Raw genomic sequence first — 57,671 nt, 5'->3', positions numbered from 1 at the left:
GTCGGCGAGCGCCTTGTTCACGGTCTCGCGCGAGGCGCCGACGAGCTGTGCGAGCTCTTCCTGCGTGAGGTCGTGCACCACGTGGATGCCCTCCTCCGACTGCACGCCGAAGCGGCGCGAGAGGTCGAGGAGCGCCCGGGCCACGCGGCCGGGAACGTCGGAGAAGACCAGGTCGGACATCTGGTCATTGGTCTTGCGCAGGCGCCGGGCGACGGCGCGCAGCAGCGCGGTCGCGACCTCGGGCCGGGCGTTGAGCCAGGGCTGGAGGTCGCCGTGGCCGAGGCCGAGCAGCTTGACCTCGGTCAGCGCGGTGGCGGTGGCGGTGCGCGGGCCCGGGTCGAAGAGCGACAGCTCACCGATCAGCTCGCCGGGGCCGAGGACGGCCAGCATGTTCTCGCGGCCGTCGGGGGAGGTGCGGTGCAGCTTCACCTTGCCCTCGGTCACGACATACAGCCGGTCGCCGGGGTCGCCCTCGTGGAACAGGGCGTCACCGCGTGCGAGGGTCACCTCGCCCATGGAGGCGCGGAGCTCCGCGGCCTGCTCGTCATCGAGCGCCGCGAAGAGCGGGGCGCGCCGCAGAACGTCGTCCACGAGTCTCTCTCCTATGTCGACCAGCTCAGGGGACCGCTCCCCATTTTGCCGGACGGCTCAAACAGTGCGATCAATCACAAGGATGCCGGACGGACGGGCGTGCTGTGCGGCGAGAGGCCAATCGGAGTGGTGTTACCTGAGGTCCGGGCGGGTGTCAGCGCCCGGCCTTAGGCTGGCCGGGTGTCCAATAAGCCGGTGAGAGCACAGGCCAAGGGGTCCGCAGGAGTGACGGACACCCAAAATTCAGCCGTGGGCGAACAAGTACCCTCGAAGGTGCCCCCGAAGGCCGTGACTGCCCCCCAGGGCAAAGTTTCGGCCAAGAAACCGAAGCCGGCCAGGCCGGAATCGCGCCTGGCCATGGTGCGCAGGGCGCGCCGCATCAACCGGGAGCTGGCCGAGACCTACCCGTACGCCCATCCGGAGCTCGACTTCCGCAATCCCTTCGAGCTCCTCGTCGCGACGGTGCTGTCCGCGCAGACCACCGACCTGCGGGTGAACCAGACGACCCCGGCCCTCTTCGCGGCCTATCCGACCCCCGAGGACATGGCCGCGGCCGTCCCCGAGGATCTGGAGGAGCTGATCCGCCCGACCGGGTTCTTCCGGATGAAGGCCAGGTCGCTGCTGGGCCTGTCGCGGGCGCTGCGGGACGACCACGGCGGGGAGGTGCCGGGCCGGCTGGAGGACCTGGTGAAGCTGCCGGGCGTCGGCCGCAAGACCGCCAACGTGGTCCTCGGCAACGCGTTCGGCGTTCCCGGGATCACGGTGGACACCCACTTCGGCCGGCTGGTGCGCCGCTGGAAGTGGACCGAGCAGGAGGACCCGGAGAAGGTCGAGGCGGAGATCTGTGCGATCTTCCCGAAGAGCGAGTGGACGATGCTCTCGCACCGGGTCGTCTTCCACGGCCGCCGCATCTGCCACGCCCGCAGGCCCGCCTGCGGGGCCTGCCCGATCGCCCCGCTCTGCCCGGCGTACGGGGAGGGCGAGACGGACCCGGAGAAGGCGAAGAAGCTGCTCAAGTACGAGAAGGGCGGCCAGCCGGGCCAGCGGTTGAGCCCGCCCCCGGACTACCCCGGCCTGCCGGCCCCGCCGTTGGGCGCGGGCGGCGCGCAGGAGTCGCAGGAGCCCTAGGGGCAACCCTGCGGGAGTCCCGGGCGGGATCCCAGGAACGATTCGGTACCCGGACCGCGTTTGCGGTGTGGGAGACGCTGTTGACAGTAGAACGCGGACAGAGGTGCCTATGACGCGCGGTACACGGGACGAGGCCGGGGTCACTGCGGGAGTGCGCGCGGGGGGCGGCCCTGCCGTCACCACCGCCGGGCTGCCCGACTGGCTCGATCCCGTCGTCAAGGCCGTCCGGACCGTTGAGCCGCGGCAGCTGAGCCGGTTCCTGCCGCCCGAGGACGGCCGGGGGAGGCAGTCAGCCGTCCTCATCCTGTTCGGCGAGGGGGCCCGGGGCCCGGAGCTGCTGCTGATGGAGCGCGCCGGCACCCTGCGCTCGCACGCGGGCCAGCCGTCCTTCCCGGGCGGCGCGCTGGACCCTCAGGACGGGGATCCGCAGACCACCGGCCCGCTGCGGGCCGCGCTGCGCGAGGCCGAGGAAGAGACGGGACTTGATCCTTCCGGTGTCCAGCTCTTCGGGGTGCTGCCCCGGCTCTACATCCCGGTCAGCGAGTTCGTCGTCACCCCGGTCCTCGGCTGGTGGCACACCCCGAGCCCCGTCGGCGCCGTGGACCCGGCCGAGACCGCGCGGGTGTTCACGGTCCCGGTGGCCGATCTCACGGACCCCGAGCACCGGGTCACGACGGTCCACCCGCGGGGGCACCTGGGACCCGGGTTCACCGTCGAATCGGCCCTCGTCTGGGGTTTCACGGCCGGGGTGATCGACCGGATCCTGCACTTCGCGGGGTGGGAACGTCCGTGGGACCGATCACGCCAGGTCCCGCTCGACTGGCACGCATGAGACGGTGGCCCACGTGAACGTGCTGGACATCCTGTTGCTGCTCGCCGCCGTGTGGTTCGCGATCGTCGGCTACCGCCAGGGGTTCGTCGTCGGCATCCTGTCGGTGATCGGCTTCCTGGGCGGTGGCCTCGTCGCCGTTGCCCTGCTCCCGCTGATCTGGGACCGGGTGACGGACAACGGCACCCAGGTGTCCACCACGGTCGTCGTCATCGCCGTCGTGGCGATCATCATCTGCGCCTCGGTCGGCCAGGCGCTGACCACCCATCTCGGCGGCAAACTCCGCCGCCAGATCACCGCCAAGCCGGCGCGCGTCCTCGACGCCACCGGCGGGGCCCTCGTCAACGTGGTCGCGATGCTGCTCGTGGCCTGGCTGATCGGCTCGGCGCTCGCCGGGACCTCACTGCCCACACTGGGCAAGGAGGTCCGCAACTCCAAGGTGCTCCTGGGCGTTTCGCGCGTGCTGCCGGACCAGGCGAACAACTGGTTCTCGGACTTCAGCTCCACCCTCGCGCGCAGCGGTTTCCCGCAGGTGTTCAGCCCGTTCTCCAACGAGCCCATCACCGAGGTGAGGGCGCCCGACCCGGCGCTCGCCACCAGCCCCGTCGCGGACGTGGCCAAGCGCTCCATCGTGAAGGTCGTCGGCACGGCGCCCAGCTGCAGCAAGGTGCTGGAGGGCACGGGCTTCGTCTTCGCGCCCGGCAAGGTCATGACCAACGCGCACGTCGTCGGCGGCGTCGGCGAGCCGACCGTGCAGATCGGCGGCGAGGGCAAGCTGTACGACGGCAAGGTCGTGCTCTACGACTGGGAGCGCGACATCGCCGTCCTGGACGTGCCCAAGCTGAAGGCGCCGCCGCTGGAGTTCACCGACAAGGACGCAGCGAGCGGCAGCGACGCGATCGTCGCCGGCTTCCCGGAGAACGGCGCGTACGACGTCCGCCCGGCCCGCGTCCGCGGCCGGATCAATGCCAACGGACCGGACATCTACCACCGCGGTACTGTCCGACGGGACGTCTACTCGCTCTTCGCGACGGTCCGCCAGGGCAACTCCGGCGGCCCGCTGCTGACGCCCGACGGCAAGGTGTACGGGGTGGTGTTCGCCAAGTCCCTCGACGACCCGAACACCGGCTACGCGCTGACCGTGGACGAGATCCGCGACGACATCGAATACGGCCGGACCGCCGAGCGCCGGGTCGAGAGCCAGGGCTGCGCCCTCTGACGCGGCACCCCCGCAGCGCCCCCGCCGGGCCCCTACGTCCGTGGATGCCGCAGGCGTGCGGAGACCCAGCGGGCGCGGCGGCGCAGGATGCGGGGGATGCCCAGGTGCGGGTCGTGGCCGTGCCGGCCGGCCCTCTCGTGCGTGCCCGGCGTAGCTGCCGAGCGGCGTTCGTGCGCGGTGTCACCGTAGTCGTGCGTCCAGCTCATACTCCGAGCTGTGCCCGGGCCCCAAGGTCCGTAATCCCTCGCGGGGCGGCCAATTGGCCTATGCGCCGGGCATTTGAATGCCCGTAGGACGAACGGACGAGTGAACTGCCGTTCGTGCGTGGCAGATCAGCGGTCCGGCTCGGGGTCCTTCAGCCAGTTCACCAGCTCGGTCGAGAAGGCGACGGGGTCCTCCTCGTGCGGGAAGTGCCCGAGCCCGTCGAACAGCCGCCACCGGTAAGGGGCTTCGACGTACTCGCCGGATCCGGCGGCGCTGCGGGTGCGCATCACCGGGTCGAGCGAACCGTGCAGGTGCAGCGTGGGCACCCGTACCGGCCGCTTCATGCGCCGGTTGAACTGGAGCCCGTCGGGCCGGGCCATCGACCGCATCATCCAGCGGTACGGCTCGATCGAGCAGTGCGCGGTGGACGGGATGCACATGGCCCGCCGGTACACGGCGAGGTCCTCCTCCTCGGGAGGCCGCGGCCCCGACCAGTCGCGGATCAGGTCACCCACGAGGGCACCGCCGTCGGCGACGAGCTGCCGCTCGGGCACGAACGGCCGCTGGAAGCCCCAGATGTGCGAACTCGCCCGGGTCTGACCGAAGTCCGACAGCATCGCCGAGCGCCACCGCCGGGGGTGCGGCATGGAGGAGACGACGAGCCGGCGGACCAGCTTGGGCCGCATCACGGCCGCCGTCCAGGCGAGGTACCCGCCCAGGTCGTGCCCGACGAGCGCGGCGTCCGGCTCGCCGAGGGACCGTACGACGCCGGTGATGTCGAGCGCCAGGTTGGCGGGGTCGTAGCCGCGCGGGGTGCGGTCGCTGCCGCCGACCCCGCGCAGGTCCATCGCGACGGCCCGGTACCCGGCGTCGGCGAGCGCGGTCAGCTGGTGGCGCCAGGTCCACCAGAACTGCGGGAAGCCGTGGAGCAGCAGCACCAGCGGTCCGTCACCGAGCTCGGCGACGTGGAAGCGCGCGCCGTTGGCGGCCACGTCCCGGTGCGTCACCGCTTCCCCGCCGGGGAGGTCGAGCCGCACCGCCGTGGCAGCGGTGGGCGGAATGCTGGGGTCCGGCGTGGGCGCTGTCATGAGGACGAGCGTGCCACACCCACAGCCTTGTCACTCACCGGCCGCGGGTGCGGCTTGACGGTCCCGACCAGTGCGGCGGTCTGCTTGACCGAGGCGATGGACTTCTCCGGCGGCTTGACCTTCTTGAACTTCCGTACGGAGATCAGCGTGAGGATGCCCGCGATCAGCAGGAACGCGCCGCCGACGATCAGGAAGGACCAGGCGAGGCCGAGTCCCAGGTTGTGGATCCCGTACGCCGCGGCGAAGGTCAGCACCGGGAGGGAGAAGACCGCGAACACTCCCGCGGCGCCGAGGGAGGCGGATCCGCTGCCCACGCGCTTGGCGTCCTCGCGGAGTTCCGCCTTGGCCAGGGCGATCTCGTCGTGAACCAGGGCGGACATCTCGGCGGTGGCCGAGGCGACCAGCTGGCCGAGTGTGCGCTCGGCTCCCTGCGCCTCTTGGTCCACTGCGCTCATCGCTCTCTCCCTCTGTCGTCTGCTGCCGGGCGGCTGCCCCCGCGGCCATCGCCCGGCCGGCGTGCGGCTGTTCCGCGTCGGTCCTGCGTCGTCACTCAGATCATGCCGGACGGTCGGCCTCGGTGGTGGACCCGGCTGCGGTTTGGAGCGCGGCGGCGGCCGCCTCCTCCGCCTTGCGGCGGTGTTCCGCGGCCCGGTCCTCGTAGATCTTCGCCATCCGCAGGTGGTACTCGGGCTTGTCCTCCTCGTAGATGTCCGGAATGCCGTCGTGGTCCTCGTCGCGCTCCTCGGCCTCGGTGAGCGCCCGGTAGCGGCGGTTGCGGAGCTTGAGCAGGACGCACGCGATCACGGCGGCGATGAGGGAGCCGATCAGGACGGCGGCCTTGACCTCGTCGGTGAGCGTCTTGTCGCCCGCGAAGGCGAGCTCGCCGATGAGGAGGGAGACGGTGAAGCCGATACCGGCGAGCGTGGACACGGCGAGCACGTCGGGCCAGGCCAGGTCCTCGTTCAGCTCGGCCCTGGTGAAGCGGGCGGCCAGCCAGGTGCCGCCGAAGATGCCCGCGGTCTTGCCGACGACGAGGCCGAGGACCACGCCGAGGGTCTCGGGGCGGGTGAAGACCTGCGCGATGGCCTCGTCGGAGAGGGAGACCCCGGCGGAGAAGAGCGCGAAGAGGGGTACGGCGAGACCGGCGGAGACGGGCCGGACGAGGTGCTCGATGTGTTCGCCGGGTGAGGTCCGCTCGCCTTCCGCGCGGGTGCAGCGGAGCATCAGGCCCATGGCGACGCCGGCGATGGTGGCGTGGACCCCGCTGTTGTACATCAGTCCCCAGATGACCAGGGCGAGCGGGACGTAGACGTACCAGCCGCGGACACCGCGGCGCAGCAGGAACCAGAAGAGGACCAGTCCCGCGATTGCGCCGCCGAGTGCCAGGAAGTCGATCTCGCTGGTGAAGAACACCGCGATGATCATGATGGCGAAGAGGTCGTCGACGACGGCGAGGGTCAGCAGGAAGGCGCGCAGGGCCGAGGGCAGGGAGGTGCCGATGACGGCGAGGACGGCGAGCGCGAAGGCGATGTCGGTGGCCGTGGGGACGGCCCAGCCGTCCATCGATCCGTTGCCGGTGACGTTGACCAGCGCGTAGACGAGCGCGGGCACGGCCATGCCGCACAGGGCGGCGATCACCGGGAGCGCGGCGGCCTTGGGATCGCGCAGGTCGCCCGCGACGAGCTCGCGCTTGAGCTCGATGCCGGCGACGAAGAAGAAGATGGCGAGGAGCCCGTCGGCCGCCCAGTGCTGCACCGAGAGGTCCAGGCCGAGGGCGGCGGGGCCGATGTGGAAAGACCCGACTCTCGCGTAGCTGTCCGAGACGGCGGGGATGTTGGCCCACAGCAGCGCGGCGATCGCGGCCACGAGCAGCAGGACGCCGCCCACCGTCTCGGCACGCAGGGCATCTGCGATGTAGCGGCTCTCGGGCAGGGAGAGGCGGCCGAGGAGCTTGCGGCTCTTGTGGTCGGTGGGGTTGGGCGCGGCCACGAGGGGCACCTCCGGGGGCTGTTGGACGGCATGGCGAACTCGTTGCCGACCAGACTTCCCGGCGCACCCTGAGGTCTTTCTTTATGCTTTCAATATTTTACAGGGCGTACGCGAGGGCAGATCCGGCGATCATCACTTTATGCGCGAAAGGGGCACCCGGCGCGTGTCGCGCCGAATGCCCCTTCCCGTGTGTCGCCGAGGTGGCCGGCTGGCCGAGACGGCCGGTGCCGACGGGTCAGTCTTCGCTGCCGGCCGCCGGGAGCTTCCTCTGGATCAGGTCCATGACCGAGGAGTCGGCCAGCGTGGTGACGTCGCCGACCGCGCGGTTCTCCGCGACGTCGCGGAGCAGACGGCGCATGATCTTGCCCGAGCGGGTCTTCGGCAGCTCCTGCACCGGCAGGATCCGCTTGGGCTTGGCGATCGGGCCGAGCGTGCTGCCCACGTGGTTGCGCAGGTCCGCGACCAGGCCCTCGGTCTCGGAGGCGCTGCCGCGCAGGATGACGAACGCCACGATGGCCTGGCCGGTGGTCTCGTCGGCGGCGCCTACCACGGCCGCCTCGGCGACCGACGGGTGCGAGACGAGGGCCGACTCCACCTCGGTGGTCGAGATGTTGTGGCCGGACACCAGCATCACGTCGTCCACCCGGCCCAGCAGCCAGATGTCGCCGTCGTCGTCCTTCTTCGCGCCGTCGCCCGCGAAGTACTTGCCCTCGAAGCGAGACCAGTAGGTGTCGATGAAGCGCTGGTCGTCACCCCAGATGGTGCGCAGCATCGAGGGCCACGGCTCGGTGAGGACCAGGTAGCCGCCCCCGCCGTTCGGGACCTCGTGCGCCTCGTCGTCCACGACGGTGGCGGCGATCCCGGGCAGGGCGCGCTGGGCGGAGCCCGGCTTGGTGTGGGTGACGCCCGGCAGCGGGGAGATCATCATCGCGCCGGTCTCGGTCTGCCACCAAGTGTCCACGATCGGGCAGCGGTCGCCGCCGATGTGCTTGCGGTACCAGACCCAGGCCTCGGGGTTGATCGGCTCGCCGACCGAGCCCAGGACGCGCAGGCTCGACAGGTCGAACTTCGCGGGGATGTCGTCGCCCCACTTCATGAACGTGCGGATGGCCGTGGGCGCCGTGTACAGGATCGTGACGCCGTACTTCTGCACGACCTCCCAGAAGCGGCCCTGGTGCGGGGTGTCCGGCGTACCCTCGTACATCACCTGCGTGGCGCCGTTCGCGAGCGGCCCGTAGACGATGTAGGAGTGCCCGGTCACCCAGCCGATGTCGGCCGTGCACCAGTAGACGTCGCTCTCCGGCTTCAGGTCGAAGACCGCGTGGTGGGTGTACGCCGCCTGGGTGAGGTAGCCGCCGGAGGTGTGCAGGATGCCCTTCGGCTTACCCGTCGTCCCCGAGGTGTAGAGGATGAACAGCGGGTGCTCGGCGTCGAAGGCCTGCGGGGTGTGCTCGGCGGACTGGCGGCCGACCACCTCGTGCCACCAGACGTCGCGGCCCTCGGTGAATGCGGTGTCCTGGCCGGTGCGGCGCACGACGAGCACGTGCTCGACCTGCGGGCACTTGGCGACGGCCTCGTCGATGGCGGGCTTCAGGGCGCTGGGCTTGCCGCGGCGGTAGCCGCCGTCGGCGGTGATGACCAGCTTGGCGTCGGCGTCCTGGATGCGGGAGGCGACGGCGTCGGCGGAGAACCCGCCGAAGACCACGGAGTGCGCGGCGCCGATGCGGGCGCACGCGAGCATGGCGACGACCGCCTCGGGGATCATCGGGAGGTAGACGGCGACGCGGTCGCCGGCCTCGACGCCCAGCTCGGTGAGGGCGTTGGCGGCCCTGGAGACCTCGTCCTTGAGCTCGGTGTAGGTGATCGCGCGGCTGTCACCGGGCTCGCCCTCGAAGTGGATGGCCACGCGGTCGCCGTTGCCGGCCTCGACGTGGCGGTCCACGCAGTTGTACGCGACGTTCAGCCGGCCGTCGGCGAACCACTTCGCGAAGGGCGGGTTCGTCCAGTCGAGCGTCTCGGCCGGCTCGGTGGCCCAGGTCAGCCGCCGGGCCTGCTCGGCCCAGAAGCCCAGCCGGTCCGCGTCGGCCTGTGCGTACGCAGCCTCTTTCACATTGGCGGCGGCGGCCAGATCGGCGGGCGGTGCGAACCGCCGCTCCTCCTTGAGCAGATTGGCCAGGCTCTCATTGCTCACGACATCTCCCTTTCCCAGGGTGTCCGTTGTGTCCCCGGGCATAGCTCATCAGTCTGCGGCCCAGGTGACAAGGGGTAGCCGTAAATTGGTTTAGACCTATATCACGCAGACGGCCCGCACGAGAACGGCGTGCGAACGGCCCCTTCCCGGTGCAGCGCGCGGGAAGGGGCCACTCGATGGCACGGATACCGGAGGGTATCGGTTCAGGCGTGCAGGCCGACGGTGTCAAAGACCCTGCAGTCGAAGAAGTCCTCGCCCTCGGACAACAGGTATGCCTGGGCCTCACCCACGTGGAAGTACATCCCGTGCAGCTCCAGGGTGCCCTCGGCGAGCCGCCTGGCGACCGATTCGTGGGCCCGCAGGTGCTCCAGCTGCTGGACCACGTTGGTCAGGCACAGCTGCTCCACGGCGTCGGCGGGGAGCCGGCCCGAGATCCGGGCCCAGGCGTGGTGGCGGCTGCCCATTCGTTCCAGGCTGGGCAGTCCGTGCCGCAGCCAGCGGCGCAGCGGGGTCATCGCGGCCCCGGGTGCGGAGCTGAGCAGGGCCTGCATGGCCCCGCAGCCCGAGTGCCCGCAGACCGTGATGCTGTCGACCTTCAGCACGTCCACCGCGTACTCGATGGCCGCCGCCACGGAGTCGTCCGTGGACTCCGCGCCCGGCAGCGGCACGAGATTGCCGACGTTGCGGACGGTGAACAGGTCTCCCGGGCCGCTCGCCGTGATCATGCTGGTCACCAGCCGGGAGTCCGCGCAGGTGATGAAGAGCTGCGAGGGCCGCTGCCCCTCGCGTGCCAGCCGGGCCAGCTCGTCCCGCATGTGCGGTGCGGTGTCCCGCTGGAAGGCGCTGATCCCACTGGCCAGTTGCCCCGCGCCGCGCCGCCGGGGCGTCGGCGAGACGTCCCGCGGCCCGCCGTCCTCCGCCCCGCCGTTGCCCCCGGCCGTGGCCGCCTCTGCCGCCATGGTCGCCGCCGTGGCCGTGGCCGTACGGGTGCTCGTGGCGCGGTGGTCGCAGTGGTTCTGCCAGGGGGTCCAGGGGCGGCAGCACTGGTGCGTCCCGCGGTGCTGCCCCCGCCGGGACCGGTCGGCCGGGTGACCGCCCTCGGCATGGCGGGCGTCGTGGCCGCGATCGGCCCCGTGGCCCGCGCCTGCCCTGCCTGCACCGTCCGCTTCATCTGCTCCGTCCGGCCCGTCGGGGGAGCCGGCCCTGCCGGCCGCGGCCGGGTTCGCCCCGTTGATCCGGGCGGCCTGGCCCGAGCGGCCGGTGACCTCCAGGGTCCCCCCGTGCGCCAGGTGGGACTGCTGCCAGTCCTGGATCGTCTCGTAGGCAGCGTGGTCCATGAAGGAGCCGTCGAGCTCGACCACGGCGTGCGCGTCCTGCGGGATCTGGTTCAGCACCCGGCTCAGCCGCGGCACCGCCAGGAAGGTCAACTGCCCGCGCGCACACACCCGGTGGACGCCGCTGTCCAGCTGTTCCAGGGTGATCCGGGTCCGGGCGAGCCGGTGGAGCGCCAGGGCGACGGCCACCGCGATTCCCACGGCCACGCCCTCCAGCACCCCGCCGAGCACCACGGCCACGATGGTCGACCCGTAGACGAGGGCCTCCCGGTGCCGGGTGACGCTGCGCAGGTGCGTGATGCTGACCATCTGCACGCCCACCGCCATCACCAGGGCGGCGAGCGTGGCCAGCGGGATGAGGTCGAGGAGCGGGACCAGCAGGAAGGCCGCGAGCAGTACCCAGAAGCCGTGCATCATCGACGACTTCCGGCTGGCCGCGCCGGACTTGACGTTCGCCACGCTGCGCACGGCCACACCGGTGATGGGCAGCCCGCCCAGGGCCCCGGAGACGATGTTCGCCGCACCCTGCCCCCGCAGTTCGCGGTCGAGGTCGGCGCGCGGCGGGCGGTTGTCCGTACTCCGCTCGGAGGCGATCAGCTTGTCGGTCGCTACCGCGGAGAGCAGGGACTCCACGCTGCCGACCAGGGTGATGGTCAGGACGGCGGCGACGAGCCCGAGGACCGGCCCGTCAGGCATCTCTGGAAGGGCGTGGCTGCGCCAGGAAGGCAGGTCCACCCGGGGCAGGCTGAGCCCGGCCAGTGCGGCGAAGGCGGTGGCGGTGGCGACGGCGGCGAGGGGCGCCGGCAGCTTGCGCAGGGCGCGGCCGGCCCGCCCGGGCAGCCGCGGCCAGCCGAGCAGGACGACCAGGGTCAGTGCGCTGACTCCGAGCGCCACCGGATGCAGGTCGGCCAATTGGGCGGGCAGGCCGAGGACGTTCGCCACGGCCGAGCTCTGCGGTGTGCCGCCGAGCACGATGTGCAGCTGTGCCAGCGCGATGGTCACACCGATGCCCGCGAGCATGCCGTGCACGATGGCCGGGCTGACCATGAGCGCGGACCGGGCGGTGCGCAGGGCGGCGAGGCCGAGCTGGCAGACCCCGGCGAGCACGGTGATGGCGCACGTGGTGCGCCATCCGTACCGCTGGATCAACTCCGCGGTGACCACGGTCAGTCCGGCTGCGGGCCCGCTCACCTGGAGCGGGGCGCCACCCAGGCGCCCGGCGATGATGCCGCCCACCGCGGCTGCGACCAGACCCGCCTGGAGCGGGGCTCCGGTGGCCAGGGCGATGCCGAGGGAGAGCGGCATGGCGATCAGAAAGACGGCGATGGAGGCGGAGAGGTCCGCCGGGAGGTCTTTGCGGACCCCTTCGGGTGCGCGTGTGGTGGAGGTGGCTGTCATCGGGTCCCGTCTCCTCTGGGATGAGGGTCGAAGCGGCGGGAGTCTCAACACTCGGTAAATGAACGGTAATGGAGAGTAAAGGCGAGTGGTGAACAATTCGGGCAAATGGCTTACGAATTAGCACACAAGGGTGATTAAGCATTTTGTCCGGCTTGTCATACCTTCCTCGCGGTGGACCGCATGGGACGTTGCGGCGCGGAAGTCCTGCGATGGAACTGCGAGGGAGAGGTGGGGCGGATGATCGCCGCCACGAAGAAGATCGCCGGCGGCCTGGTCGCCACGGCGCTGGTCCTGGGCGTCGCCGGGTGCACCGCCTCGGAACCCGCGAAGTCCCCGACCGCCGGCGGTCCGAACGCTCGGAAGGGCGCCGCGGAGGCCCCCGGCAGTGTCAACCGCCCCATTGGCGACGGTTCGACCGCGTACACCGGGCCGCAGCCGAACGTGGTGAAGCCGCAGAAGCTGAAGCCGGGTGAGAAGCCCCCGCAGTTCGTGGTGTTCTCGTGGGACGGGGCCGGCGAGGACAGTCAGAAGCTCTTCTCGCACTTCCGCGAGGTCGGCAAGAAGTACAACGCCCGTATGACGTACTTCCTCAGCGGCGTGTACCTGCTCCCGGAGGAGAAGCGTTTCCTCTACACCGCTCCGCAGCACTCGCCCGGCCGCTCCGACATCGGCTTCGGCGACCTCCAGGGCATCAAGGACACCGCCGCCCAGGTCCGCGCGGCCTGGCTGGAGGGCAACGAGATCGGCACCCACTTCAACGGCCACTTCTGCGGGCCCGACGGGGGCGTCGGCACCTGGTCCGTGGACGAGTGGAAGAGCGAGATCAACCAGGCCAAGTCCTTCGTCAAGAACTGGAAGACCAACGCGGGCCTGAAGCAGGAGGAGGCGCTCCCCTTCGACTACGAAAAGGAGCTCGTCGGCGCCCGCACGCCATGCCTCGAAGGCCAGAAGAACTTCATGCTGGCGGCGAAGGGCATGGGCTTCCGCTACGACTCCAGCGGGATCAGCAAGCAGATCTGGCCCAAGAAGACGGACGGTCTCTGGGACATCCCGCTCCAGCTGGTGCCCATGCCGGGACGCGCCTTCGACACGTTGAGCATGGACTACAACTACATGGTCAACCAGTCAGGTACGACCTCGCAGGGCGACCCCTCGCAGCACACCTACTGGGGCGACCAGATGCGCGACGGGCTGCGACAGGCCTTCGACCGCGTCTATCAGGGCAACCGTGCCCCGCTGATCATCGGCAACCACTTCGAGTCCTGGAACGGCGGCACCTACATGCGTGCCGTCGAGGAGTCGATCAAGGGCATGTGCACCCAGAAGGAGGTCCGCTGCGTGCCGTTCCGGGAGCTGGTGGACTGGCTGGACGCCCAGGACCCGAAGGTTCTGGAGTGGATGCGCACCCTCGACGTCGGCGAGGCTCCGAAGGAGGGCTGGGCGAAGTTCCTGACCGCGGGGCCGCCGGCGCCGCCGGCCGCCCCCACCGGCGTCAAGCCGGCTGCGGAGCCGGCCGATGAGTCTGGGGACGAGGGCTGACGATCTCCTCGACGCCCGCGCCGCCGTCGAACGCTTCGGGGGCGTCGAGGCCCTCGCGCAGGACGAAATCGGGGTCGATCTGCTCCGCCAGGTCGGCCCCGGTCTTGGCGTTGCCCCAGCTCTCCGCGTTCTTGAGGTGGAAGCTCACCATCTGCTCGGTGTACCGGGCCCAGTCGCGGTGCGCGTACGAGTCGTCGGCGGCGTCCTGGAGCGCCTGGAGGGCGAACCGGTTGGTCGCCTCCAGCAGTTCGAACGGAGCCGGGCGGCCCTTCTCCATCGCCCGCACCCAGTCGGAGTGCCCGACGGTGACCAGCAGGTCCTCGCCCACCTCGTCCTGGAGGAACTCGATGTCCTCGGGGCCCTGCACCTTGTTGCCGATGACTGCGAGCGTGACTCCGAAGTCCCGCGCGTACTCCTTGTACTGGCGGTAGACGGAGACGCCCTTGCGGGTCGGTTCGGCGACGAGGAAGGTCACGTCGAAGCGGGTGAACATGCCCGAGGCGAAGGAGTCCGAGCCCGCCGTCATGTCGACGACCACGTACTCGTCCGGTCCGTCGACGAGGTGGTTGAGGCAGAGCTCGACCGCTCCGACCTTGGAGTGGTAGCAGGCCACGCCCAGATCGGCCTCGGTGAACGGCCCGGTGGCCATGAGGCGTACGGGATCCCCGTCGAGCAGGACCGTGCGGGCGCAGGCCTCGTACACCGGGTTGTCCTCGGTGACGCGCAGCAGCCGCGAGCCGCGGCCGGGCGGAGTGGTCTTGATCATCGTGTCGGCGGACGCGATGCGCGGGTTGGAACCCCGCAGGTACTCCTTGATCAGGGGCAGGTGCGCGCCCAGGGCGGGCAGAGCGGCGGCCTCTTCCTCGGCGAGCCCGAGCGCGGCGCCCAGGTGCTGGTTGATGTCGGCGTCCACCGCGACGACGGGGGCTTCATTGGCGGCGAGGTGGCGGATGAAGAGGGAGGACAGCGTCGTCTTGCCGCTGCCGCCCTTTCCCACGAAAGCGATCTTCATGTTCACCAAGCGTAGCGGGTGAGTAGCGCTGAGTTGTCAAGGTGAGTGAAGAAGACCACTCCAAGGAGGGGTCGGTGCCATGCCCGCGCAGTGCGTAGGCTCCCTACTTATGAGTAGCGCTTCTGACCCGTTGGCCGCCCTCGCCGGACTGCCGGGTGTCGCCGATTCCGTGGATTCCGTACGCAAGGCCGTGGACCGGGTCTACGGGCACCGGGTGATGCGCCGCCGCAGCGGTGAGATCACTGCGGAGGCCGCCCTGCGCGGCGCCCGCGGCAGTGCGGCGCTGTCCGGCGCGGACTGGGCGCTGGAGGAGGTGCGGCGGCGCACCGACTTCGGCGCCGAGCCGGAGGCACTAACAGTGGGCGCCGCTCTGCGCCTCACGGCGGAGGCCGGCCAGCTGCTGAGCATCTGGCGCCAGTCGCCGCTGCGGGTCCTGGCGCGCCTGCACCTGGTGGCGGTCGGATCGACTGCCGAGGGGGACGTGGTGGGCCGCCCGCGCCTCGCGGGTGAGTCGGTGGTCGAGCCCCTGGTGGAAGCACCGTTGCCGGGTGCCGAGGAGGTGGCCGGCCGGCTGGACGGCCTGTCCCGGCTCATCATCGCGGGCGGTTCGGCGCCGGCGCTGGTCATGGCATCGGTGGTGCACGGCGAACTGCTGGCCCTGCGGCCGTTCGGCTTGTACAACGGGCTGGTCGCGCGGGCGGCCGAACGCATCGTCCTGATCAACAGCGGGCTGGACCCCAAGGCGATCTGCCCGGCGGAGGTGGGTCACGCGGAGCAGGGGGCCGAGGCCTATCTGGCGGCCTTCGACGGCTACCTCTCCGGGACGGCGGAGGGCATGGCCGCCTGGATCGGCCACTGCGGCCGTGCGATCGAGCTCGGGGTGCGGGAGTCGACGGCGGTCTGCGAAGCCCTGCAGCGCGGCGCGGCCTGAGCCCTCGCGCATTCAGGCCGCCGCTTCGGGGCTCGCGCAGGATGCCCGGACATGGGTTGCGGCGACACCGTCTTGCTTTGGTGTCGCCGCTGGCATTCACGCCCAGGTACCAAGCGTCCTCGAAAGTTGCCCATCAGGTCGGGTACTTTGCCCGTCACCTGGTGCGGCTGGCCCGTAATCGACGGGTCGACGTCGCGTGGGTGCTCGGCGTTCATGCTTCGGTCCGTGGGCCTTACTGCGTTTTAAAGATGATCCTCTCGGATGTTCTTTGGTCTCGCGGGCCGTTGCTTTATTTGTACTCCGCTTTGCTCCTATGCGAAACCCCTGGCTCCACTTTTTACGTTTCGGGACGAGCGGGGGTAAACCGGACGGCCTGAACCGGCACAGGTGGGGCATTCAGGCGGAGGCGGCCAACAGTGCGGCCCGGCGCCGGCTCGCGTACCAGACCAGCCCGGCGGTGGCGGCGGCCGCGCCCACCGCGGCCGCCGCGATCAGCGCCGGGCGTGCCGGCATCGAGAGCCCGGGGAGCCGCTGCTTCAGCCGTACGGGCCGGTTGAAGACCAGCACCGGCCACTCCCGCGCCGTCGCCTCGCGGCGCAGCGCGCGGTCCGGGTTGACGGCGTGCGGGTGTCCGACCGCTTCCAGCATCGGGATGTCGGTCGCCGAGTCGCTGTAGGCGTAGCAACGGGCGAGGTCGTAGCCCTCGGACTCGGCGAGTTCCCGTACGGCCTCTGCCTTGGTGGGCCCGTAGGCGTAGTAGTCGATCTCGCCGGTGAAGCAGCCGTCCTCGCCCACGACCATGCGGGTGGCGACGACCCGGTCCGCGCCGAGCATCTCCCCGATCGGCTCGACCACCTCCGCTCCGGAGGTCGACACGATCACCACGTCACGGCCGGCCGTGTGGTGGGCCTCGATCAGGGATGCGGCCTCGTCGTAGATGATCGGGTCGATGAGGTCGTGCAGGGTCTCCGCGACGATCTCCCGAACCTGCTGCACGTTCCACCCCTTGCAGAGGGCGGACAGGTACTCGCGCATCCGCTCCATCTGGTCGTGGTCGGCGCCTCCGGCCAGGAAGATGAACTGGATGTAGGCGGTGCGCAACACGGCTCGCCGGTTGATCAGGCCGCCTTGGTAGAAGGACTTGCTGAACGTCAAGGTGCTCGACTTCGCAATGACCGTCTTGTCCAGATCGAAGAAGGCTGCGGTGCGAGGCGAGGAGTGCGGCAAGGGCTGATTTTCCACGCCCCGAGCATATGCGCCCTCCATTCGGCGTAAGGTGTGGCGCGTGGGTTTGCCTGAGAGGGCTCTCGGGTACACCATGGAAGTCACGGATCGTTCGCGACCGTGCTAACCCGGTCTGGCTCCTCCCCCCCCGAGTCGGACCGTGGGGACGACCCCCGCTCTCCCCCCCGGCGGGGGTCGTCGCATGTCCGGACGCGGTTCGCGTCCCCGGCTTCGGCTCCGACCGACCATCTCCTCGGTCCTTCCTCTTCTGTGCGGCCCGCCTGCCGCAGGCCCTCACCACGTCGAACTCGTGACGCTGTGTAGTGGTTCCGCCGCACTCCGGAACTCACCTGCGCGAGTGACCGGGTTATTCACAATCGATGGGTTGTCCACAGTTATTGGGCAAGATCCACTTCTTTTTCCCGATCACTGCACGGTGATTCCAGCCGCGAAGTCCGCGGTGCTGGGATTTGCAGTGAGAAGGGGGCGGAGATCGTGGCTCGATCGAAGTCGTGCGAAACGCCGAAGACGGGGATGACCGGAAGGGCGGCGGGGACCGGGGGAGCCGACGTGGTGACCCCCGGGGCCTCACCCACCGGGCGCCGGCCGCTGATCATCACCGAAGATCCTCTGCTGCTCGACGACTTGCTGAGGCTGTGCGCCGCGGCGGGGGCCGATCCGCACGTGCTTCACGCGGCACCGGGGCGCGATGGCGACAGCGCGGAAGCGGAGGCCGGCCACCCCGGGAGCGGGGCCGGTGCGCCGGTTTTCCCAACTGGCTTCAATGATGCGGGAGTTGGCTGGGAGTCGGCCCCGTTGGTGCTGGTCGGAGACGACGCAGCACGGCGAGTGCGGGGCGCGCCGCGCCGGGCCGGGGTCTTCCTCGTCGGCCGGGACCTCGACGATCCGCTCGTGTGGCAGCGGGCGGTGGAGATCGGCGCCGAGGAGGTGCTGCGCCTCCCCGATGCCGAGAGCCGGCTCGTGGACCGCATCGCCGATGTCGTCGAAGGGGCCGGACGGCCCGCACTGGCCGTAGGCGTGATCGGAGGCAGTGGCGGGGCGGGCGCCTCCACCCTCGCCTGCGCCCTCGCCGTCAGGGCCGCCCGCGCAGGCGAGCGGACCATGCTCATCGACGGTGATCCCCTCGGCGGCGGCATGGACGTGCTGCTCGGCGGCGAAGGTGCCGAAGGGCTGCGCTGGCCGGACTTCGCGGCCTCTCGGGGGCGGGTGGGCGCCGGAGCGCTGGAGGAGTCCCTGCCCGAACTGCACGCGTTGCGGGTGCTCAGCTGGGACCGGGGGGACCGGGTGGTCGTGCCGCCCGCCGCCGTCCGCTCGGTCGTGGCCGCGGCGCGCCGCCGGGGCGGCGTCGTCGTGGTCGACCTCCCCCGGCGGGTCGACGAAGCCGTGGCCGAGGTGCTCTCCCAGCTCGACCTGGTGCTGATGGTCGTGCCCGGCGAGCTGCGGTCGGTGGCCGCGGCGGGCCGGGTGGCCGCCGGGGTGCGGATGGTGGCCCGGGACGTCCGCGTCGTCGTACGGGGCCGCTGCCCTGGCGGTCTGGATCCGGAGGACGTGGCCGGGCTGTTGGGGGCGCCGCTGGCCGGTGAGGTACCGGTCGAGGTGGGACTCCCGGGGCGGGTTGCCGAAGGGGAGCCGCCGGGGTCGCAGGCGCGGGGCGCCCTGGCCCGCTTCTGCGACGGATTCTGGCAGCGGGCCCTCGGTGCCGCCCAGGGGGTGCCGGCATGAGCGCGGTGCTGCTGGACGCGGTGCGCAGGCGGCTCGCCGAGAGCGGGGCGGAGCCGACCCCGGCGCGGGTGGCGGCGGCCCTGCGCGCACAGGGCCGGCTGCTGGGCGACGAGGAAGTACTGGGCGCAGCGGCCGAGTTGCGCTCCGAACTGGTCGGCGCGGGCCCGCTGGAGCCGCTGCTGGCCGATCCGGAGGTGACCGACGTGCTGGTGGCGGCCCCCGACCGGGTGTGGGTGGACCGCGGTGGCGGGCTGGAGCTGACCGGGGTGACCTTCGCCGATGCGGGGGCCGTGCGCAGGCTCGCCCAGCGGCTGGCCGCGGTGGCGGGTCGGCGTCTCGACGACGCCCGTCCGTGGGTGGACGCCCGGATGCCCGACGGCACACGGCTGCATGCCGTGCTGCCGCCGGTCTCGGTCGGCTCGGCCTGTCTCTCACTGCGGGTGGTGCGGCCGCGGGCATTCACGCTGGAGGAGCTCGTCGCGGCGGGCACGCTGCCGCCCGGCGGGCAGCGGCTGCTCCGGGACATGGTCGAGGCCCGGTTGTCGTTCCTCGTCTCCGGTGGGACGGGGACCGGCAAGACCACCCTCCTCAGTGCCCTGTTGGGGCTGGTGGGCCCCGGCGAACGGATCGTGCTGGCCGAGGACTCGGCCGAGTTGCGCCCCGACCATCCGCACGTGGTGCGGCTGGAGACCCGACCGGCCAACCAGGAGGGGGCCGGTCTGGTCACCCTGGCGGACCTGGTCCGGCAGGCGCTGCGGATGAGGCCCGACCGGCTGGTGGTCGGCGAGGTGCGGGGCGCGGAGGTCGCGGACCTGCTCGCCGCCTTGAACACCGGCCACGAGGGCGGCTGCGGCACGGTGCACGCCAATGCCGCCGCCCATGTCCCGGCCCGGCTGGAGGCGCTGGGGACGGCCGCCGGGCTCGACCGGGGCGCTCTGCACAGCCAGTTGGCCGCCGCCCTGACCCTGGTGCTGCACCTGGTCCGGGACCGGGAGGGGCGGCGCCGGGTGGCCGAGGTGCACGTGCTGGAGCGGGACGCCGCCGGACTGGTGGTGACCGTACCCGCGCTGCGGTGGGCCGCCCGGGGCTTCGTACGGGAGCAGGGCTGGGACCGGCTGCGACCGCTGTTGCGAGGTGCCCGGTGAGCGCCGGGGCGGGGCTGCCGCTGCCGCTGTTCGCAGGAGTGTTGTGCGCGGGCGCGGCCGCCTGGGGGCTCACCGGGTGCGACCGGGTGTCCCGGCGGGCACGGTTGGTGCTTGCCGACGGGGGGAGGCCGCTCGTGTGCGGGCCGCCACGCCGGGAGTTGGTGCTGGGCGCTGTCCGGGTGCGGGCCGTGCGGTGGCGTGAATGGGCCTGTCTCGGGGTCGGGCTGGTGGTCGCGCTCCTGGGAGGGTCGGTGTTCCCGTTGCTGGCGGGAGGGGCCGCGGTGCCGCTGGTGCGGCGGTGGCTGCGGGCGCGGGCGCGCGAGCGGGCCCGGTCCGCGCGCGCCGCCGAGGTGGTGGCCCTGTGCGGAGCGGCGGTCGGCGAGCTGCGGGCCGGGGCCCAGCCCGGGCAGGCGCTGATGGCGGCGATGCGGCGGTCGGCCGCGGGCCCCGGCGGGCCGGGTGCGGCGGAGGCGGGGGTGCTGGCCGCCGCGGCGTTCGGCGGGGACGTCCCTGGTGCGCTGCGGCTGGCGGCCCGGGAGCCGGGCGCGGAGGGACTTGCCGGCATGGCCGCCTGCTGGCGGGTGTCCGTGGACGGCGGAGCGGGGCTGGCCGCCGGGCTTGACCGGCTGGAGGGGGCTCTGCGGGCCGAACGGGACCGGCAGGAGTCGCTGCGGGCCCAGTTGGCTGGGGCGCGGTCGACGGTGCTGGTGCTCGCCCTGCTGCCGCTGGTGGGCCTGTTGATCGGAACCGGGCTGGGGGCGGATCCGCTGCATGTCCTGCTGCACACGCCGATGGGGTGGGGCTGTCTGCTGGCGGGCGGGGTGCTGGAGGCGCTGGGGCTGCTGTGGTGCCGGCGGATCGTCCGGGCGGGTGAGCGGTGATGGCCGGATTCTTCGTCCACAGGCTGGGGATTGTGCTGAGCCTCGCGGCGGCCCTGTGGACGGTGTCGGCGGTGGTGGCGCGGGTCAGGGCGCGCGCCGTCCGGCGCAGGACCGCCGCGCTGCTGGGGGCGCGGCCTCGGCCTCGCGGGCCGGTGTTCGGTGCCGCGCTGCGGGGCGGGGCGGTGGTGTGGGCCGGTCCGGCCGGGGCGCTGCTGGCGGGCTGGGTGCTCCTCGGCGGCGTGACCGGGGTGGTTGTCGGCTGCCTGACTGCGGTCGGGGTGCGGCGTTGGCAGGCCCGGCCGCGGCCGCCGGCCGGCATTGATCCGCGGGAGGCGGAGCGCCAGCTGCCGTTTGCCGCCGAGCTGCTGGCCGCGTGCCTGGCGGCCGGCGCCGGGCCGGTGGAGGCCGCGGAGGTGGTGGGCGAGTCGCTGGGCGGCCCGGTGGGCGAGCGGCTCGCGAGTGCCGGGGCGGAGCTGCGGCTCGGCGGCGAACCGGGCGCCGGGTGGGGGAGGTTGGCGGAGATACCGGGTGCCCGGGCACTCGCCGACTGTCTGGAGCGTGCCGCGCGGACCGGGGCGCCCGCGGCGGAGCCGGTGTCCCGGCTCGCCTCAGGGCTCCGGGAGGACCGGGCCCGCCGGGCCGGAGCCAGGGCGCAGCGGGCGGCGGTCCTCGTCACGGCCCCGGTGGGGCTGTGTTTCCTCCCCGCTTTTCTCTCGATCGGGGTCGCTCCGGTGGTGATCGGTATGGCCTCGGGACTTCTCTCCGGCACCTGAAGTCACATTGATCACACATCAACAACGGAAATACACAGGAGGTTGCCATGAGGATCATCTGGGTTCGTGTGCGGACGGCGCTCGGCGGTCGCGGGAGCGATGCGGGGATGTCCACTTCGGAATACGCCATGGGCACGATCGCGGCCTGCGCATTCGCGGCTGTCCTCTACAAGGTGGTGACGAGCGAAGTCGTCGCCACGGCCCTTCAGTCGACCATCGGGAAGGCGCTCGATGTGCCGTTCTGAGGGGAAGTCCGGGGCAGGCCGGGGAATGGGGGACCGCGGATATGTGACCGCGGAGGCCGCCCTGGTGATTCCGGCGCTGGTGCTCTTCGCGGCCATGCTGGTGTGGGCTCTGATGGCGGCTGCCGGACAGATCCGGTGCGTGGACGCGGCGCGGGCCGGTGCGCGGGCGGCGTCCAGGTCGGAGCCCGCGGAGGTGGCGGTGGCGGCGGCGCGAGAGGCGGCGCCGCCGCGGGCACGGGTGGAGCTGGAGCGGGTGGGCGACCTCTGGCGGGTCCGCGTGGCGGCGCCCGTTCCGGGGCCGGGCGGGATCCCGCTGCGGCTGGGCGCGCAGGCGGTGGCACTCGCCGAGGACAGCGTGGGGCCGCCGCCGTGAGCCGGGACCGGGGCTCGGCCACGGTCTGGGCCGCGCTCGTCGCGACGGTGCTGGGGGCGGTGTTCGCAGGGGTGCTGCTGCTCGGCCAGGCCGTCGTGGCCCGCCACCGGGCGGCCGCGGCCGCGGACCTGGCGGCGCTCGCGGCGGCGGCCACCTGGGCGCACGGCCCGGACACCGCCTGCGCCACGGCGCTCAGGGTGGCCAGGGCGCAGGGCGCGGACCTCGCCGGGTGCCGCCTCGGGGGCGAGGTCGCCGAGGTGGAGGCCCGGGTTGCGGCGGGCCCCTTCGCGCCCCGGATACGGGCCCGCGCGGGCCCACCCCGAGAGCCGCCGGTCTGACGACCCGGTGGGGCCGTCTGGCGGGGGCTCGCGGGCTGGCGCCTGAGCGGCCGGGCTGATGGCCCTGCGGGGCCGTCCGGGGTAGGCCGCAGCCCGTTTGGAGCAGCCGGGGCTGGTCGGGCTTGCCCGTGGCGCAGGGCTGAGGGCCCGGTGGGGCCGTCCGGGGCAAGCCCGGTATATCGGCGGGACTGCCCGCGGGCTCGGCCCAGAACCGCAGGCTGAGGGCCTCGTGGGACCCGTCCGAGGTAGGCCCGACAGTCCCGCTCGGGGCGCCCCAGGGCGCTCGGGCCCGCCCTGGGACTAGGCGGCTCGGTTCCCGCAGGGTCCGGTGGGGCCGGCCGTCCGGGGGCGGTGGGCCCGGCATCTTGGCCGGAGCAGCCAGGGGCTCGCGGTCCCGAGAGCCGCAGGCTGTGGGCCTCTTGGGGCAGCGGGCCCGGCAGGCCGCCCGGGGCGCCCCAAGGCGTCCCGGCCCCGCCCTTGGTGCCAGCGGCTCAGGCCCCGCAGGGTCCCGTGGGAGCGCCCGGGGGACGCCCGGCCGGGCCAAGCCGGGGTTCCGCCCGGGGCGCCAGGGGCGCCTGTCGGGGGCCGGTTCGGGTCGGCTCCGGGTTGTCCGGGGCGCTGCCCCGGGCAGGACAGGCCCCGGGCAGGACAGGCCCCGGCCAGGGCACCGGACAGGCCCAGGACAGCACTAGGACAGGCGCCGGAGGGCTAGGGCAGGCCCCGGACACGTCCCGGCCAGGCCCGGGACCCAGATCAGGCCCACGTCAGGCCCAGGTCAGGCCCACGTCAGGTCCAGGTGAGGGCTGGGACGGGGCGGGGGCGGAGGCGCCTCAAGGGCTTTCGGAGAGGAGGCGGGTGAGGAGGCGGATGGCGCCGCGCTTGTGGAGGGGGTCGTTGCCGTTGCCGCACTTGGGGGACTGGATGCAGGAGGGGCAGCCGGCCTCGCATTCGCAGGCGGCGATGGCGTCGCGGGTGGCCGTCAGCCAGGGGCGGGCCGTGTGGAAGGCCCGCTCCGCGAAGCCGGCGCCGCCGGGGTGGCCGTCGTAGACGAAGACCGTGGGGAGGAGGGTGTCGGGATGCAGCGGCACGGAAACGCCGCCGATGTCCCAGCGGTCGCAGGTGGCGAACAGCGGCAGCATGCCGATGGAGGCGTGTTCCGCGGCGTGCAGGGCGCCGCCGAGGATCTCCGGGTTGATCCGGGCCTCGTCGAGCTGCTCCTCGGTCACAGTCCACCAGACGGCCCTGGTGCGCAGGGTGCGGGGCGGCAGGTCCAGCTTGGCCTCGCCGAGGACCTCGCCGGTGATCAGCTTGCGGCGCAGGTAGGAGACGACCTGGTTGGTCACCTCCACGGAGCCGAAGCAGAGCCGGGCCGAGCCCCAGGGGATCTCGGTCTCGCTTTCCAGGATGGAGATGGAGGTGGTGTCGCGGGCCGTGGTGGAGAAGGGCGGGTCCGCCGCCTCCACGAGGGCCGCCGAGCCCTCCAGGTCCAGGTGCTGCACGAGATACGTGCGCCCCTGGTGGAGGTGGACGGCCCCCTCGTGGACGGTGGTGTGGGCCGCCGACTCGTCGACCGTGCCCAGCAGCCGGCCGGTGGAGGCCTCGACGATCTGCACCGGGCGGCCGCCGCCGCCCCGGATGTCGGTCAGGTCCGAGGCCCGCTCCCGGCGGGTCCAGTGCCAGCCGGACGCCCGGCGGCGCAGCAGCTTCGCCGCTTCGAGCTGGGGGAGGAGCTCCTTGGTGGTGGGGCCGAAGAGGTCCAGGTCCGCCTCGGTCAGCGGGAGCTCCTCCGCGGCCGCGCACAGGTGCGGGGCGAGGACGTACGGGTTGTCGGGGTCCAGGACAGTGGCCTCCACCGGTTGGCGGAACAGCGCCTCCGGATGGTGGACCAGGTAGGTGTCGAGCGGATCGTCGCGGGCGACCAGCACGGCCAGGGCGCCCTGGCCCGAGCGCCCGGCCCGGCCCGCCTGCTGCCACAGGGAGGCCCGAGTGCCCGGGTAGCCGGTGATCAGTACGGCGTCCAGGCCGGAGACGTCCACGCCCAGCTCCAGGGCGCTCGTGGCGGCCAGCCCCAGCAGCTCGCCGGAGTGCAGGGCCCGCTCCAGGGCCCGCCGCTCCTCGGGCAGGTAGCCGCCCCGGTAGGCCGCGACCCGCCGCGGCAGGGACCGGTCCACTTCCGCGAGGCGCTCCTTCGTGATCACGGAGATCAGCTCGGCGCCGCGCCGGGAGCGCACGAAAGCGACCGTACGGACGCCTTGGACCACCAGGTCGGTCAGCAGGTCGGCGGTCTCCGCGGTGGCCGTACGGCGTACCGGGGCGCCCTTCTCGCCCCGCAGCTCGGTGAGCAGCGGGGGCTCCCAGAGGGCGAAGACCACCTCGCCGCGCGGTGAGGCGTCGTCGGTGATCTCGATCACGGGTACGCCGGTCAACCGGGACGCGGCGGCCGCAGGATCACTGGCCGTGGCGGAGGCCAGCAGGAACACCGGCTGCGAGCCGTAGCGGGCGCACAGCCGCCGCAGCCGGCGCAGGACCTGGGCCACGTGGGATCCGAAGACGCCGCGGTAGGTGTGGCACTCGTCGATCACCACGTAGCGCAAGGCGCGCAGGAAGGAGGACCAGCGGGGGTGGGCGGGGAGGATCCCGCGGTGCAGCATGTCGGGGTTGGTGAGGACGTGGTTGGCGTACTGGCGCACCCATTCGCGCTCCTCGACCGGCGTGTCCCCGTCGTAGACCGCGGCGCGGACGGCGTTGCCCAGCGGGGCGGCCAGGTCCCGTACGGCGCGCCGCTGGTCGGCCGCCAGGGCCTTGGTGGGGGCCAGGTACAGGGTGGTCGCGCCCCTGCCGTTCGGCGCCTGCGCGCCGTCCACGAGGGCCGACAGCACGGGTGCGAGGTAGGCCAGGGACTTGCCGGAGGCGGTCCCCGTGGCCACGACCACGGATTCTCCGTCCAGGGCGTGTTCGGCGGCCGCGGCCTGGTGTTCCCACGGATGGTCGATTCCGGCGGACTGGATGGCGGCTACTACGTCCGTTCGGATGCGGTCGGGCCAGACTGCATGACGGCCCTCCCGAGGGGGCAAGTGCTCCGTATGGGTGATGCGCGCAGAGCGGAAAGGCCCCCGTGACAGGCGGTCCAGGACCGTGCCGGGGGTGGGTCGGGAGTCCGCGTCTGCCGTGGGCCGTCCGGGACCGTGAGTGTTGGCCATCGGAACCGAGTGTGTCACCGGCGTGCGGGACAATGGTCGGAAGGCGTCGTGCGCGCCTGCCGGTAAGTGATTGAATGCCATTGCGGCAGCCAATCCCTCACCTACCTTCGGGTGGGGAGGCCCCTGGGGGGCGCCGCTCGATAGCAAGGTGCTGGAGGATCCGTGGACCTGTCCCTGTCGACTCGCACTGTCGGCGACCGTACGGTCGTGGAGGTCGGTGGCGAGATTGATGTGTATACCGCGCCCAAGCTGCGCGAGCAGTTGGTCGAGTTGGTGAACGACGGCAGCTACCACCTGGTCGTCGACATGGAGCGAGTGGACTTCCTCGACTCCACCGGACTGGGTGTGCTCGTGGGAGGCCTCAAGCGCGTCCGCGCGCACGAGGGTTCGCTCCGCCTGGTGTGCAACCAGGAGCGCATCTTGAAGATCTTCCGTATCACCGGTCTGACCAAGGTGTTCCCGATCCACACCACGGTGGAAGACGCCGTCAACGCCACCGACTGACGGCTCCAGGCGGCCCCCGGCAGTCTCCGGGCAGCTGGGGGCCGACAAGGAGAGCGGGGGTGCCGGGCCATGGATGGTCCGGACCCCTGTCAAGGCACGCCCGTAGTCCGAGGGGGACGCGCATGGCCACCGTTGAACTGCGCTTCAGCGCCCAGCCCGAACACGTCCGGACGGCCCGCCTGGTCGCGGCCGCCGTGGCGCGCAGGGCCGGCGTGGAGGAAGCCGTCCTCGACGAGGTCCGCCTCGCCGTGGGCGAGGCCTGCTCGCGTGCCGTCGGACTCCACCGGACCAACGGGCTCACCGCGCCCGTCCGGGTGGTGCTGACCGAAGAGGACAAGACGTTCTCCATCGAGGTCGGCGACGAGGTCCCCGGCCCGGGCGGGGGCCCGGCCGAGACCATGTCCGGCATCGCCGCGGTCGAGGACTCCGACGGGGACACCGAGGACGAGATGGGTCTCGCGGTGATCAGCGGGCTCGTCGACGACGTCGAGGTGACCAGTGGGGAATCGGGCGGAACCATCCGGATGAGCTGGCCCGTCTCGGGTTCCGCCGACCTTCACTGAGATCACGACGTGATCCTGGCGCGCATCCTGGCGCGCACAAACCTCCTATCTTCTGATCTTTATCAAGGCCCTGCTGAGCAGGGCCTTTTTTCATTTCTCTAGATCAATGAGCATTCGTCAATGCCTTTGCCCCATTACCACTTTCGAGGGTAATGGAGTGACGCGATCTATTGCTGAGGAGCAGGAGCACGCCAATTACGTTTCCTGCGCACTGTTTTGATCGGGGTGGGCTCCCTACAATCCGTCCACATCTTGAGCTCATCACGTCAAGGAGGACGAATGACGGGGCTCTTCACCCCTCTCGCGCCGGACAGCACCGCTGATCTGGCATCCGCAGTACTCACCGATGACAATCGGCTCATCGTGATGGTCATTGCGGCCGTGGCACTCGCCGCACTCGTCGTCGCGCAGTTCCTGGTCCGCCAGGTCCTCGCCGCCGACGAGGGAACCGACAGCATGAAGAAGATCGCCGCGGCCGTCCAGGAAGGCGCCAACGCCTACCTCGGCCGGCAGCTGCGCACTCTCGGCATCTTCGCCGTCGTGGTCTTCTTCCTGCTCTTCCTGCTCCCCGCCGACGACTGGAACCAGCGGGCGGGACGCTCCGCCTTCTTCCTCGTCGGCGCCATCTTCTCGGCGGCCACCGGCTACATCGGCATGCGCCTGGCGGTCCGCGCCAACGTCCGCGTCGCGGCGGCGGCGCGCCAGGCCACCCCGGCCGAGGGGGAGCCCGCCAAGGACCTGACCGAGGTCTCCCACCAGGCGATGAAGATCGCCTTCCGTACGGGTGGCGTGGTCGGCATGTTCACCGTCGGCCTCGGCCTCCTCGGCGCCTCCTGCGTCGTCCTGGTCTACGCCGCGGACGCCCCCAAGGTCCTGGAGGGCTTCGGTCTCGGCGCCGCCCTGATCGCGATGTTCATGCGCGTGGGCGGCGGAATCTTCACGAAGGCCGCCGACGTCGGCGCCGACCTGGTCGGCAAGGTCGAACAGGGCATTCCGGAGGACGACCCGCGCAATGCCGCGACCATCGCCGACAACGTGGGCGACAACGTCGGAGACTGCGCCGGAATGGCGGCCGACCTCTTCGAGTCCTACGCCGTCACCCTCGTGGCCGCGCTCATCCTCGGCAAGGCTGCCTTCGGCGACCTGGGCCTCGCCTTCCCGCTGATCGTCCCCGCGATCGGCGTGATCACCGCGATGATCGGCATCTTCGCGGTCTCCCCGCGCCGCAGCGACCGCAGCGGCATGACCGCCATCAACCGCGGCTTCTTCATCTCGGCCGTGATCTCCCTGGTCCTGGTCGCGATTGCCGTGTACGCCTACCTCCCGGCCTCCTACAAGGACCTCGTCGGCGTCGAGAACGCGGCCATCACCAACCACTCAGGTGACCCGCGCGTCCTGGCCGTCGTCGCCGTCGCCATCGGCATCGTGCTGGCGGCCCTGATCCAGCAGCTCACCGGCTACTTCACCGAGACCAACCGCCGTCCCGTCCGGGACATCGGCAAGTCCTCCCTGACCGGCGCGGCCACCGTCGTCCTCGCCGGCATCTCCGTCGGCCTGGAGTCCGCCGTCTACACGGCGCTGCTCATCGGTCTCGGCGTCTACGGGGCGTTCCTGCTCGGCGGCACGTCGATCCTGCTCGCCCTCTTCGCGGTGGCCCTGGCCGGCACCGGCCTGCTCACCACCGTCGGCGTCATCGTCGCCATGGACACCTTCGGACCCGTCTCCGACAACGCCCAGGGCATCGCCGAGATGTCGGGCGACGTCGAGGGCGCGGGTGCCCAGGTCCTGACCGACCTGGACGCCGTGGGCAACACCACCAAGGCCATCACCAAGGGCATCGCCATCGCCACGGCAGTGCTCGCCGCCGCCGCGCTCTTCGGCTCGTACAACGACGCGATCGCCACCGCCGTCAAGGAAGTCGGGGCCAAGGCCGGGGAGATGAACCTCAGCCTGGACATCGCACAGCCCAACAACCTCGTCGGGCTGATCCTGGGCGCGGCCGTGGTCTTCCTGTTCTCCGGCCTCGCCATCAACGCGGTCTCCCGCTCCGCGGGCGCCGTGGTCTACGAGGTGCGCCGCCAGTTCCGCGAGCACCCCGGGATCATGGACTACACCGAGAAGCCCGAGTACGGGCGCGTCGTCGACATCTGCACCAAGGACGCGCTGCGCGAGCTCGCCACGCCCGGCCTGCTCGCCGTCCTGACGCCGATCGCGGTGGGCTTCAGCCTCGGCGTCGGCGCGCTCGGGTCCTTCCTCGCCGGCGCCATCGGCACGGGCACGCTGATGGCGGTCTTCCTCGCCAACTCCGGCGGCGCGTGGGACAACGCGAAGAAGCTGGTCGAGGACGGCCACCACGGCGGCAAGGGCAGCGAGGCCCACGCGGCGGTCGTCATCGGCGACACGGTCGGCGACCCGTTCAAGGACACCGCCGGTCCCGCGATCAACCCGCTGCTCAAGGTCATGAACCTGGTGGCGCTGCTGATCGCGCCCGCCGTCGTGCAGTTCAGCTACGGCGCGGACACCAGCCCGACCGTACGGGCGGTCGTAGCGGTCCTCGCGATCGGCGTCATCATCGGCGCCGTGTACGTCTCCAAGCGCCGCGGCATCGCCGTGGGCGACGAGGGCGACGGGACGGCCGAGCGGGTGGCCCAGTCCGCAGACCCGGCGACGGTCTCCTGACCGAGGCACCGACCGACAGGACGGGCCGGGCCGGGCAGGGCCGGCCGTGCGCCCGAACGGCGGACAGGCGGCGCGGACTGACGCGCCGTCTGTCCGCCTTTCTGCGTCGCGGATGGCAGGCGTGTATCTTCCGGGCCGAGAGCCTTCGAAGGGACCAATCCGGTGAACAAGAAGCTTGCGGCCGCGTTGTCGGGCAGTGCGGTGCTGATGCTCGTCCTGTCCGGCTGCGGCGGAGACGACGGCGACGAGAAGGCCAACGCCTGGGCCAAGAAGGTCTGCGACCAGTGGCAGCCCGAACTCAAGAAGATCGAGACGGCCAACGCGGACATCAAGCGGGTGGCGACCGAGAGCAGCAAGCCCGACGAGGTCAAGCAGACGGACGCGGCGGCCTTCGCGACCATGTCCGAGTCGTACAAGACGATGGGTAGCGCCCTGCAGCAGGCGGGGGTGCCGCCGGTCAAGGACGGCGCCACGACCCAGGCGGCGGCGGTCAAGGGCTTCGAGTCGACCTCCAAGGGGTACGCCGACTTGAAGGCGAAGATGGACACCCTCGACCCCGCGGACCAGACGAAGTTCGCCGACGGCCTCAAGGAGGTCGCGGGCGGTCTGGAAGCGGCGACGAAGGGCGGCCAGGACGCGCTCGCCACGCTCAACGAGGGCGGCCTGGACAAGGCCATCAACAGCCAGAAGGGCTGCCAGGTCGCGGCGCCTTCGGCATCGCCCAAGTAGCCGGGCCCGCAGGCCCCGCAGGGCCGCGCAGCGCCGTACGAAGACCCGGGCGGCCGGGCTCCCGTGAGGGGATCGCGGCCGCCCTTTCGTGCGTACGGGCCCGTGGTGAGCGGCAGAACGGGCCCCAGCGGACACAATGGAGGCGTGAGTACCACGAGCCTCCCCACCCCCGACCATGCCGCCGAGCTCCGCAGCGCCATGCTGGCCGCCGGCTTCACCGCCGACGGGCTGCTCGACCTGCTCGGCGCCCCCGCCTACGCCGCGCTGGCCCGCAGTGAGACCGTCCCCGCGCTGCGCGCCACCCGGGGTGGCGGCGAGGGACCGCTCGCGACCCTGGTCCGGCTGTTCCTGCTGCAGCAGCCCGTGCCGTACGTGCACGCCGCGTCGGCGATGCCGGTCGAGGCCGCCCTGGCCGACGGCTGGCTGCGGCGCGAGGGCGACGAGGTGCACGCCACCGTCGACGTGCGCCCGTACGGCGGCCCGGACGGCGAGGACTGGTTCATCGTCTCGGACCTCGGGTGCGCCGTGGGCGGGGCCGGCGGGATCGGCAGCCGGGAGGAGGGCGTCGTCCTCGGCGTCGGCGGCGCCTCCACCACCCTGGCCGGTATCACCGTGCGCACCCCGGTCGGCTCCGCCCTGGACCTCGGCACCGGATCCGGCATCCAGGCGCTGCACGCCACCCGGCACGCGACGAGGGTCACCGCCACCGACGTCAACCCCAGGGCCCTCGGATTCACCCGTTTGACGCTCGCGCTCTCCGGGGCGCCGGAGGCCGAGCTGCTCACCGGCTCGCTCTACGAGCCGGTCGGCGAGGCCACGTACGACTTGATCGTCTCGAACCCGCCGTTCGTGATCTCCCCCGGCGCCCGGCTGACGTACCGCGACGGCGGGATGGGCGGCGACGACCTGTGCCGGACCCTGGTCCAGGAGGCGGGCGAGCGGCTCAACCCCGGCGGGTACGCGCAGTTCCTCGGCAACTGGCAGCACGTGGAGGGCGAGGACTGGCACGACAGGCTCCGCTCCTGGGTGCCGCGCGGCTGCGACGCCTGGATCGTGCAGCGTGACGTGCAGGACGTCACGCAGTACGCGGAGCTGTGGCTGCGCGACGCGGGGGACCACCGCACCGACCCCGCCGAGTACGCGCGGCGGTACGAGGACTGGCTCGACGAGTTCGAAGCCCGCAAGACCAGGTCGGTCGGCTTCGGATGGATCACCTTGCGGCGGACGGACGCGGCCGAGCCCTCGATCGTGGTCGAGGAGTGGCCGCACACGGTGGAGCAGCCGCTCGGCGAGGCCGTCCTCGCCCACTTCGCCCGCCAGGACTACCTGCGCGAGCACGACGACGCGGCCCTGCTGGAGGCCCATTTCACGCTGGTGGAGGAAGTGGTCCAGGAGCAGGTCGGCCCGCCCGGCGCGGAGGACCCGGAACACGTCGTGCTCCGGCAGAACCGCGGAATGCGGCGCGCCACGAAGGTCGACACGGTCGGCGCGGGCTTCGCGGGAGTGTGTGACGGCTCACTGAGCGCCGGGCGGATCCTCGACGCGATCGCGCAGCTGATGCAGGAGGACCCCGTGGTGCTGCGGGACCGGACCCCGGAGGCCATCCGGCTGCTGGTCGAGCAGGGGTTCCTGGAGCCCGTGGCGCGCCCCGGCCAGTAGCCGGCACCGGGATGTAACCCGGGGTTCGCCCGGCGTATCCCCGGGGCCGGCAGTATGCAGGACAGCGGGATCCGGGGGGGTCCCGAGAGTGGCCCGGGGGAGAGGGGGAACAGCGCGGAAGGCGGTCCGGCGATCTTCGCGAGGGCCGTGTTCCCGCTGCTCGGGGCCTCTGCAGGCCTGGACGGGAGCGCGCGCCGGCCGCTGTGCGCCGGTGGCCCGAGGTGCGCGCCCCGTCGTGGTCGAAGCGATGGTTCCGTTTTTCCGGCAGGGCTTCGGTGAGGCTTTCGCCACCTTCGGGGCCCGGCGCGCCGCACGGCTCCGGACCCGCCGCGGCGGGTTGGCCGGCGGCCGCGGCACCGGCCCGGAATGCCGGTGCGGGACGGGGCGCGGGAGCGGGGCCAGACGGCCCCCCGGCCACTCGGCCCGGTGATCGGGAAGGGGCGGGCGCGGCATCCGGGCGGCAGAAACGGCACTTGTCGGGTTACCGTTCGAGTGGCCGTTGCGGGCTTGTGCCGTTTGACACGGGGGCGGGTTGTACCGTCACACTCCGCAGCGTCGCCGTACTGCGACCGAGTGCCGACCGGAGAGAAGAGCCAAGTTGTCCCCGACTAGCGAGACCGCAAAGGGCGGCCGCCGACTCGTCATCGTCGAGTCCCCAGCCAAGGCGAAGACGATCAAGGGCTACCTCGGCCCGGGATACGTCGTCGAGGCGAGCGTCGGGCACATCCGCGACCTCCCGAACGGCGCGGCCGAGGTTCCCGACAAGTACACCGGCGAGGTCCGCCGTCTCGGCGTGGACGTCGAGCACGACTTCGCGCCCATCTACGTCGTCAACGCCGACAAGAAGGCCCAGGTCAGGAAGCTCAAGGAGCTGCTGGCCGAGTCCGACGAACTCTTCCTCGCCACCGATGAGGACCGCGAGGGCGAAGCCATCGCGTGGCACCTGCAGGAAGTCCTCAAGCCCAAGGTCCCCGTCCACCGGATGGTCTTCCACGAGATCACCAAGGACGCGATCCGCGACGCCGTCGCCAACCCGCGCGAGCTCAACCAGCGCATGGTCGACGCCCAGGAGACCCGGCGCATCCTCGACCGCCTCTACGGCTACGAGGTCTCGCCGGTCCTGTGGAAGAAGGTCATGCCGCGCCTGTCGGCCGGCCGCGTCCAGTCGGTGGCCACCCGCCTCGTCGTCGAGCGGGAGCGCGAGCGCATCGCCTTCCGCTCCGCCGAGTACTGGGACCTGACCGGAACCTTCTCCACCGGCCGGGCCGGAGACGCCTCCGACCCGTCGACCCTGGTCGCCCGCCTGAACACGGTGGACGGCAAGCGCGTCGCCCAGGGCCGAGACTTCGGCTCGAACGGGCAGCTCAAGAGCGAGGTGCTGCACCTCGACGAGGCGGGCGCCCGGGCGCTGGCCGCCGCGCTGGAAGGTGCTTCGTTCGCCGTCCGGTCCGTCGAGTCCAAGCCGTACCGCCGTTCCCCGTACGCCCCGTTCCGTACGACGACGCTCCAGCAGGAGGCCTCGCGCAAGCTGGGCTTCGGTGCGAAGGCGACGATGCAGGTGGCGCAGAAGCTGTACGAGAACGGCTTCATCACCTACATGCGTACGGACTCCACCACGCTGTCCGACACCGCGGTGTCGGCCGCCCGGGCGCAGGTCACCCAGCTCTACGGAGCCGACTACCTGCCGGAGAAGCCCCGCGTCTACGCGGGCAAGGTCAAGAACGCGCAGGAGGCGCACGAGGCGATCCGTCCTTCGGGTGATCGTTTCCGCACCCCGGCCGAGACGGGTCTGACCGGTGACCAGTTCCGCCTGTACGAGCTGATCTGGAAGCGCACCGTCGCCTCCCAGATGAAGGACGCGGTCGGCAACAGCGTCACCGTGAAGATCGGCGGCCGGGCGTCCGACGGACGCGACGCCGAGTTCAGCGCGTCCGGCAAGACGATCACCTTCCACGGCTTCATGAAGGCGTACGTCGAGGGCGCGGACGACCCGAACGCCGAGCTCGACGACCGCGAGCGGCGCCTGCCGCAGGTCGCGGAGGGCGACGCGCTCGCCGCCGAGGAGATCACGGCGGACGGCCACTCGACCAAGCCGCCGGCCCGCTACACCGAGGCCTCGCTGGTCAAGGAGCTCGAAGAGCGGGAGATCGGCCGGCCGTCGACGTACGCGTCGATCATCGGCACGATCCTCGACCGCGGATACGTCTTCAAGAAGGGCACGGCCCTCGTGCCGTCCTTCCTGTCGTTCGCCGTGGTCAACCTGCTGGAGAAGCACTTCGGCAGGCTCGTCGACTACGACTTCACCGCGAAGATGGAGGACGACCTCGACCGCATCGCACGGGGTGAGGCCCAGTCCGTGCCGTGGCTGAAGCGCTTCTACTTCGGCTCCGAGGACGCCACCGAGGTCGTACCGGCCGACGGCGACCACCTCGGCGGTCTGAAGGAGCTGGTCACCGACCTGGGCGCGATCGACGCCCGGGAGATCTCCTCTTTCCCGGTCGGCGAGGGCATCGTGCTGCGCGTAGGCCGCTACGGCCCGTACGTGGAGCGGGGCGAGAAGGACGCCGAGGGCCACCAGCGCGCCGACGTCCCGGACGAGATGGCTCCGGACGAGCTGACGGTCGCCTATGCGGAGGAGCTGTTCGCGAAGCCGAGCGGCGAGTTCCAGCTCGGCAAGGACCCGGTCAGCGGGAACGAGATCGTCGCCAAGGACGGCCGCTACGGGCCGTACGTGACGGAGATCCTGCCCGAGGGCACGCCGAAGACCGGCAAGAACGCGGTCAAGCCTCGGACGGCCTCGCTCTTCAAGACGATGAGCCTGGACACCGTCACCCTCGACGACGCCCTGAAGCTGATGTCGCTGCCGCGTGTCGTCGGCGCGGACGCCGAGGGCGTGGAGATCACGGCCCAGAACGGCCGCTACGGCCCGTACCTGAAGAAGGGCACGGACTCGCGGTCGCTGGAGACCGAGGACCAGCTCTTCACGATCACGCTGGACGAGGCGCTCGCCATCTACGCGCAGCCCAAGCAGCGCGGGCGGGCCGCGGCCAAGCCGCCGCTGAAGGAGCTGGGCACGGACCCGGTCAGCGAGAAGCCGGTGGTGGTCAAGGACGGCCGCTTCGGGCCGTACGTGACGGACGGCGAGACGAACGCGACGCTGCGGCGGGACGACGACGTCGAGACGATCACGCCGGAGCGGGGCTACGAGCTGCTCGCGGAGAAGCGGGCGAAGGCCCCGGCCAAGAAGACGGCGAAGAAGGCCGCCGCCAAGAAGGCCCCGGCGAAGAAGGCGACCGCGACGAAGACCGCGGCCGCGAAGAAGACCGCCGCGAAGAAGACGACGACCGCGAAGGCGGCGACCGCGAAGAAGACGGTCGCGAAGAAGACGGCGGCGAAGAAGACGGCTGCGGCCCCGGCTGCGGACGAGTAGTCGCGACGAGAGCCCCGTGTCCCGAGCCCCGTGCTCCGGCGCGGGGCTCTCACGTATCCGCCGTCCGGCCCCGCCGGCGTTCGAGCGCGCGGTGCGGGGCAGAGCCCCCGCCACGGCGCCCGGGCCGCCTCGGCGGAAGGTGGGTCCGGGGTCACACCCGGCCTTGTCCACAGGCTTCCGCACCCGCATGGCGCAGCGGATAGGCTGGGCGGATGACGCGAGCCGAGCAGCCGGCGGTCGTGACCGCCCCGGCGAAACCCACCTACGACGAAGCCCTAGCCGCGGATTCCCGTGAGCGTGCGGTGCGCGCACTGCTGCGCACCCCCCGGCTGCGGCGGCTGTGGAGCGCCCAGCTGGTGAGCGGCATCGGTGACGCCCTCGCCCTGCTGGTGCTGGTGCTGCTGGCCCTTCAGGCCGCTGCTTCCGAGGGCGCCTTCGGCGGCGGGTACCGGGGTGCGGCCCTCGCCGTCGCCGCCGTCTTCGGCGTCCGGATCCTCGCAACCCTGTTCTTCGGCGCGGTCCTGCTCGGTCCCCTGGCCGGGCTCGTCGGCGCGGGCGGCAAGCTGGACCGCCGCTGGACGATGATCGGGGCCGACGGGGTGCGCCTCGCGCTGTTCGTCGTCGCCCCGCTGTGGCTCGACTGGATCCCGGCCCACGCGCTCACCGCGCTGCTGGCCACCGTCTTCGTGTCCGGCGCCGCCGAACGGCTGTGGACGCTGGCCAAGGAGAGCGCGGCTCCCGCCCTGCTGCCCGAGCCGCCGCCGGAGGGGGCCACCGTACGGCCGCTCCCGGACCACATGGACGCCCTTCGGCGACTGACCCTGCGTACGTCCTTCGCGGCGCTCCCCGTCGCGGCGGCCGCGCTGCTGGCCGCGACCCTGGTCGGCAAGGCCCTCGGCCTGGGCGTGGACTGGTTCGCCGCGAACCAGGCCGCCCTCGGCTCGTACGTCGCCGCCGGTCTCTTCGCCGCGTCGGTCTCCCTGCTGCTGCCGCTGGTGCTGCCGAACGCGGCGACTCCGCGGCCCCGTTCCCCGCTGGAGGGCCTGCGCGCCCCCAAGGCGGGAGACCGGCCCGACAAGGGCCGTACGGGCGCCATTCCCCTGCTGGTCCTGAGCTGCGCCGCGGTCGCCGGAGCGGTGTCCTGCGCCGTCGCCGTGGCTGTCCTGCACGCCTTCGACCTGGGCGGGGGGCCGGCCGCCTTCGCGCTGTTCGTCCTCGCGCTGGTCGGCGGCACCGCCGCCGGCATCCGCGCCACCCAGGCCGGCAAGGTGCTGCCCGGCCTGTCCCGGCGCCGGCTGCTGGCCCTCGCCATAGCGGTGACCGGCCTCGCGCTGCTGCTGAGCGGCCTCGTCCCGGACATGGCGACGGTGCTGTTCCTCTCGCTGCTCGCCGGCACCGCCGCGGGCATCGCCGCCAACGCCGGCCACACGCTGCTGGACCAGGAGGCCGAGGAGTTCCGCCGGGCCCGGCTCACCGAGCACCTCCAGGCCGTCGTACGGGTGGCCGTGGCGGTCGGCGCCGTCGCCGCGCCGGTCCTGGCCGCGGTGATCGGCCCGCACCGGCTGACCGGTGCCGAGGTCGTCTTCTCGCACGGCGGGGCCGCCTTCACCCTGATGCTCGTCGGCGCGCTGCTCCTGCCGGTCGCCGTGGTCGTCCTCACCAAGGCCGACGACCGGGGCGGCGTGCCGCTGCGTCGTGACCTGCGCGACGCGCTGCGCGGCGGGGAGCCCGTACAGGCCCCGGCCGCCACCGGCTTTTTCATCGCCCTGGAAGGCGGCGACGGAGCCGGCAAGTCCACCCAGGTGCAGGCGCTGGCCGACTGGATACGGGCCAAGGGCCACGAGGTCGTCGTGACCCGGGAGCCGGGAGCCACCCCGGTCGGCAAGCGGCTCCGCTCGATCCTCCTCGACGTGTCCTCGGCCGGTCTGTCGAACCGCGCGGAGGCCCTGCTCTACGCGGCCGACCGCGCGGAACACGTGGACACGGTGGTGCGTCCGGCCCTGGAGCGCGGGGCGGTCGTCATCTCCGACCGCTACATCGACTCCTCGGTGGCCTACCAGGGCGCCGGCCGCGACCTCTCCCCGACGGAGATCGCCCGGATCTCGCGCTGGGCCACCGACGGGCTCGTACCGCACCTGACCGTGCTGCTCGACGTGTCGCCGGAGGCGGCGCGGGAGCGGTTCACGGAGGCGCCGGACCGATTGGAGTCGGAGCCGGCGGAGTTCCACCAGCGGGTGCGGGCCGGGTTCCTGACCCTCGCCGCGGCCGACCCCGGCCGCTACTTGGTGGTCGACGCCGGGCAGGACCCGGACTCGGTGACCACCGTCGTACGGCACCGCCTGGACCGGATGCTCCCGCTTTCCGAGGCGGAGGTGGCCGCGCAGGCGGAGGCCCGGCGCCTCGCCGAGGAGGAGGCGCGGCGCAAGGCCGAGGAAGAGGCGGCGCGCAAGGCCGAGGAGGCGCGGCTGCGCGCTGAGGAGGAAGCACGCAAGGCCAAGGAGGCCGAGGAAGCGCGGATCAGGGCCGAGGCCGAGGCCGCCCGCAAGGCGGAGGAGGAGCGGCTGCGGGCCGAGGAGGAGGCCCGGGCGCGGGCCGAGGCCGAGCGGCTGCGCGTGGAGGCCGAGGCGAAGGCACGCGCGGCGGAGGCCGAGCGGCTGCGCAGGCAGGCCGAGGAGGAGGCCCGGCTGCGGGCCGAGGCCGAGGCACGGCGGCTGGAGAAGCAGCGGCGGGCCGAGGAGGCCCTGCTGAAGGCGGAGGAGGCGCGCCGGCTGGTGGAGGCCTCGGCGGCCGAGGCGGCTGCGAAGGCGGCGGCTGCCGCTGCTGCGGCCGAGGCCCAGGCGGCTGCGGCAGCGGCGGTAGCGGCTCCGGCGGCTCCGGCGTCCGGTCCGGCGGGCGGTTCCGCTGGGGCGGCCGCGCCCAGGGTCGACATGACGAAGGAGCCGCATCCGGACGACGCGGTGACGATCGAGACCCCGGCGGTCAAGCGGGTCGTCCGGCCGGACGACGTCACCCAGACCGTCCCGGTGCCGAAGGTCGACCCTTCGGCTGCGGCGCCCGACGTGGCGGAGACGGCGGTGCTGCCGCCGGTGCGTCCGGCCGACGAGACGGCCGTGCTGCCGCCCGTGCGCCCGGAGGACCCTCGGGGTTCCGGCCCGAGCGGCGGCTCCGGCTCCGGCAGCTCCGGCTCCGGTAGCTCGGGAAGTGGGTCGGGTGGTGGCTCCGGCAGCGGCGGACGGGCGCATTCCGCCACGCGGCCGACGGCCCGGCGCCCCGAGGAGGACCCGGCCGACCGGGTGCCGTCGGGCATCTTCCGGGATTCGAGCAACGACCGGACCCGGGAGCTGCCCGTCGTCGACGACGACGGGCGGCCGCGCCGCTCCCGCCCGGACTGGGCGGAGGAGACCCCGCTCGACGACCTGCCGACGCTGGCGGACGAGCTCCTCGGCCGCCGCAGGGACGACGAGGACGACGACGAGGGCGAACGCGGAGCGCGCCGCCGCCGCTGACGGCGGCGGTACGGGATTGTCAGTGGCGCCCGCGACAATGGGTGCACGGAGAGTGAGAGGTGGTGGGCGGGATGTCCGTGTGGGACGACCTGGTGGGCCAGGAGCGGATCCAGACGCAGCTGGCCGCCGCCGCCCGCGATGCCGATGCGCTGGTCACGGCCGCCACGGACGGGACGGCGCCGCCCGCCGCGTCGAAGATGACCCACGCCTGGCTCTTCACGGGACCGCCGGGATCCGGGCGGGTCACCGCCGCCCGTGCCTTCGCGGCGGCTCTGCAGTGCACCAGCCCGGACCGCGCTCTCGGCGGTGAGCCGGGCTGCGGGTTCTGCGACGGCTGCCACACCTCACTGGTCGGCACGCACGCGGACGTCTCCAGCATCGCCGCGGTCGGCAGCCAGATCCTCGTCGACGACATGCGCGACACCGTCCGCAAGTCCTACACGTCCCCCGCCACGGGCCGCTGGCAGATCATCCTGGTCGAGGACGCCGAGCGGCTGAACGAGAAGTCCGCCAACGCGGTCCTCAAGGCGGTGGAGGAGCCCGCGCCGCGCACGGTCTGGCTGCTGTGCTCGCCCTCCCTGGAGGACGTGCTGCCCACCATCCGCTCCCGCTGCCGGCACCTCAACCTGAGCACTCCCTCGGTCGCGGCCGTCGCCGACACGCTGGTACGGCGCGACGGCGTCGAGCCGGCGGTGGCCCTGGCCGCCGCCCGGGCCACGCAGGGGCACGTCGACCGCGCCCGCCGGCTGGCCACGGACGAGGCGGCCCGGGAGCGCAGGGCCACGGTCCTGAAGCTGCCGCTCCGGGTGGACGACATCGGAGCCTGCCTCAAGGCCGCCCAGGAGCTGGTGGACGCCGCCGGCGAGGACGCCAAGCAGGTGGCCGAGGAGGTCGACACTAAGGAGACCGACGAGCTGCGGGCCGCCCTGGGCGCCCCCGCCGGGACGGGCGGGCGGATGCCGCGCGGCACGGCGGGCGTGATGAAGGAGCTGGAGGACAAGCAGAAGCGGCGCCGGACCCGCACCCAGCGCGACAGCCTCGACCTCGCCCTCACCGACCTCACCGGCTTCTACCGCGACGTCCTGGCCCTCCAGCTGGGCTCCGCCCTCGCCATCGCCAATGAGGACATACGGCAGGACCTGGAGCGCATCGCCAGGGCCTCCGGCCCCGAGCGGACCCTGCGCCGGATCGAGGCGATCATCGCCTGCCGGGACGCCCTCGACCGCAACGTCGCCCCCCTCCTCGCGGTGGAGGCCATGACGATGTCTCTGCGCGCGGGCTGACCCCCCGCCGGGCGGGGTCCACTCCCGTGGACCGGCTCACCCTTAAGGGGGAACCGGCTGCCGGAGCCGGAGCGGGCCCGGTCCGTTCGTTGCCCGGCGGGAGCCACGGAAGGCCCGTATCCGTCCGGCGCAGAGGGCCCGCCCGGGTCCTCCGCCAGGACGTAGGCTCCGAGGATGGACACCAGTCGCGTGCTGCGTACCACCGGGACCGTGATCGCAGCGGCCGGGCTGCTGCTCTCCGGATGCACCTCGGGTGGGCCGGAGACGCTCCGGGCCGCCGCGTCCGCGCGCGGGGAGGCCGGCGGCACGCCGTCGGTGCAGCCGTCCCCCGACGCCGCCGCGATGCGCCCGTACTACGAGCAGAAGCTGACTTGGCGCGAATGCGGTGTCCCCGGGTTCCAGTGCTCCACGATGAAGGCCCCGCTGGACTACGCGAACCCCGGCTCCGGCGAGGACGTGGACATCGCGGTGGCCCGCCGCGTGGCGACCGGCCCCGGCAAGCGGCTCGGCTCGCTCGTGGTGAACCCGGGCGGCCCCGGCGGCTCCGGAATCGGCTACCTCCAGGCGTACGCGGGCATCGGCTATCCCGCCCCGGTCCGGGCCCGGTACGACATGGTCTCCTTCGACCCGCGCGGCGTGGAGCGCAGCAGCCCCGTCGAGTGCCTGACCGGCCCGGAGATGGACAAGTACACCCAGGTGGACCAGACCCCGGACGACGCGGCCGAGCGGGCGAGCCTGGTGGCCGCCTTCAAGGAGTTCGCGGCCGGCTGCCAGGCCCGCTCGAAGCGGGTCCTGCCGCACGTCTCCACCGTCGACGCCGCCCGCGACATGGACCTGCTGCGCGCCGTCCTCGGGGACGACAAGCTCAACTACGTCGGGGCCTCCTACGGCACCCTCCTGGGGGCGACGTACGCGAACCTCTTCCCGGACCGGGTCGGCCGGCTGGTCCTGGACGGCGCGATGGACCCCAACCGCGCCGCGCTCGATCTCAACCGGGACCAGACCGCGGGCTTCGAGACGGCCTTCACCTCCTTCGCCAAGGACTGCGCCCAGCAGCCCGACTGCCCGCTGGGCAAGGGCAGCCCGGAGCAGGTGGCCGCCCGCCTGAAGGACTTCTTCCGCAAACTCGACGCCCAGCCCGTGCCCAGCGGCGACGGGAGCCGCCCGCTCGGCGAGGCCCTCGCGACGACCGGGGTGATCGCGGCGCTCTACGACGAGAACGCCTGGCCCCAGCTGCGCGAGGCGCTGACCTCGGCGATGAACGGCGACGGGGAGGGCCTGCTGGGCCTGGCCGACAGCTACTACGAGCGCGGGGCGGACGGCAAGTACGCCAACCTGATGTTCGCCAACGCCGCCGTCAACTGCCTCGACCAGCCCGCGGCCTTCCAAAGCCCGGACGCGGTCGACGCGGCGCTCCCGTCCTTCCAGAAGGCATCCCCGGTCTTCGGCACGGGCCTGGCCTGGGCCGCGTTGAACTGCGCGTACTGGCCGGTCAAGCCCACGGGCCGGGCGGGGCCGCTCACCGCGAAGGGGGCCGCGCCGATCGTGGTGGTGGGCACCACCCGCGACCCGGCGACCCCGTACAAGTGGGCGCAGTCGCTGGCCGGCCAGCTCGACTCGGGCACCCTCCTCACCTACGACGGCGACGGCCACACGGCGTACGGGCGCGGCAGCGACTGCATCGACACCGCGATCAACCGCTACCTGCTGGAGGGCAAGCCACCCCAGAACGGCAAGAAGTGCTGACGCGCCGACGGGCCGCCTGAACAGGCGGAGTGCGTGCGACCTCCGGCCGGGCCGTGACCTGCGCCTCACCCCTGCAGAACCTGGTTCGGGGCACCCGCCGAGACCCTGTAGACTTGGCGCCGCTGCTGATGAGCGATCCCTTCCAAGGGAATCCTTGTCTCCGCAGCGGTGCCGCCTTAGCTCAGTTGGCCAGAGCAACGCACTCGTAATGCGTAGGTCTCGGGTTCGAATCCCGAAGGCGGCTCGGATTAACCCCAGGACTCACTCGCCGTGACCTGGGGTTTTTTCATGCCCGACCAGTCGGGGGCGGAACGCGATGATCTGCGCGCCATCCTGCGTGCCCATTGCGTGCCCGTCCTGCTGAGCGAAGGCGGCTCATGGGGAAACCCCAGGCCGGATGCGTTCCGGCCTGGGGTTTCGTCGTTCAGGGTGGGGTGTGCTTCGGCGGGCGGTGCGCGGCGGGGTGGGGTGCCGCGCACCGGGCCGTTCGGGTCAGGCCTCGTCGGCGGCGAGAAGCGCCTTGGCGGCCAGCTGGACGCCGGGGGCGCGCAGGAAGGTGTAGTGGTCGCCGGGGACGCGGACGGTTCGGGTGTCCGTGCCGAGGAGGGCGGTCCAGAGGGCCGACAGGTCCGGGGACTGTTCGGCCGACACGACCAGGACGGGGGCCGCCACGGGCTCCGGGCGGTGGCCGCCGATCAGGGTGATGTGGGCCTTGAACACCTGGAACCTGCGGTTGATGTCCTCCTGGACCTCCTCGGTGTCGCCCGATCCGCCGGTCAGCTTCTCGCCGAACCAGCGCAGCTGCTCGGCCACCGGCGTCGCCTCCGGGTCGGGCAGTTCGCCCGCGTCGGGGCCGAGGGCCCGGGCGCCGTCCAGGACGAACTGGGCGGCGAAGGCCTGCTCGCTCACGCCGGAGACGTCGTCCGCGGAGAACGGAGTGTCCAGCAGGCCGACGAGGGCCACCTCGTCGCCCGACGCCTCCAGGCGGCGGGCGATCTGCAGGGCGAGCAGGCCGCCCATCGACCAGCCGGCCAGGCGGTACGGGCCCGACGGCTGGGTCTGGCGGATGGCCTCGGTGTACGCGTCGGCCATCTCCTTCAGGTCCCGCCGCGGCTCGCTGCCGGCCCGCAGGCCCGAGGCCTGCACGCCGAGCACCCGGTAGCGGTCCTGGAGTTCCTGCATCAGCCCGAAGTACGGGTACACGGTGCCGCCGACGGCGTGGACGAGGAACAGCGGGTCGCCGTCGGTGCGCTCCGACAGGGGCACGATGATGTCCGAACCGGGGGCGACGGCCCCGGTGTTGGGGGCGGCCGGGCCGGCCGCCTCCTCCAGGGCGTCGAGGTCGTCCAGCTCGTCCAGCGGGGCGTCCTCGAGACCGTACTTGGCGACCAGGGTCGCGGCGAGCCGGGCGGGCGTGGGCGCGAGGAAGATCGCGGTCACGTCCGTGTCGACGCCGAGGTCCTTGCGCAGGCGGGTGATCACCTGCATCGCCTGGAGGGAGTTGCCGCCCATCTCGAAGAAGTTGTCCTCGATGCCCACCCGCGGGAGCTTGAGCACGTCGGAGACCATGTCGGCCAGTACCGTCTCCAGGATGGTGCGCGGGGCGACGTAGTCGCCCGAGTCGCCGGGGCCGTCGGGAGCGGGCAGGGCGGCGCGGTCGACCTTGCCGTTCGCGTTGAGCGGGAAGGTGTCGAGGATGACCAGGTGGGCGGGGACCATGAACGCGGGCAGCTGCTCGCCCAGGTGCCCCCGCAGGTCGCCGACGGTGACGGCCGGCGCGTCGGGGTTGGTCCGGGCGTAGCCGATGAGGTTCTTCTGGCCGGCCTGGTCCTCGCCGACGATGATGATGGCCTGGGCGACGGAGGGGTGGGCGGCGAGCACGGCCTCGATCTCGCCGAGCTCCACCCGCAGGCCGCGGATCTTGACCTGATGGTCGAGACGGCCGAGGTACTGGAGGTTGCCGTCGGGCAGGCGGCGCGCCAGGTCGCCGGTCTTGTACATGCGCGCGTCCGGGACCTCGCTGAACGGGTCGGTGACGAAGCGCTCGGCGGTCAGCTCCGGCCGGCCCAGGTAGCCGCGGGTGACGCTGGCGCCGCCGATGTGGAGTTCACCCGCGACGCCGACCGGTACCGGGTTGAGGTGCTTGTCCAGCACGTAGGCCGTGTAGTTCGTCAGGGGCAGGCCGATCGGCGGCGGGTCGATGCCGTCGTCCTGGCAACGGGCCATGGTCGAGCCGACCGTGGTCTCGGTGGGGCCGTAGCCGTTGATGAAGCGCATGCCGGGGCGCGCCCAGTTGCGGACCAGCTCGGAGGAGAAGGCCTCGCCGCCGGCGATGACGACGCGCAGGCTCGGGAACTGCTCCTCGGCCAGCAGGTTCAGCACGGCCGGGGGCAGGCACATGAAGGTGATGCCCTCGCCGCGGATCAGGTCGGCCAGGCGCGGCGGGGAGAGCAGGGTCTGCGTGCTGCCGAGGACCAGGGTCGAGCCGGAGAGCAGCGCGCCGAAGATGTCCAGGACGGAGACGTCGAAGTTGAGCGAGGCGAACTGCAGGATCCGGTCGCCCGGGCCCAGCGGCCAGAACTCGATCTCGGCGTAGCAGAAGTTGACGGCGTTGCGGTGCTCGACGACCACGCCCTTGGGGCGGCCGGTCGAACCCGAGGTGTAGATGACGTAGGCGACGTTCGACGGGCTCGCGAGGGCCTCGACGGGGCTGTCGTCCAGAGCGGTGAGTTCGTTCCAGGACCGGTCCAGGTCCAGCACCGTGACGTCGTCGGTCGGCACCGCGGAGGCGCTGGCCTCGTCGGTGAGGACCACGGTCATCTTGGCGTCCTCGACCATGAAGGCGAGGCGGTCGGCCGGGTACTCCGGGTCCAGCGGCACGTAGCCGCCGCCGGCCTTGAGGATGCCCATCAGGCCGACGATGCGGCGCACCGTGCGCTGCATGCTGACGCCGACGAGCGCCTCCGGGCCGACGCCGAGCTCGCGCAGCCGCCGGGCGACCTGGTTGGCGCGGGCGTCGAGCTGGGCGTAGGTCAGGCCCTCGCCGTCGAGCTCGACGGCCATGACGTCGGGGTGCGCCGCGACCTTGGCCTCGAAGGCCTGGTGCAGGTTCCAGTCGGGGAAGTCGGCCTTGTCGCTGTTCCAGGTGACGAGCTCCTGGTGGAGCTCCGCCTCGGTCATGATCGGGAGCTGCGAGATGCGGGCGTCGGGCTCGGCCAGGAGGCCGTCGAGCAGCGTCTCGAAGTGGCCCAGCAGGCGCTGCGCGGTGGCCGCGTCGTACAGGGCGGTGGCGTAGCTGAGGTTCAGCCCCAGCCGGCCGCCGCTCTCGACGGCGGAGACCAGCAGGTCGAACTTGGCTGCCTCGGCCGGGAGTTCCTCGGAGGCCCAGGTCATGCCGCCGGGCCGGAGGTCGCGCTTCTGGTCGTCGGAGAGCATGAAGCCGACCTGGAACACGGGCGAGCGCGAGGGGTCGCGGGGAGCCTTGGCGGCCTCCACGATCTTGGCGAAGGGCAGGTCCTGGTGTCCGAAGGCGCCCAGCGTGGCGGTCTTGGTGCGCTCCAGGACCTCACGGAAGGTCGGGTCGCCGGACAGGTCGACCCGGACCGGCAGGGTGTTGATCAGGTAGCCGATCACCGGCTGCAGTTCGGGGCGGCTGCGGTTGGCGCTGACGGTGCCGACCACGATGTCGTCCTGGCCGCTGTAGCGGTGGAGCAGGACGTGGTAGGCGGCCATCAGGGTCATGAACAGGGTGGCGCCCTCGTCCCGGCCCAGCGCGGTGAGCCGGGTCAGGACCTTGTCGCCGAGGTCCCTGGACTCCGTGGTTCCCTGGTACGTCTGGACCAGCGGGCGGGGGCGGTCGGTCGGCAGCTGGAGTACGGGCGCGCCCTTGAGGTTCTCGCTCCAGTACTCGCTCAGCTCCTGCAGCGTCTCGCCCTGCAGCCGGTCGCGCTCCCAGACGGCGAAGTCGGCGAACTGGATGGGCAGTTCGGGCAGCTGCGCGGCCGTGCCGGCGACGGCGCCGGAGTACGACTCGGACAGCTCCGCCAGCAGCACGGGGAAGGAGGAGCCGTCGAAGACGGTGTGGTGGACGGTTATCAGCAGGACGTGGTGCTCGTCGGCCAGCTGCTGCAGCAGCGCGCGGAACAGGGGGCCGCGGTCCAGCTCGAACGGGCGGGCCGTCTCCTTCTGGGCCGTCGCGCGCCAGGCCTCCTCGACCTCGTCCGCGGCGACGTGCCGCTGGTCCACGAAGGCCAGCTCGACCGGCACGGCCGGGTCGATCACCTGGACCGGCGCGCCGTCCACGGTGACCAGGCGGGTGCGCAGGGCCTCGTGGCGGGCGACGAGGGCGTCCAGCGCCGCAGCGAGGGCGGCGCGGTCGAGGGCGCCGGTCATCCGTACGGCGCCGGCGATGGTGTAGGTGGATTCCCCGGGAGCCAGCTGGTCGATGAACCAGAGCTGCTCCTGTCCGTACGAGAGCGGCAGGTCCTGCAGCGCGGGCGAGCGGCGGGGGATCGAGGAGATCGGGGGGGCCGTGCGACGCAGCCTGGCGGTCAGCGCGGCCCGCTGGGAATCGGTCAACATGACTGGGTGGTCCTTCTTTCAGGCAGTGGATGGTGCAGCGTCCGGGGCGCGGTCACGACTCGGCCGCGCGTGACTACGCGACGCTTGTGGGCTGGTCCGCGTCGACGGGACCCTGTGGCATCTCCCGCAGCCGGTAGACGGGCGAGAAGGTGATCCACGCCGCCGGCAGCGCGATGCCCGCGACGCCGACGGCCAGGGCGGTGCGCAGCCCGAATACGGAGGCCAGCGAGCCGGCCAGCAGCGCGCCGAGCGGGATCGTGCCGTAGAGGATGAGCCGGTAGCTGGCGTTCATCCGGCCCAGCAGGCGGGCCGGCGTGACGGTCTGGCGCAGGGTGAGCGAGTTGACGTTGAAGACGGCCAGGTTGAATCCGTGCACGGCGAGCGTCGCGCCGAGGACCGTCAGGGAGAGCAGGCCGGTGCCGCCGGGCACGAGCAGCAGTACGGGTGACAGGCAGGCCAGCAGCGTGACCAGGCGCAGCGCCGGGCCGAAGCCCAGGCGCTTGCTGATCCGTCCGGAGAACGTCGCGCCCAGCAGTGCGCCGACCGAGCCGGCGCCGACGACCAGGCCGAGCTGGAACGGGCTCAGCTCCAGTGTCCTGACCGCGTAGACCAGGAAGACGGTCGTCATGACGTTCTCGAACAGGTTGAACACGGCCGACTGGGTGGCCAGGTGCCGCAGGATGCGGCTGCCGACCACCGTGCGGAGGCCCTCGGCGATGTCGGCGCGTACCGACTTCGGTTCGGCGGGCTGCTCGGGTTCGGCCTCCGGCCTGCGGATCCACCACAGGGCGACGGCCGAGGCCAGGTAGGTGGCGGCGCCGACGGTCAGCGCGACGGGCGCGGTCAGCGCGCCGACCAGGAAGCCGGCCAGCCCGGGGCCGGCGATGCCGGCCACCGAGTAGCTGGCCGTCATCTTGCTGTTCGCGTCCGCCAGGTCGTCCTTGTCGACGAGTCCCGGGATGTAGGAGAGGATCCCCACATCGAACAGGACCGTCGCCACGCCGGCCATGAACCCGACGGCGTAGAGCCACGGGAGCGAGAGCACGCCGAGCAGGTGGGCGAGCGGCAGGGCGCCGATCAGCAGCACCCGGACCGCGTCCGCCGCGATCAGGGTCGGCTTCCTGCGCCGCCGGTCGAACCAGACTCCGGCCAGCAGGGTCACCAGTACGTACGGTGCGAACCTGGCGACGTTGAGCAGGCCGATCTGGAACGCGCTGGCGTTCAGGGTGATGACCGCCGCCAGCGGCAGCGCGATGTCGGTCACCTGCGAGCCGACGAGGGAGACCGTCTGCCCGCTCCAGAGTTTGACGAAGTCCTGGTTGGCGAGGACGCCGCGTCGGCCCGCGGTGTCCTGGCGCCCCTGCGTGGTGGTCAATGCTCCCGCCTCCTCAGTTGGCCAGGGCCACGCCGACGGGCTGCGGGGCCGCAGCGTCGGTGTGCAGGCCGAAGGCGCTGTGCAGGACCCGGGCGGCCTCGTCGACCGCTCCGGAGGCGACGTGGCAGGAGACCCGGCTGGGGGTGCTGGTGACCAGCACCGGCCGGATCCCCGTGCTTTCCAGGGATTCCAGGATCCGCAGGGTGACCTCGGACCGGTTGCCGCAGGCGTCCCCGGCCACGCTCACACTGCCCAGCTCCTCGTCGTGGACCGCGACGGCGGCGCCGATGTCACCGAGGGCGGCGATGACCGCCTGCGGTTCGGCTCCCGGCGAGGTGAACCGGAGTTCGCCCGGGCTGCCGATGATGGATCCGACCGGCAGGCCGTGGCCGGCGAGGGCCGCCGACACCTGTGCGGGCGTCAGGCCGTCGACCTGGTAGAGCGGGTCGTGCCGGCGGTGGGCGACGCCGATGATCCTGGCCGTCTCGAACATGTCGTTCTCCTCCCTGACTTCTGTGATCCACGTGCCGGGTTCGCCGGTGAACGAGGAGCGGACGTGGATGGCGACACCGTGGGCCGCCGCGAGCTCCACCGCTCGCGGCTGCATCACCTGGGCGCCCGCCTCGGCCAGCTGGAGCATCGCCTCGTGGCTGAGCCGGTCCAGGCGCCGCGCGTCGGGGACCACGCGGGGGTCGGCGGTGAAGACCCCCGGGACGTCGGTCCAGATGTCGCACTCGGGCAGCCCCAGCGCGGCCGCCACGGCGATCGCCGAGGCGTCCGAGCCGCCGCGGCCCAGCGTGGTGACGTCACCGTCGTCGGTGACGCCCTGGTAGCCGGTGACCAGGACGATCAGGCCCTGTTCCAGGGCGGCCACGATCCGGGCCGGGTCGATGGACTGCATACGGGCGTTGCCGTGCGCGGTGTCGGTCAGCACTCCGGCCTGGCGGCCGTTCAGGGAGACGGCGCGCTCGCCCAGCTCGTGCACGGCGATCGCGGCGAGTGCGCACGACATCGATTCCCCGACGGCCAGGAGCGCGTCCAGCTCCCGGGCGTCGGGCTGCGCCGTGAGGACGTTCGCCATCTCCAGCAGGTCGTCGGTGGTGTCCGACATCGCGGACAGGACCGCGACGACGTCCGCCCCCGCGCGCCTGGCCTCCACCAGCCGCTGGGCGACCCGGCGCAGCCGGTCCATGTCGCCGACCGAGGAGCCGCCGAACTTCCACACCACCGGGCGCAGCGGGCGTCCGGACGGGCTCGTCGCGGACTCGGGTGACTCGGGTGACACAGGTGACACTGGTCCTCCCCGTCCTCTAGCGCGCGGCCGACTGGTCGCCGACCAGCCGCACCCAGCTCGCGAAGAACGCCAGACTGTGGCTGCGCCACAGCCGCAGCGGCTGGTCCAGGTCGACGCCGACCGGTGCCCGTACGCCGGCCACCTGCTGGTCCACGTCCCTGCGGTACTCCTCCGCCAGCCGTGAGCCGTAGTACTCGGGGTGGCCGGTGTGCATGAGGACGGAGTGGTCGTACGACTCGGCGATCACCGTGCCGGCGCCCTCGGCCCGGGCCAGGGCCCGGACGGTGGTGCTGGCGTCCAGCGCCTTGTCGTCGAAGCCGGCGAAGCGGCTGTGCGTCGACCAGAAGCGGTCGTCGAGGGACGAGGCGACGGGGCCGTCCTGCGCCAGCAGCTCCGTCTCGTACATGCCGGAGATCTTGGCGCTGTAGATGTCCTTGGGCAGCCCGTAGACCAGGTGGCCCACGCCCATCGCGCCCCAGCACAGGCCGAGCAGCGGTGATCCCTGCGCGTGGACGTCCTGGACCATGTCGTTCAGCTCGTCCATGAACCGCACCTCCTCGAAGGGGAGGTGCTCCACCGCGGCGCCGCTGACGATCAGGCCGTCCAGCGGCGCGTCGGCGGTGGCCTCCTTGTAGGTGCGGTACGTCGCGGCGATGCGGGCCGGGTCGTCCAGGTGGTAGCGGCGGGAGGAGATCCTGATCCACTGCAGTTCGAACGGGCCCGCAAGGGACAGCTGCGGCAGCAGCCAGTTCTCGTACTGCTCCGCGTTCGGCATCAGGTTGACGATGCCGATCCGCGGCAGTCGGCCGGCTCGTCCGGACACGATCGTGCTCATCGGCCGGCCTCCGCGGCGAGTTCCGCCTCCAGCGTCGTGAGCGCGTCGCGCAGGATCGCCACGGCGTCGTCGGCGACCTCACGGGTGATGTTCAGCGGCGGCAGCAGCCGGACGACGCTGTCGCCCCGGCCGCCGAGCTCGACGATCAGACCCCGGCGCAGTGCCTCCTGCTGGAACCTGGCCGCGACCTCGGTCGCGTCGGCCGTCGGCGCGGCGGCCATCTCCATGCCGAGCATCAGGCCCAGACCGCGTACGTCGGAGACCAGGTGGCTGGTGCCGAGCTGCTCCAGCTCGCCGAGCAGGTGGGCACTGACGGTGCGGACGTGCGGGAGCAGCTGCTCGCGCTCGACGACGTCCAGGAAGGCGTTGGCGCTGGCGAAGGCGAGGTTGTTGCCGCGGAAGGTGCCGATGTGGCTGCCCGGCGTCCAGGTGTCCAGGTGCCCCCGGTAGAGGATGGCGGCGACCGGCAGCCCCATCCCGGACAGGCCCTTGGAGGCGACGACGACATCGGGGGTGATGCCGTACTGCTCGAAGGCGAACCAGGTGCCGGTGCGGCCGCAACCGGTCTGGACCTCGTCCACGATCAGCGGGATGCCGAGTTCGCGGGCGGTGTCGGCGACCCGGTGGACGAACTCGCGGCGGGCCGGGATGGCGCCGCCTTCGCCCTGGACCAGCTCCATGATGATCGCGGCCGGCAGCTGCACCCCGCCGTGGGTGTCGGTCAGCGTGTTCACCAGGACATCGGCGCAGTTGGTGCTGCAGGTCTTGGGAGCGAGGCCGACCGGGCAGCGGTGGCAGTAGGAGTAGGGGGTGAAGTGGATGCCGGGCAGCAGGTTGTGCAGACCGGTCTTGGGCGCGTGCTCCGAGGTGAGGGACATGGCCCCCTGGGTGGAGCCGTGGTAGGCGCCCTGGAAGACCACGACCTGGCCGCGGCCGGTCGCCTTCTTGCACAGTTTGATCGCGGCCTCGACGGCGTCGGAGCCGGTGGGCCCGCAGAAGTGCATTTTGTAGTCGTCCCGGATGTGCTCCGGGAGCATCCCGATCTGACGGCGTTTGAACTCGTCGCGCACCGGGGTCGGGAAGTCGAGGCCGTGCGTCAGTTTCGGCAGCTGCGCGGTCACGGCCGCGACCAGCTCGGGGTGGTTGTGGCCCAGGGCGAGGACGCCCGCGCCGGAGAGGAAGTCGATGTAGCGGCGGCCGTCGACGTCGGTGATGTAGGACCCGGACGCCTCGGCGATCGCGACCGGGATCCGGCGGGGGTAGGTACGGGCGTTGGACTCGGTGGCCGCCTGGCTGTCGAGCAGCACGCGTCCGTTGGGTCCGGGCTGGGTGAGGTCGACCGCCGGTCTCGGTGAGGTCGCTTCGAGCGTCTGCATGATCGTCTCTCTCAGATGTCGGAACCGGACGCCTGCGCGGCGACCAGGTCGGCAGCGCCCTGTTCGGCGACCAGGCGCCGCTCAAGGCTTTCGACGATGGCCTGGGAGCGCAGCGCCAGCAGGCTGAAGGAGCCCGCGTCGCCGAGCCCGTGCGTGGACTCGCACAGCCCGTTGACGAAGATCGGCGGCACCTCGCGCTCGAAGGCCGGGTGCGGGACCACGCCGTAGTCGTAGCCGACGGACAGCGGCCGGCCGTCCGTCACGCCGAGCACCTGCGTGAGGTCCTTGAGCAGCGGCGGCAGCTGCTCGGTCCGGCCGGTGATCCCCAGGTCCAGGTAGCCGGTGGCCAGGACGACGCGGTCGGCGTGGATGCGCTCGCGCTCACCGGTGATGTGCTCGGTGAGGTCCAGCGCCACGCCCTCGGCGGTGCGCTCCACGGCCTCGACGCGGCGGTTGGTGCACAGGCGTATGCGCTCGCGGCCGTCCAGCTCGTCCTCGTACATGCGCATGTACAGGGCGCTGACCACGTCCGCGTCGGCGGCGGAGTAGTTGGTGGGCCGCAGCTGGTCGCGCAGCCGCTTCTTGCCCTCCTCCGACGCGTGGAAGTAGTACTCGACGAACTCCGGGAAGTAGACCTCCTCGGAGAAGGGGCTGGTGTCCTTGAGCCGGTAGCCGAAGCCGGTCATCACGTTGACGATCCGGGCGGCGGGGAAGCGCGCGATCAGGTCGAGCACCACCTCGACCGCGCTCTGGCTGGCGCCCACGACCGCCAGCGTGCCGTCGAAGTCCCGCTCCAGACCTGCGATGTTGGGGAGGAACTGGGAGGTGTGGAACAGGTGCGGGGCCGGCACGCCGGAGAAGACCTCGGGGACGTTCGGGGTGCGGCCGGGAGCGACCACCACGGAGCGCCCGCGGTAGGTGGTGCCGTCGGCGGTGCTGACCTCGACGAGCGGGCCGTCGCCGGTCGCGGTCACGTCGATGCCGGTGACCTCACGGCCGTAGTCCACGTCCGCCCGCACGGTCTGCGCGACCCACTGGACGTAGCGCGCGTACTCCTTGCGCAGCGGGTAGTGGGAGGGCAGGTTGAGGTGTTTGAAGAGACGGCCCTGCTCGTGCAGGAAGTTGGTGAACGTGTACCGGCTCCGCGGGTTGCGCGGGGTCACCAGGTCACGCAGCGGGTTGTTCTGGATGTCGGAGCCGTCCAGGAGCATGGCGCGCTGCCAGTAGGGGCCGGGCTCCCGCTCGATGAACTTCACCCGGGCCTGCGGCCACAGTTCCTCGAACGCGACGGCGACGGCGACGTTCGCTGGTCCGTATCCGACGCAGAGAACGTCATAGGCATCGTGCACGCTGATCCTCCAAAGTTGAAATGGCACGGGCATGCCGGCGGCATGCCGGCGGCATGCCGGCTGGGTCACGGACGGGAGACCGCCTGCACATCCGCGCAAGCGCCGTCGGAGTACGGCCCGGCCGCATGGCGGCCGGCGAAGAACGCGCCGTCGCTGAGGGCCCCCGCTGCGTGCGGGACCGTCCACCCTGCGGCTTCCGGGCCGGTGAGGTCGCTTGCCGGCGCGAGGCCGGCGGTGTCCGCAGCCGCACCTTCGGTGTCCGCATTTCTGGTCATTTGAACTGCAGCTTCCGTCGGCGTCCGGGATGTAATGAGCTTTTCACTCACCGCTACCGGTTGGCTTCCGCCGGGCTTCCGACCGTGCGGTATCGTCCACAAACGCAGGTCATCAGGTGGGGGGCGGTGCCCCGTGCGCGTAAGGCGGACGGGGCCAGGAGGGAGCTGAGTGACATTCGAGTTCCGTGTTCTCGGGCCGATCACGGCATGGCGTGACGGACTCGCAGTCAGACTGAACGGGCGCAAGACCAGATCGGTGCTCGCCGCGTTGCTGCTCCGCTCCGACCACGTCGTCCCGGTGGAACGACTCGTCGCGATCCTTTGGGGGGAATCGCCACCGCCGACCGCCGTGGCCCAGATCCAGAAGTGCGTGTCCCAACTGCGCGGAGAGCTGGGCCCGGAGCTGATCATCCGATCGGGCAACGGCTACCGCCTCCAGCTCGGCGGTCACCGGTTCGACCTGCGGACCTTCGACCAGGCCGTCGCGGACGCGAGGGCCGCGCTCGGCCGGGACCGGCAGCTCGACGCCCTGGAGGCGTACTGCGCCGGGCTCGCCCAGTGGCGGGGGGAGCCACTGGCCGACGGCACGGAGGAGCTGATACGGACGGAGTCGCCGGCGCTGGAGGAGCGCCGGATCGGCGTCCTCATGGAGCGCATCGAGGCGGAGCTGGCCCTGGGCCGCCACGGCGAACTCGTCAGCGAACTCAAGGCGCTGGTGGGGGAGCACCCGCTGCGGGAGCGGCTGCGCGGCCAGCTGATGCTGGCGCTCTACCGCTGCGGCCGGGTGGCCGACGCCCTCGCGGTCTACCAGGCCGGGCGCACCCTCATCGCCGAAGAGCTCGGCCTGGAACCGGGGGGCGAGCTCCAACGCCTCCACGAGGCGATCCTGGTCGGCGGCCCCGGCCTCGACCTGCCCCGCAAGGCGCCCGACGCGGCGCCCGAGCGCGTATGGTCGCCCATCGTCCCGGTCGTACCGGCCCAGCTCCCGCCCTCGATAGCCGACTTCACCGGGCGCGCCGACCAGGTCAGCCGCATCCGCGAGACGCTGACGACGGGGGACAAGGAGTCACTGGCCCTCGTCGCCCTCTCGGGCAAGGGCGGGGTCGGCAAGTCCACCCTCGCGGTGCAGGCCGCGCGCCGCGTGGCCGAGCAATTCCCCGACGGACAGCTGTACATACGCCTGCGCACCGCCGACACCCGGCCGCTCGACCCCCTGGTGGCGCTCAAACGCTTCCTGCGCGCGCTCGGCGTCGGCGAGGAGGGCATCCCGGACGACCTGGAGGAGTGCAGCGAGCTCTTCCGCAGCCGGACCGCCTCCTCCCGGATGCTGATCCTGCTCGACGACGCCGTCAGCGAGGCGCAGGTCAGACCGCTGCTCCCCGGCTCGCCCGGCTGCGTCGTCCTCATCACCAGCCGGCCGCGGCTCACCGGCCTGGAATCCGCCACCCACGTCGACCTCGACGTGTTCAACGCGGAGGAGTCCGGGGCGCTGATCGAACGGATCGCCGGGCGGCACCGCGTCGTCGGCGACGAGGCGACCACGGCGGAGATCGCCCGGCTGTGCGGCTACCTGCCCCTCGCCGTCCGAATCGCGGCCGCGCGGCTCGCACAGCACTCCCAGGGCGGCATCAGCCGGTTCGCCCGCCGCCTCGCCGACGAGCGGCGGCGACTGGACGTACTGGTCTCCGGCGACCTGGAGGTACGGGCCACGCTCGCGACCGGATACCAGGAGCTGGGGCCGCGCGAGCGCGAGGCGTTCTGCCTGCTGGGTCTGATCGACGCGCCGGACTTCGCGTCCTGGTTACTGGCGCCGCTGCTGCGCATCACCATCGACGAGGCCGAGGACCTGATCGAGGAACTCGTCAGCACCCAGCTCCTCGACGTCATCGGATGCGACGTCGCCGGGCAGACCCGGTACCGCTACCACAACCTGGTCCGCCTGTACGCCAAGGAACGCGCCCAGGCCGAGTACTCCCAGGCGCAGTGCCGCGAGGCGCTCGCCAGGGTGCTGGACGGGTGGCTCACCCTGTCCACCACGGCGGCCCGGCGCATCGCCGGTGAGCGCTCCCAGGAGTGGCCGGCCGCGGCCCGGGGCACGACGGAACGCTACGACGGTTTCGACCGGTCCGATGTCGACTACATCGTCGAGGACCCCTACCTCTGGTTCGAGGCCGAGCGCCCGGCACTGGCCTCCGCGGTCGCGATGGCCTGCTCGAACGGGTTCGGCCGGATCGCGTGGGAGCTGGCCGACAGCACGACCGGCTTCCTGGAGCTGCGACACCTCTACGACGACTGGGAGGCCGGCCACCGCCTCGCCCTGGCGGCGGCCGACGCCGACGGCGACACCCTGGGGGTCGGCGTCATGTCCCTGCGCCTGGCCAACCTGCGGTGCATCCGCAGGGACCCCGAGGCCGGCCTGGAACTCGTCGACCGGGCGGGCGCCGTCTTCGACGGCCTGGGCATCGACGCCCTGCGGAGCGAGTGCCTGGTGATCCGCGCCGGGGCGCTGCGCGCGCTGGGCCGGCTCGGACCCGCCCTCGCCGAGGTGGTGCGGGCCACCGAACTGGCCCAGGACTCCTCCAGTCGGCTCGCACAGGCGCTCGCCGCCCGCGAACTGGGCACGATCCGTTACGAGCAGGGCCGCTGGGAGCTGTCGTCGGACGCCTTCCAGGAGGCGGTCCGCCTCGGCCGCCTGGCCGGCAACCGGCGCGAGGAGGCCCTGGCGTTGCGCCACTGGGCCGTCGTGCTGCGCCACCGCGGGGAGCTCCAGGAGGCGAGGGAGAAGGCGGAGACCGCCCTCGCGGCCTTCCACGAACTGGGGGACCGCCCCTACGAGGCGTTCAGCGGTCTCACCCTCGGTCTGAGCCTGCTGGAGCTGCGCGATCCGTCCGCCCGGCGGTTCATCGAGGAGGGGCACGCCGTCCTGCGGGACATGAACCTGGAATTCGGGATGGGCGAACTCTTCTACGTGCTGGCCTCTCTGGAGCTCGCCGACGGCCACATCGACCGGGCCGTCGACCGGCTGGCCCAGTCCATCCGGCTGCTCGGCGCGGAGCCCGTCCACCACGTGCTGCTCTCCGCGGTCGAGCTGCTCTGCCGGGCGCTGGAGGCCGAGGACCGGGCGGCCGCCCAGGTGCTGCGCCTGGAGCTCACCGAACTGGCCGCGTGCATCGGCACCCCCGCACCGGCCCGCCGCATCGATTCGATCCTCGCCCTGGCCGCACGCAGAGTGACCGGAAGGAATCCGGTAGTGACGCTGTCTAGAGTTCCGGTTCTGCAACCGCTCCACTGACCACGGAAACGGACGGCGATCCATCGTGAAGAAGACCACCATCGTCAGCGACCCACGTGCGAGGGCCGCGGGCAAGAGATCCGGCACGGACGTCATCGGCGTGCGCAGGACCCTTGCGGTGGAAGGACTCTGAGAAAGGCCGGAGGGCTGCTCCTCACATGCGTGTGACTCTGGTGAACATGCCGTGGGCTTCCTTGGACACGCCGTCCCTCGCGCTGGGGATCCTGCACTCCCTCGGCCGCTCCCATCGGGCGGACGTGGAGACGGTGAACGCCAACCTGGACTTCTACGACTGGGCGGCGGAAGCGATCGGACTGAGCGTCGAGGACTACGAGTTCTTCGCCAGCCACGCGTACTTCGAAGGCTATGGGGACTGGGTGTTCTCCGGCGCCCTGCACGGCGTTCCGGCGTGGCGGGTGCGTGAATTCGAGGAGCGGATGGCGCAGGGTCTCAGCCCGCACCTGCGGGCCGTCACCCTGGCCCTGCACGAGGCGTCCGCGCGGTTCGTCGAGGAACTGGCCGCGCGGATCGCCGACACCCGGCCGGAGGTGGTGGGCTTCACCACCACGTTCCAGCAGAACACGGCCGCCCTGGCCACGGCCGCGGCGATCAAGAGGCTCTCGCCGGGCACCGTCACGGTGCTCGGCGGCGCCAACTGCGACGGCCCGCAGGGCGCGGCACTGCACCGGAACTTCCCCGCCGTCGACTACGTGGTACGCGGCGAGGGCGAGCGCGCCTTCCCCGCGCTGCTCGGCGTGGTCCGCGGCGAGGTGGAGCCCGCGACGGTCCCCGGGCTGTGCTGGCGCCGGGCCGACGGCGCGCACCGGGCGAACGCGATGACCCGCCTCCCGCTCCCGCCGGGCGAGTTGAAGCAGCCGGACTACCGGCCCTACTTCACCCGGGTGCAGACGTCGGCGGCCCGCTCCAGGATCGAGCCGAAGCTGGTGCTGGAAGGCTCGCGCGGATGCTGGTGGGGCGAGAAGCACCACTGCACCTTCTGCGGACTCAACGGATCGTCGATGGCCTTCCGCAGCAAGGCCCCCGAGACGTTCCTGAACGAGATCCTGGAACAGACCCGACGCCACCAGGTGCTCGACGTCCTCGTCGTGGACAACATCCTCGACATGGGATACCTGCGGAGCGTGATGCCCGCTCTGATCGAGCGGGGCCACGACCTGCGGTTCCACTACGAGATCAAGTCCAACCTGCGCTACCGCCACCTGCAGACGCTCGCCGACGCCGGCCTCGTCCAGGTGCAGCCCGGCATCGAGAGCCTGAGCAGCCGGGTCCTGGGACTGATGGACAAGGGCGTCACCGGCTGCCAGAACGTGCGCCACCTGCGGGACGCACAGTCCGCGGGGCTCTTCGCCACGTGGAACTACCTGTACGGCTTCCCCGGCGAGAGGGAGCGCGACTACACCGACGTGATCCGGCAGTTGCCCGCCCTCGCCCACCTCACCCCGCCGGACGGCGTCACCCGCATCGAGATCGAGCGGTTCAGCCCCTACTTCGACCGGCCGGAGCTGGGCTTCGCGCCGCTGCGGCCGGCGTCCCACTACGCGGTCGTGTACGACCTGCCGGAGGCGGAACTGTACGACCTGGCCTACCTCTTCGACGCCCCGCACGCCGGCATCGGCGAGACCGCCGCCAAGCAGCTCGCCGCCGCCGTCGAACGCTGGCGCGACCTGCACCTCCACAGCAGCCTCACCCGCTGCGACATCGGATCGAGAATCGTGCTGACGAACCGGCGGGAAGACTTCGGCTGGACGACGCGGAGCATCACGGACCCCGTCGAGGTGGCCGCGTTCCGTCTCCTGGAG

At 72.1% G+C, this 57,671-nt stretch carries 39 protein-coding genes and 1 tRNA gene (2 of these 40 running past the window's edge); 24 read left to right on the top strand and 16 right to left on the bottom strand.

Annotation, left to right across the window (positions count from 1 at the left end):
* On the bottom strand, window positions 1-591 hold the 5' portion of the coding sequence (locus ACZ3X1_RS08250) for a Crp/Fnr family transcriptional regulator (protein ID WP_003981529.1). The gene continues 84 nt to the left of window position 1, outside the view; the window shows 591 of its 675 coding nt (coding positions 1-591); the start codon lies at window positions 589-591; the stop codon falls past the left edge of the window.
* A gap of 288 nt (window positions 592-879) precedes the next feature.
* Between ACZ3X1_RS08250 and nth the strand changes: the two genes are divergently transcribed.
* The 3 genes from nth to ACZ3X1_RS08235 all read left to right on the top strand — a co-directional run bounded on the left by nth (window position 880) and on the right by ACZ3X1_RS08235 (window position 3,767).
* Entirely contained in the window at window positions 880-1,719 is an 840-nt protein-coding gene (nth, locus tag ACZ3X1_RS08245) for an endonuclease III (protein ID WP_467277840.1), read from the top strand.
* A 109-nt stretch (window positions 1,720-1,828) separates the two neighbouring features.
* The gene (locus ACZ3X1_RS08240; protein WP_356810259.1) at window positions 1,829-2,551 is read left to right on the top strand and encodes an NUDIX hydrolase; all 723 of its coding nucleotides are present in this window, start codon (window positions 1,829-1,831) and stop codon (window positions 2,549-2,551) included.
* A 13-nt stretch (window positions 2,552-2,564) separates the two neighbouring features.
* Window positions 2,565-3,767: a MarP family serine protease gene (locus ACZ3X1_RS08235; protein ID WP_467277837.1), complete on the top strand. Its 1,203-nt coding sequence runs from the start codon at window positions 2,565-2,567 to the stop codon at window positions 3,765-3,767.
* 32 nt (window positions 3,768-3,799) lie between these two features.
* Here the strand turns inward: ACZ3X1_RS08235 and ACZ3X1_RS08230 are convergent, their stop codons facing one another.
* From ACZ3X1_RS08230 to ACZ3X1_RS08205, 6 genes are all read right to left on the bottom strand, one after another.
* Window positions 3,800-3,973 (bottom strand): hypothetical protein, encoded by a 174-nt coding sequence (locus tag ACZ3X1_RS08230; protein ID WP_199832158.1) that lies wholly within the window; start codon window positions 3,971-3,973, stop codon window positions 3,800-3,802.
* 126 nt (window positions 3,974-4,099) lie between these two features.
* Window positions 4,100-5,059, bottom strand: a complete 960-nt coding sequence (locus ACZ3X1_RS08225) for an alpha/beta fold hydrolase (RefSeq protein WP_030648133.1) — start codon at window positions 5,057-5,059, stop codon at window positions 4,100-4,102.
* Window positions 5,056-5,514: a phage holin family protein gene (locus ACZ3X1_RS08220; protein ID WP_356810257.1), complete on the bottom strand. Its 459-nt coding sequence runs from the start codon at window positions 5,512-5,514 to the stop codon at window positions 5,056-5,058. Before ACZ3X1_RS08220 ends, ACZ3X1_RS08225 begins: the two co-directional genes overlap by 4 nt.
* 100 nt (window positions 5,515-5,614) lie before the next feature.
* Window positions 5,615-7,048: a Na+/H+ antiporter NhaA gene (gene nhaA / locus ACZ3X1_RS08215; RefSeq protein WP_467277832.1), complete on the bottom strand. Its 1,434-nt coding sequence runs from the start codon at window positions 7,046-7,048 to the stop codon at window positions 5,615-5,617.
* Between the two features lie 235 nt (window positions 7,049-7,283).
* Window positions 7,284-9,281, bottom strand: coding sequence for an acetate--CoA ligase (gene acs / locus ACZ3X1_RS08210; RefSeq protein ID WP_362626964.1), 1,998 nt, complete (start codon window positions 9,279-9,281; stop codon window positions 7,284-7,286).
* Window positions 9,282-9,442: 161 nt separating this feature from the next.
* Window positions 9,443-11,971, bottom strand: coding sequence for a bifunctional SulP family inorganic anion transporter/carbonic anhydrase (locus ACZ3X1_RS08205; protein WP_467277830.1), 2,529 nt, complete (start codon window positions 11,969-11,971; stop codon window positions 9,443-9,445).
* Window positions 11,972-12,208: 237 nt separating this feature from the next.
* Here ACZ3X1_RS08205 and ACZ3X1_RS08200 point away from each other — a divergent pair, with 237 nt between their 5' ends.
* Complete coding sequence (locus tag ACZ3X1_RS08200) at window positions 12,209-13,510, top strand: polysaccharide deacetylase family protein (protein WP_356810253.1); 1,302 nt, start codon at window positions 12,209-12,211, stop codon at window positions 13,508-13,510.
* Here the strand turns inward: ACZ3X1_RS08200 and ACZ3X1_RS08195 are convergent.
* On the bottom strand, window positions 13,464-14,522 hold the full coding sequence (locus ACZ3X1_RS08195; protein ID WP_362626954.1) for an ATP-binding protein: 1,059 nt from the start codon (window positions 14,520-14,522) through the stop codon (window positions 13,464-13,466). The genes ACZ3X1_RS08200 and ACZ3X1_RS08195 overlap by 47 nt on opposite strands.
* 109 nt (window positions 14,523-14,631) lie before the next feature.
* Here ACZ3X1_RS08195 and ACZ3X1_RS08190 point away from each other — a divergent pair, with 109 nt between their 5' ends.
* Window positions 14,632-15,453 carry a Fic family protein gene (locus ACZ3X1_RS08190; RefSeq protein ID WP_467277821.1) on the top strand — a complete coding sequence of 274 codons (822 nt, stop codon included), beginning with the start codon at window positions 14,632-14,634 and terminating at the stop codon, window positions 15,451-15,453.
* 396 nt (window positions 15,454-15,849) lie between these two features.
* On the opposite strand, the gene ACZ3X1_RS08185 is transcribed toward ACZ3X1_RS08190, so the two are convergent.
* Window positions 15,850-16,719 carry an HAD family hydrolase gene (locus ACZ3X1_RS08185; protein ID WP_356810250.1) on the bottom strand — a complete coding sequence of 290 codons (870 nt, stop codon included), beginning with the start codon at window positions 16,717-16,719 and terminating at the stop codon, window positions 15,850-15,852.
* 492 nt (window positions 16,720-17,211) lie between these two features.
* Here ACZ3X1_RS08185 and ssd point away from each other — a divergent pair, with 492 nt between their 5' ends.
* The 7 genes from ssd to ACZ3X1_RS08150 are packed head-to-tail and all read left to right on the top strand — an operon-like array spanning window position 17,212 to window position 22,175.
* Window positions 17,212-18,420, top strand: coding sequence for a septum site-determining protein Ssd (gene ssd / locus ACZ3X1_RS08180; RefSeq protein WP_467277815.1), 1,209 nt, complete (start codon window positions 17,212-17,214; stop codon window positions 18,418-18,420).
* Entirely contained in the window at window positions 18,417-19,565 is a 1,149-nt protein-coding gene (locus ACZ3X1_RS08175) for a TadA family conjugal transfer-associated ATPase (protein WP_356810249.1), read from the top strand. The genes ssd and ACZ3X1_RS08175 overlap by 4 nt, the downstream gene beginning before the upstream one ends.
* A gap of 26 nt (window positions 19,566-19,591) precedes the next feature.
* Window positions 19,592-20,446 carry a type II secretion system F family protein gene (locus ACZ3X1_RS08170; RefSeq protein WP_467278547.1) on the top strand — a complete coding sequence of 285 codons (855 nt, stop codon included), beginning with the start codon at window positions 19,592-19,594 and terminating at the stop codon, window positions 20,444-20,446.
* Window positions 20,446-21,219, top strand: coding sequence for a type II secretion system F family protein (locus tag ACZ3X1_RS08165; protein WP_467277809.1), 774 nt, complete (start codon window positions 20,446-20,448; stop codon window positions 21,217-21,219). Before ACZ3X1_RS08170 ends, ACZ3X1_RS08165 begins: the two co-directional genes overlap by 1 nt.
* A 47-nt stretch (window positions 21,220-21,266) precedes the next feature.
* Window positions 21,267-21,464: a DUF4244 domain-containing protein gene (locus ACZ3X1_RS08160; RefSeq protein WP_356810247.1), complete on the top strand. Its 198-nt coding sequence runs from the start codon at window positions 21,267-21,269 to the stop codon at window positions 21,462-21,464.
* On the top strand, window positions 21,451-21,837 hold the full coding sequence (locus ACZ3X1_RS08155; protein WP_362626923.1) for a TadE family type IV pilus minor pilin: 387 nt from the start codon (window positions 21,451-21,453) through the stop codon (window positions 21,835-21,837). The genes ACZ3X1_RS08160 and ACZ3X1_RS08155 overlap by 14 nt, the downstream gene beginning before the upstream one ends.
* Window positions 21,834-22,175, top strand: a complete 342-nt coding sequence (locus ACZ3X1_RS08150; RefSeq protein ID WP_467277804.1) for an Rv3654c family TadE-like protein — start codon at window positions 21,834-21,836, stop codon at window positions 22,173-22,175. Before ACZ3X1_RS08155 ends, ACZ3X1_RS08150 begins: the two co-directional genes overlap by 4 nt.
* A gap of 830 nt (window positions 22,176-23,005) precedes the next feature.
* Here ACZ3X1_RS08150 and ACZ3X1_RS08145 read toward each other — a convergent pair.
* On the bottom strand, window positions 23,006-25,456 hold the full coding sequence (locus ACZ3X1_RS08145; protein ID WP_467277801.1) for a DEAD/DEAH box helicase: 2,451 nt from the start codon (window positions 25,454-25,456) through the stop codon (window positions 23,006-23,008).
* 81 nt (window positions 25,457-25,537) lie between these two features.
* On the opposite strand from ACZ3X1_RS08145, the gene bldG reads away from it, so the two are divergent.
* From bldG to ACZ3X1_RS08095, 10 genes are all read left to right on the top strand, one after another.
* Complete coding sequence (bldG, locus tag ACZ3X1_RS08140; RefSeq protein WP_008743037.1) at window positions 25,538-25,879, top strand: anti-sigma factor antagonist BldG; 342 nt, start codon at window positions 25,538-25,540, stop codon at window positions 25,877-25,879.
* Window positions 25,880-26,001: 122 nt separating this feature from the next.
* Entirely contained in the window at window positions 26,002-26,442 is a 441-nt protein-coding gene (locus tag ACZ3X1_RS08135) for an ATP-binding protein (protein ID WP_467277795.1), read from the top strand.
* A gap of 279 nt (window positions 26,443-26,721) precedes the next feature.
* Window positions 26,722-29,121, top strand: a complete 2,400-nt coding sequence (locus ACZ3X1_RS08130) for a sodium-translocating pyrophosphatase (RefSeq protein ID WP_356810242.1) — start codon at window positions 26,722-26,724, stop codon at window positions 29,119-29,121.
* A gap of 162 nt (window positions 29,122-29,283) precedes the next feature.
* Entirely contained in the window at window positions 29,284-29,850 is a 567-nt protein-coding gene (locus tag ACZ3X1_RS08125; RefSeq protein WP_030648192.1) for a hypothetical protein, read from the top strand.
* Window positions 29,851-29,994: 144 nt separating this feature from the next.
* The gene (locus tag ACZ3X1_RS08120; RefSeq protein ID WP_467277791.1) at window positions 29,995-31,509 is read left to right on the top strand and encodes a DUF7059 domain-containing protein; all 1,515 of its coding nucleotides are present in this window, start codon (window positions 29,995-29,997) and stop codon (window positions 31,507-31,509) included.
* Window positions 31,510-32,107: 598 nt separating this feature from the next.
* Window positions 32,108-34,939: a type I DNA topoisomerase gene (gene topA, locus ACZ3X1_RS08115; protein ID WP_467277788.1), complete on the top strand. Its 2,832-nt coding sequence runs from the start codon at window positions 32,108-32,110 to the stop codon at window positions 34,937-34,939.
* 212 nt (window positions 34,940-35,151) lie between these two features.
* The gene (tmk, locus tag ACZ3X1_RS08110) at window positions 35,152-38,445 is read left to right on the top strand and encodes a dTMP kinase (RefSeq protein WP_467277786.1); all 3,294 of its coding nucleotides are present in this window, start codon (window positions 35,152-35,154) and stop codon (window positions 38,443-38,445) included.
* 71 nt (window positions 38,446-38,516) lie between these two features.
* Entirely contained in the window at window positions 38,517-39,728 is a 1,212-nt protein-coding gene (locus ACZ3X1_RS08105) for a DNA polymerase III subunit delta' (protein ID WP_362626904.1), read from the top strand.
* Between the two features lie 174 nt (window positions 39,729-39,902).
* Window positions 39,903-41,474 carry an alpha/beta hydrolase gene (locus tag ACZ3X1_RS08100; RefSeq protein ID WP_467277782.1) on the top strand — a complete coding sequence of 524 codons (1,572 nt, stop codon included), beginning with the start codon at window positions 39,903-39,905 and terminating at the stop codon, window positions 41,472-41,474.
* 170 nt (window positions 41,475-41,644) lie between these two features.
* A tRNA-Thr gene (locus tag ACZ3X1_RS08095) sits at window positions 41,645-41,718 on the top strand.
* A 248-nt stretch (window positions 41,719-41,966) separates the two neighbouring features.
* On the opposite strand, the gene ACZ3X1_RS08090 is transcribed toward ACZ3X1_RS08095, so the two are convergent.
* The 6 genes from ACZ3X1_RS08090 to ACZ3X1_RS08065 all read right to left on the bottom strand — a co-directional run bounded on the left by ACZ3X1_RS08090 (window position 41,967) and on the right by ACZ3X1_RS08065 (window position 52,284).
* Window positions 41,967-46,055: a non-ribosomal peptide synthetase gene (locus tag ACZ3X1_RS08090; protein WP_467277780.1), complete on the bottom strand. Its 4,089-nt coding sequence runs from the start codon at window positions 46,053-46,055 to the stop codon at window positions 41,967-41,969.
* A gap of 73 nt (window positions 46,056-46,128) precedes the next feature.
* On the bottom strand, window positions 46,129-47,430 hold the full coding sequence (locus ACZ3X1_RS08085; RefSeq protein ID WP_390075547.1) for an MFS transporter: 1,302 nt from the start codon (window positions 47,428-47,430) through the stop codon (window positions 46,129-46,131).
* A gap of 13 nt (window positions 47,431-47,443) precedes the next feature.
* Window positions 47,444-48,715 (bottom strand): aspartate kinase, encoded by a 1,272-nt coding sequence (locus tag ACZ3X1_RS08080; protein WP_467277776.1) that lies wholly within the window; start codon window positions 48,713-48,715, stop codon window positions 47,444-47,446.
* A gap of 25 nt (window positions 48,716-48,740) precedes the next feature.
* A complete protein-coding gene (locus ACZ3X1_RS08075; RefSeq protein ID WP_356810232.1) occupies window positions 48,741-49,559 on the bottom strand; it encodes a homoserine O-acetyltransferase/O-succinyltransferase family protein in 819 nt (272 codons plus the stop codon).
* On the bottom strand, window positions 49,556-50,935 hold the full coding sequence (locus ACZ3X1_RS08070; RefSeq protein ID WP_356810231.1) for an aspartate aminotransferase family protein: 1,380 nt from the start codon (window positions 50,933-50,935) through the stop codon (window positions 49,556-49,558). Before ACZ3X1_RS08070 ends, ACZ3X1_RS08075 begins: the two co-directional genes overlap by 4 nt.
* A gap of 11 nt (window positions 50,936-50,946) precedes the next feature.
* A complete protein-coding gene (locus ACZ3X1_RS08065) occupies window positions 50,947-52,284 on the bottom strand; it encodes a lysine N(6)-hydroxylase/L-ornithine N(5)-oxygenase family protein (RefSeq protein WP_362626845.1) in 1,338 nt (445 codons plus the stop codon).
* Window positions 52,285-52,728: 444 nt separating this feature from the next.
* Between ACZ3X1_RS08065 and ACZ3X1_RS08060 the strand changes: the two genes are divergently transcribed.
* Window positions 52,729-55,851 (top strand): AfsR/SARP family transcriptional regulator, encoded by a 3,123-nt coding sequence (locus tag ACZ3X1_RS08060; RefSeq protein WP_467277773.1) that lies wholly within the window; start codon window positions 52,729-52,731, stop codon window positions 55,849-55,851.
* 158 nt (window positions 55,852-56,009) lie between these two features.
* A protein-coding gene (locus tag ACZ3X1_RS08055) for a RiPP maturation radical SAM C-methyltransferase (protein WP_356810228.1) crosses the window boundary here: on the top strand, window positions 56,010-57,671 show its 5' portion. 252 nt of this gene lie beyond the right edge of the window; only the first 1,662 of its 1,914 coding nucleotides appear in the window; it begins with the start codon at window positions 56,010-56,012; its stop codon lies beyond the right edge, outside the window.

This window comes from Streptomyces sp. NPDC023541 (genome assembly GCF_055559995.1).
Note: the sequence above shows the minus strand (reverse complement) of the source record. Positions and strands in the feature narration are given on the sequence as shown.

Coding starts and splice junctions, on each gene's coding strand:
- ACZ3X1_RS08200 (WP_356810253.1), top strand. CDS start 12,209: ATGATCGCCGCCACGAAGAAGATCGCCGGCGGCCTGGTCGCCACGGCG.
- ACZ3X1_RS08185 (WP_356810250.1), bottom strand. CDS start 16,719: ATGGAGGGCGCATATGCTCGGGGCGTGGAAAATCAGCCCTTGCCGCAC.
- ACZ3X1_RS08070 (WP_356810231.1), bottom strand. CDS start 50,935: ATGCAGACGCTCGAAGCGACCTCACCGAGACCGGCGGTCGACCTCACC.
- ACZ3X1_RS08155 (WP_362626923.1), top strand. CDS start 21,451: ATGTGCCGTTCTGAGGGGAAGTCCGGGGCAGGCCGGGGAATGGGGGAC.
- ACZ3X1_RS08130 (WP_356810242.1), top strand. CDS start 26,722: ATGACGGGGCTCTTCACCCCTCTCGCGCCGGACAGCACCGCTGATCTG.
- ACZ3X1_RS08175 (WP_356810249.1), top strand. CDS start 18,417: ATGAGCGCGGTGCTGCTGGACGCGGTGCGCAGGCGGCTCGCCGAGAGC.
- ACZ3X1_RS08195 (WP_362626954.1), bottom strand. CDS start 14,522: ATGAAGATCGCTTTCGTGGGAAAGGGCGGCAGCGGCAAGACGACGCTG.
- ACZ3X1_RS08160 (WP_356810247.1), top strand. CDS start 21,267: ATGAGGATCATCTGGGTTCGTGTGCGGACGGCGCTCGGCGGTCGCGGG.
- ACZ3X1_RS08205 (WP_467277830.1), bottom strand. CDS start 11,971: ATGACAGCCACCTCCACCACACGCGCACCCGAAGGGGTCCGCAAAGAC.
- ACZ3X1_RS08230 (WP_199832158.1), bottom strand. CDS start 3,973: ATGAGCTGGACGCACGACTACGGTGACACCGCGCACGAACGCCGCTCG.
- ACZ3X1_RS08135 (WP_467277795.1), top strand. CDS start 26,002: ATGGCCACCGTTGAACTGCGCTTCAGCGCCCAGCCCGAACACGTCCGG.
- ACZ3X1_RS08105 (WP_362626904.1), top strand. CDS start 38,517: ATGTCCGTGTGGGACGACCTGGTGGGCCAGGAGCGGATCCAGACGCAG.
- ACZ3X1_RS08165 (WP_467277809.1), top strand. CDS start 20,446: ATGGCCGGATTCTTCGTCCACAGGCTGGGGATTGTGCTGAGCCTCGCG.
- ACZ3X1_RS08090 (WP_467277780.1), bottom strand. CDS start 46,055: ATGTTGACCGATTCCCAGCGGGCCGCGCTGACCGCCAGGCTGCGTCGC.
- ACZ3X1_RS08225 (WP_030648133.1), bottom strand. CDS start 5,059: ATGACAGCGCCCACGCCGGACCCCAGCATTCCGCCCACCGCTGCCACG.
- acs (WP_362626964.1), bottom strand. CDS start 9,281: ATGCCCGGGGACACAACGGACACCCTGGGAAAGGGAGATGTCGTGAGC.
- tmk (WP_467277786.1), top strand. CDS start 35,152: ATGACGCGAGCCGAGCAGCCGGCGGTCGTGACCGCCCCGGCGAAACCC.
- ACZ3X1_RS08145 (WP_467277801.1), bottom strand. CDS start 25,456: ATGGCATTCAATCACTTACCGGCAGGCGCGCACGACGCCTTCCGACCA.
- ACZ3X1_RS08220 (WP_356810257.1), bottom strand. CDS start 5,514: ATGAGCGCAGTGGACCAAGAGGCGCAGGGAGCCGAGCGCACACTCGGC.
- ACZ3X1_RS08190 (WP_467277821.1), top strand. CDS start 14,632: ATGAGTAGCGCTTCTGACCCGTTGGCCGCCCTCGCCGGACTGCCGGGT.
- ACZ3X1_RS08240 (WP_356810259.1), top strand. CDS start 1,829: ATGACGCGCGGTACACGGGACGAGGCCGGGGTCACTGCGGGAGTGCGC.
- ssd (WP_467277815.1), top strand. CDS start 17,212: ATGACCGGAAGGGCGGCGGGGACCGGGGGAGCCGACGTGGTGACCCCC.
- ACZ3X1_RS08100 (WP_467277782.1), top strand. CDS start 39,903: ATGGACACCAGTCGCGTGCTGCGTACCACCGGGACCGTGATCGCAGCG.
- ACZ3X1_RS08075 (WP_356810232.1), bottom strand. CDS start 49,559: ATGAGCACGATCGTGTCCGGACGAGCCGGCCGACTGCCGCGGATCGGC.